The sequence below is a fragment of the Pseudomonas sp. NPDC087342 genome (assembly GCF_044744265.1).
GTDB classification, from domain to species: Bacteria; Pseudomonadota; Gammaproteobacteria; order Pseudomonadales; family Pseudomonadaceae; genus Aquipseudomonas; species Aquipseudomonas nunensis.
In genome coordinates, this window is sequence record NZ_JBIUXZ010000013.1 from 83,208 (window position 1) to 140,878 (window position 57,671).

The 57,671-nt window shown below is 60.3% G+C and carries 45 protein-coding genes and 2 pseudogenes (1 of these 47 only partly in view); 16 read left to right on the forward strand and 31 right to left on the reverse strand.

Features of this window, described 5'->3' with window-relative positions:
- The 3 genes and pseudogenes from gltB to hemE all read left to right on the forward strand — a co-directional run.
- A pseudogene (gene gltB, locus ACIOYV_RS22470) lies at positions 1-1,048 on the forward strand (glutamate synthase large subunit); the annotation flags it as partial.
- Between the two features lie 122 nt (positions 1,049-1,170).
- On the forward strand, positions 1,171-2,589 hold the full coding sequence (locus ACIOYV_RS22475; protein ID WP_401327120.1) for an FAD-dependent oxidoreductase: 1,419 nt from the start codon (positions 1,171-1,173) through the stop codon (positions 2,587-2,589).
- 227 nt (positions 2,590-2,816) lie between these two features.
- Positions 2,817-3,884 (forward strand): uroporphyrinogen decarboxylase, encoded by a 1,068-nt coding sequence (gene hemE / locus ACIOYV_RS22480; protein ID WP_163907881.1) that lies wholly within the window; start codon positions 2,817-2,819, stop codon positions 3,882-3,884.
- Positions 3,885-4,060: 176 nt separating this feature from the next.
- Here the strand turns inward: hemE and ACIOYV_RS22485 are convergent, their stop codons facing one another.
- Positions 4,061-5,335 (reverse strand): MFS transporter, encoded by a 1,275-nt coding sequence (locus tag ACIOYV_RS22485; protein ID WP_401327123.1) that lies wholly within the window; start codon positions 5,333-5,335, stop codon positions 4,061-4,063.
- 118 nt (positions 5,336-5,453) lie between these two features.
- Between ACIOYV_RS22485 and ACIOYV_RS22490 the strand changes: the two genes are divergently transcribed.
- Positions 5,454-6,356 (forward strand): LysR family transcriptional regulator, encoded by a 903-nt coding sequence (locus ACIOYV_RS22490; protein WP_163907885.1) that lies wholly within the window; start codon positions 5,454-5,456, stop codon positions 6,354-6,356.
- Between the two features lie 200 nt (positions 6,357-6,556).
- Here the strand turns inward: ACIOYV_RS22490 and ACIOYV_RS22495 are convergent, their stop codons facing one another.
- The 21 genes from ACIOYV_RS22495 to ACIOYV_RS22595 all read right to left on the reverse strand — a co-directional run bounded on the left by ACIOYV_RS22495 (position 6,557) and on the right by ACIOYV_RS22595 (position 25,429).
- The gene (locus tag ACIOYV_RS22495; protein ID WP_054053145.1) at positions 6,557-7,003 is read right to left on the reverse strand and encodes a hypothetical protein; all 447 of its coding nucleotides are present in this window, start codon (positions 7,001-7,003) and stop codon (positions 6,557-6,559) included.
- A 29-nt stretch (positions 7,004-7,032) separates the two neighbouring features.
- Positions 7,033-8,259: a beta-ketoacyl-ACP synthase gene (locus ACIOYV_RS22500; RefSeq protein ID WP_401327126.1), complete on the reverse strand. Its 1,227-nt coding sequence runs from the start codon at positions 8,257-8,259 to the stop codon at positions 7,033-7,035.
- Positions 8,259-8,987, reverse strand: a complete 729-nt coding sequence (gene fabG, locus ACIOYV_RS22505; RefSeq protein ID WP_054053149.1) for a 3-oxoacyl-ACP reductase FabG — start codon at positions 8,985-8,987, stop codon at positions 8,259-8,261. Before fabG ends, ACIOYV_RS22500 begins: the two co-directional genes overlap by 1 nt.
- Complete coding sequence (locus tag ACIOYV_RS22510) at positions 8,987-9,445, reverse strand: hotdog family protein (RefSeq protein WP_054053151.1); 459 nt, start codon at positions 9,443-9,445, stop codon at positions 8,987-8,989. The genes fabG and ACIOYV_RS22510 overlap by 1 nt, the downstream gene beginning before the upstream one ends.
- On the reverse strand, positions 9,442-10,638 hold the full coding sequence (locus tag ACIOYV_RS22515; RefSeq protein ID WP_401327129.1) for a beta-ketoacyl-[acyl-carrier-protein] synthase family protein: 1,197 nt from the start codon (positions 10,636-10,638) through the stop codon (positions 9,442-9,444). The genes ACIOYV_RS22510 and ACIOYV_RS22515 overlap by 4 nt, the downstream gene beginning before the upstream one ends.
- A complete protein-coding gene (locus ACIOYV_RS22520) occupies positions 10,635-11,240 on the reverse strand; it encodes a hypothetical protein (protein WP_401327132.1) in 606 nt (201 codons plus the stop codon). Before ACIOYV_RS22520 ends, ACIOYV_RS22515 begins: the two co-directional genes overlap by 4 nt.
- The gene (locus ACIOYV_RS22525) at positions 11,240-11,965 is read right to left on the reverse strand and encodes a class I SAM-dependent methyltransferase (protein ID WP_401327134.1); all 726 of its coding nucleotides are present in this window, start codon (positions 11,963-11,965) and stop codon (positions 11,240-11,242) included. The genes ACIOYV_RS22520 and ACIOYV_RS22525 overlap by 1 nt, the downstream gene beginning before the upstream one ends.
- A complete protein-coding gene (locus ACIOYV_RS22530) occupies positions 11,962-13,209 on the reverse strand; it encodes an NAD(P)/FAD-dependent oxidoreductase (RefSeq protein WP_401327137.1) in 1,248 nt (415 codons plus the stop codon). The genes ACIOYV_RS22525 and ACIOYV_RS22530 overlap by 4 nt, the downstream gene beginning before the upstream one ends.
- Entirely contained in the window at positions 13,196-14,356 is a 1,161-nt protein-coding gene (locus ACIOYV_RS22535) for a sodium:proton antiporter (protein ID WP_401327139.1), read from the reverse strand. The genes ACIOYV_RS22530 and ACIOYV_RS22535 overlap by 14 nt, the downstream gene beginning before the upstream one ends.
- The gene (locus ACIOYV_RS22540; RefSeq protein ID WP_401327142.1) at positions 14,353-16,695 is read right to left on the reverse strand and encodes an MMPL family transporter; all 2,343 of its coding nucleotides are present in this window, start codon (positions 16,693-16,695) and stop codon (positions 14,353-14,355) included. Before ACIOYV_RS22540 ends, ACIOYV_RS22535 begins: the two co-directional genes overlap by 4 nt.
- Positions 16,679-17,245, reverse strand: coding sequence for an outer membrane lipoprotein carrier protein LolA (locus tag ACIOYV_RS22545; RefSeq protein ID WP_054053162.1), 567 nt, complete (start codon positions 17,243-17,245; stop codon positions 16,679-16,681). The genes ACIOYV_RS22540 and ACIOYV_RS22545 overlap by 17 nt, the downstream gene beginning before the upstream one ends.
- Before the next feature lie 164 nt (positions 17,246-17,409).
- Positions 17,410-17,835, reverse strand: coding sequence for a thioesterase family protein (locus ACIOYV_RS22550; protein WP_054053165.1), 426 nt, complete (start codon positions 17,833-17,835; stop codon positions 17,410-17,412).
- Positions 17,828-19,372 carry a histidine ammonia-lyase gene (gene hutH / locus ACIOYV_RS22555; protein ID WP_054616448.1) on the reverse strand — a complete coding sequence of 515 codons (1,545 nt, stop codon included), beginning with the start codon at positions 19,370-19,372 and terminating at the stop codon, positions 17,828-17,830. The genes ACIOYV_RS22550 and hutH overlap by 8 nt, the downstream gene beginning before the upstream one ends.
- Entirely contained in the window at positions 19,353-20,300 is a 948-nt protein-coding gene (locus ACIOYV_RS22560; RefSeq protein ID WP_290025936.1) for a glycosyl transferase, read from the reverse strand. The genes hutH and ACIOYV_RS22560 overlap by 20 nt, the downstream gene beginning before the upstream one ends.
- A complete protein-coding gene (locus ACIOYV_RS22565) occupies positions 20,297-21,031 on the reverse strand; it encodes a glycosyltransferase family 2 protein (RefSeq protein ID WP_401327147.1) in 735 nt (244 codons plus the stop codon). Before ACIOYV_RS22565 ends, ACIOYV_RS22560 begins: the two co-directional genes overlap by 4 nt.
- A 164-nt stretch (positions 21,032-21,195) precedes the next feature.
- On the reverse strand, positions 21,196-22,875 hold the full coding sequence (locus tag ACIOYV_RS22570) for an AMP-binding protein (protein WP_401327150.1): 1,680 nt from the start codon (positions 22,873-22,875) through the stop codon (positions 21,196-21,198).
- Entirely contained in the window at positions 22,872-23,417 is a 546-nt protein-coding gene (locus ACIOYV_RS22575) for a hypothetical protein (protein WP_290025930.1), read from the reverse strand. The genes ACIOYV_RS22570 and ACIOYV_RS22575 overlap by 4 nt, the downstream gene beginning before the upstream one ends.
- The gene (locus tag ACIOYV_RS22580; RefSeq protein ID WP_007992314.1) at positions 23,414-23,668 is read right to left on the reverse strand and encodes an acyl carrier protein; all 255 of its coding nucleotides are present in this window, start codon (positions 23,666-23,668) and stop codon (positions 23,414-23,416) included. Before ACIOYV_RS22580 ends, ACIOYV_RS22575 begins: the two co-directional genes overlap by 4 nt.
- A gap of 9 nt (positions 23,669-23,677) precedes the next feature.
- A complete protein-coding gene (locus tag ACIOYV_RS22585) occupies positions 23,678-23,938 on the reverse strand; it encodes a phosphopantetheine-binding protein (protein ID WP_265042668.1) in 261 nt (86 codons plus the stop codon).
- Positions 23,919-24,728 carry a 1-acyl-sn-glycerol-3-phosphate acyltransferase gene (locus ACIOYV_RS22590; protein WP_163907907.1) on the reverse strand — a complete coding sequence of 270 codons (810 nt, stop codon included), beginning with the start codon at positions 24,726-24,728 and terminating at the stop codon, positions 23,919-23,921. Before ACIOYV_RS22590 ends, ACIOYV_RS22585 begins: the two co-directional genes overlap by 20 nt.
- Positions 24,704-25,429, reverse strand: coding sequence for a beta-ketoacyl synthase chain length factor (locus ACIOYV_RS22595; protein ID WP_401327200.1), 726 nt, complete (start codon positions 25,427-25,429; stop codon positions 24,704-24,706). The genes ACIOYV_RS22590 and ACIOYV_RS22595 overlap by 25 nt, the downstream gene beginning before the upstream one ends.
- A 357-nt stretch (positions 25,430-25,786) precedes the next feature.
- Between ACIOYV_RS22595 and ACIOYV_RS22600 the strand changes: the two genes are divergently transcribed.
- A complete protein-coding gene (locus ACIOYV_RS22600) occupies positions 25,787-26,557 on the forward strand; it encodes a ParA family protein (RefSeq protein WP_054053184.1) in 771 nt (256 codons plus the stop codon).
- A gap of 131 nt (positions 26,558-26,688) precedes the next feature.
- On the opposite strand, the gene trxC is transcribed toward ACIOYV_RS22600, so the two are convergent.
- Entirely contained in the window at positions 26,689-27,123 is a 435-nt protein-coding gene (gene trxC, locus ACIOYV_RS22605) for a thioredoxin TrxC (protein ID WP_054053186.1), read from the reverse strand.
- Positions 27,124-27,339: 216 nt separating this feature from the next.
- Here trxC and ACIOYV_RS22610 point away from each other — a divergent pair, with 216 nt between their 5' ends.
- On the forward strand, positions 27,340-27,576 hold the full coding sequence (locus ACIOYV_RS22610) for a hypothetical protein (RefSeq protein ID WP_401327155.1): 237 nt from the start codon (positions 27,340-27,342) through the stop codon (positions 27,574-27,576).
- Positions 27,577-27,578: 2 nt separating this feature from the next.
- On the opposite strand, the gene selO is transcribed toward ACIOYV_RS22610, so the two are convergent.
- From selO to ACIOYV_RS22635, 5 genes and pseudogenes are all read right to left on the reverse strand, one after another.
- Complete coding sequence (gene selO / locus ACIOYV_RS22615) at positions 27,579-29,042, reverse strand: protein adenylyltransferase SelO (RefSeq protein WP_401327157.1); 1,464 nt, start codon at positions 29,040-29,042, stop codon at positions 27,579-27,581.
- A gap of 48 nt (positions 29,043-29,090) precedes the next feature.
- Complete coding sequence (mscK, locus tag ACIOYV_RS22620) at positions 29,091-32,459, reverse strand: mechanosensitive channel MscK (protein WP_163907911.1); 3,369 nt, start codon at positions 32,457-32,459, stop codon at positions 29,091-29,093.
- 37 nt (positions 32,460-32,496) lie between these two features.
- Positions 32,497-34,239, reverse strand: coding sequence for a potassium/proton antiporter (locus tag ACIOYV_RS22625; RefSeq protein WP_054053202.1), 1,743 nt, complete (start codon positions 34,237-34,239; stop codon positions 32,497-32,499).
- 223 nt (positions 34,240-34,462) lie between these two features.
- On the reverse strand, positions 34,463-35,335 hold the full coding sequence (locus ACIOYV_RS22630; RefSeq protein WP_401327203.1) for a methyl-accepting chemotaxis protein: 873 nt from the start codon (positions 35,333-35,335) through the stop codon (positions 34,463-34,465).
- A pseudogene (locus ACIOYV_RS22635) lies at positions 35,318-36,088 on the reverse strand (MCP four helix bundle domain-containing protein); the annotation flags it as partial. The gene ACIOYV_RS22630 and the pseudogene ACIOYV_RS22635, both read right to left, overlap by 18 nt.
- Before the next feature lie 275 nt (positions 36,089-36,363).
- On the opposite strand from ACIOYV_RS22635, the gene ACIOYV_RS22640 reads away from it, so the two are divergent.
- From ACIOYV_RS22640 to ACIOYV_RS22650, 3 genes are all read left to right on the forward strand, one after another.
- Complete coding sequence (locus ACIOYV_RS22640) at positions 36,364-36,594, forward strand: hypothetical protein (protein WP_054053207.1); 231 nt, start codon at positions 36,364-36,366, stop codon at positions 36,592-36,594.
- Complete coding sequence (locus ACIOYV_RS22645; RefSeq protein ID WP_054053209.1) at positions 36,591-36,893, forward strand: cell division protein ZapA; 303 nt, start codon at positions 36,591-36,593, stop codon at positions 36,891-36,893. The genes ACIOYV_RS22640 and ACIOYV_RS22645 overlap by 4 nt, the downstream gene beginning before the upstream one ends.
- A 101-nt stretch (positions 36,894-36,994) precedes the next feature.
- Complete coding sequence (locus ACIOYV_RS22650; RefSeq protein WP_401327162.1) at positions 36,995-38,932, forward strand: methyl-accepting chemotaxis protein; 1,938 nt, start codon at positions 36,995-36,997, stop codon at positions 38,930-38,932.
- A gap of 133 nt (positions 38,933-39,065) precedes the next feature.
- On the opposite strand, the gene ACIOYV_RS22655 is transcribed toward ACIOYV_RS22650, so the two are convergent.
- Positions 39,066-40,868, reverse strand: coding sequence for an acyl-CoA dehydrogenase (locus ACIOYV_RS22655; protein ID WP_401327165.1), 1,803 nt, complete (start codon positions 40,866-40,868; stop codon positions 39,066-39,068).
- Between the two features lie 258 nt (positions 40,869-41,126).
- Entirely contained in the window at positions 41,127-45,080 is a 3,954-nt protein-coding gene (gene putA, locus ACIOYV_RS22660) for a trifunctional transcriptional regulator/proline dehydrogenase/L-glutamate gamma-semialdehyde dehydrogenase (RefSeq protein ID WP_401327168.1), read from the reverse strand.
- A gap of 464 nt (positions 45,081-45,544) precedes the next feature.
- Here putA and putP point away from each other — a divergent pair, with 464 nt between their 5' ends.
- The 7 genes from putP to ACIOYV_RS22695 all read left to right on the forward strand — a co-directional run bounded on the left by putP (position 45,545) and on the right by ACIOYV_RS22695 (position 57,185).
- Positions 45,545-47,029: a sodium/proline symporter PutP gene (gene putP, locus ACIOYV_RS22665; protein WP_163907921.1), complete on the forward strand. Its 1,485-nt coding sequence runs from the start codon at positions 45,545-45,547 to the stop codon at positions 47,027-47,029.
- A 358-nt stretch (positions 47,030-47,387) separates the two neighbouring features.
- Positions 47,388-49,406 (forward strand): type VI secretion system tip protein VgrG, encoded by a 2,019-nt coding sequence (locus ACIOYV_RS22670; protein ID WP_401327171.1) that lies wholly within the window; start codon positions 47,388-47,390, stop codon positions 49,404-49,406.
- Positions 49,396-50,133 carry a DUF4123 domain-containing protein gene (locus ACIOYV_RS22675; RefSeq protein WP_401327174.1) on the forward strand — a complete coding sequence of 246 codons (738 nt, stop codon included), beginning with the start codon at positions 49,396-49,398 and terminating at the stop codon, positions 50,131-50,133. Before ACIOYV_RS22670 ends, ACIOYV_RS22675 begins: the two co-directional genes overlap by 11 nt.
- On the forward strand, positions 50,133-54,884 hold the full coding sequence (locus ACIOYV_RS22680) for an RHS repeat-associated core domain-containing protein (protein WP_401327177.1): 4,752 nt from the start codon (positions 50,133-50,135) through the stop codon (positions 54,882-54,884). The genes ACIOYV_RS22675 and ACIOYV_RS22680 overlap by 1 nt, the downstream gene beginning before the upstream one ends.
- Before the next feature lie 8 nt (positions 54,885-54,892).
- A complete protein-coding gene (locus ACIOYV_RS22685; RefSeq protein ID WP_401327180.1) occupies positions 54,893-55,315 on the forward strand; it encodes a hypothetical protein in 423 nt (140 codons plus the stop codon).
- 359 nt (positions 55,316-55,674) lie between these two features.
- Positions 55,675-55,998 carry a hypothetical protein gene (locus ACIOYV_RS22690; RefSeq protein WP_054053232.1) on the forward strand — a complete coding sequence of 108 codons (324 nt, stop codon included), beginning with the start codon at positions 55,675-55,677 and terminating at the stop codon, positions 55,996-55,998.
- 347 nt (positions 55,999-56,345) lie between these two features.
- Positions 56,346-57,185, forward strand: a complete 840-nt coding sequence (locus tag ACIOYV_RS22695; protein ID WP_223450924.1) for a 23S rRNA (adenine(2030)-N(6))-methyltransferase RlmJ — start codon at positions 56,346-56,348, stop codon at positions 57,183-57,185.
- 121 nt (positions 57,186-57,306) lie between these two features.
- Here ACIOYV_RS22695 and msrA read toward each other — a convergent pair whose 3' ends face one another.
- A protein-coding gene (msrA, locus tag ACIOYV_RS22700) for a peptide-methionine (S)-S-oxide reductase MsrA (protein WP_054053236.1) crosses the window boundary here: on the reverse strand, positions 57,307-57,671 show its 3' portion. It continues 283 nt past the right edge of the window; only the last 365 of its 648 coding nucleotides appear in the window; its start codon lies beyond the right edge, outside the window; the stop codon is at positions 57,307-57,309.

Genomic DNA, 57,671 nt, shown 5'->3' on the forward strand with positions numbered 1-57,671 from the left:
CATGGTGGTGAATTTCTTCACCTACGTCGCCGAAGAAACCCGTGAGTGGCTGGCCAAACTGGGCGTGCGCTCCCTCGAAGAGCTGATCGGCCGTACCGATCTGCTGGAAATCCTCGAAGGCCAGACCGCCAAGCAGCAACACCTGGACCTGACCCCGTTGCTCGGCAGCGATCACATCCCGGCAGACAAGCCGCAATTCTGCCAGGTGGACCGCAACCCGCCGTTCGACAAAGGCCTGCTGGCCGAGAAAATGGTCGACCTGGCCACTTCTGCCATCAACGACAGGAGCGGGGCCGAGTTCGCCCTGGATATCTGCAACTGCGACCGTTCGATCGGTGCGCGGATCTCCGGTGAAATCGCCCGCAAGCACGGCAACCAAGGCATGGCGAACGCGCCGATCACCTTCCGCTTCAAAGGGACGGCTGGTCAGAGCTTCGGTGTGTGGAACGCCGGCGGCCTGAACATGTACCTGGAAGGCGACGCCAACGACTACGTCGGCAAAGGCATGACCGGCGGCAAACTGGTCATCGTGCCGCCGAAGGGCAGCGTCTACAAGACTCAGGACAGTGCCATTATCGGCAACACCTGCCTGTACGGCGCCACTGGCGGCAAGCTGTTCGCCGCTGGCACCGCGGGCGAGCGTTTCGCCGTGCGTAACTCCGGTGCTCACACCGTGGTGGAAGGCACCGGCGATCACTGCTGCGAGTACATGACCGGTGGTTTCGTCTGCGTATTGGGCAAGACCGGTTACAACTTCGGCTCAGGCATGACCGGCGGTTTCGCCTACGTGCTCGACCAGGACAACACCTTCGTTGACCGGGTCAACCACGAACTGGTGGAAATCCAGCGGATCAGCGGCGAAGCGATGGAAGCCTATCGCAGCCACCTGCAACGCGTGCTGGACGAATACGTCGCGGAAACCGACAGCGAATGGGGTCGTAACCTCGCTGAAAACCTCGACGACTATCTGCGCCGTTTCTGGTTGGTCAAGCCCAAGGCTGCCAACCTGAAATCGTTGCTTTCCAGCACCCGTGCCAATCCGCAATAAGGGCAGCTGCAAGCGGCAAGCTTCAAGCCGCCAGTTAACAGCAGTGCGCGATGTGCCTGCCACCGTGATTGTCTTGCAGCTTGAAGCTTGTAGCTTCGAGCTGCTGTTGAGAGGTTTTAACAATGGCTGAACGTCTGAATAACGACTTCCAGTTCATCGATGTCGGGCGCAAAGATCCGAAGAAGAAACTGTTGCGTCAACGCAAGAAAGAGTTCGTGGAAATCTACGAACCCTTCAAACCCCAGCATTCGGCCGATCAGGCCCACCGCTGCCTGGGTTGCGGTAACCCGTATTGCGAATGGAAGTGCCCGGTGCACAACTTCATTCCCAACTGGCTGAAACTGGTGGCCGAGGGCAACATCCTCCAGGCCGCCGAGCTGTCGCACCAGACCAACACCCTGCCGGAAGTGTGCGGCCGGGTGTGCCCGCTGTATGGTCTGTGCGTGGGGGCGTGCACCCTCAACGACGGCTTCGGCGCGGTGACCATCGGTTCGGTCGAGAAGTACATCACCGACACCGCATTCGCCATGGGCTGGCGCCCGGACATGTCCAAGGTCAAGCCGACCGGCAAACGTGTCGCGATCATCGGCGCAGGTCCGGCCGGTCTCGGCTGTGCCGACGTGCTGGTGCGTGGCGGCGTGACCCCGGTGGTGTTCGACAAGAACCCGGAAATCGGTGGCCTGCTGACCTTCGGCATCCCCGAGTTCAAGCTGGAAAAGACCGTGCTGAGCAATCGCCGCGAAGTCTTCACTGGCATGGGCATCGAGTTCCGCCTGAACACCGAAGTGGGCAAGGACGTGACCATCGAGCAACTGCTCGAAGAGTACGATGCCGTGTTCATGGGCATGGGCACCTACACCTACATGAAGGGCGGCTTTGCCGGTGAGGATCTGCCGGGCGTGCACGACGCGCTCGACTTCCTGATCGCCAACGTCAACCGCAACCTGGGCTTTGAAAAGTCGCCGGAAGATTTCGTCGACATGAAAGGCAAAAAAGTTGTGGTACTCGGCGGCGGCGACACGGCGATGGACTGCAACCGCACGTCGATCCGCCAGGGCGCCAAGTCGGTGACCTGTGCGTATCGTCGCGACGAAGCGAACATGCCGGGCTCGCGCAAAGAGGTGAAGAACGCCAAGGAAGAAGGCGTGAAATTCCTCTACAACCGCCAGCCGATCGCCATCGTCGGTGAAGACCGCGTCGAAGGCGTGAAAGTGGTCGAGACCCGTCTCGGCGAACCGGACGCCCGTGGCCGTCGCAGCCCCGAGCCGATCCCGGGCTCCGAAGAGATCATCCCGGCTGACGCGGTGGTCATCGCGTTCGGTTTCCGTCCAAGCCCGGCCTCGTGGTTCGAACAGTTCGAGATCCAGACCGACAGCCAGGGCCGCGTCGTGGCCCCGGAACAAGGCAAATACAAGCACCAGACCAGCAACCCGAAAATCTTCGCCGGTGGCGACATGGTTCGCGGTTCTGACCTGGTGGTGACAGCGATCTTCGAAGGGCGTAATGCCGCTGAAGGGATCCTGGATTACCTGGGCGTGTAAATTTGCTGGATCGGCGTCGCTCCATTCGCGGGCAAGCCTCGCTCCTACAGGGATCGCGTAAACCCTGTAGGAGCGAGGCTTGCCCGCGAAGAGGCCCGTCGTATCAACGCAAATCCAGCCGATGAACCCCGCGACAAATTGACCCGATAGACAAAAGGTGCGGCGCTTGCCGTGCCTTTTGCGTCGCGCTCTGAGAAAATGCCCGCACTTTTTTTCCGGATGCCGACATGACTGCCCTGAAGAACGACCGTTTCCTTCGCGCCCTGCTCAAGCAACCTGTAGACGTCACGCCGGTATGGATGATGCGTCAGGCCGGTCGCTACCTGCCTGAATACCGCGCCAGCCGTGCCAAGGCCGGTGACTTCATGAGCCTGTGCATGAACCCGGAGTTCGCTTGCGAAGTCACGATGCAACCGCTCGACCGCTATCCGCAACTGGACGCGGCGATCCTCTTCTCCGACATCCTGACCATTCCGGACGCCATGGGCCAAGGCCTGTACTTCGAAACCGGTGAAGGTCCGCGCTTCAAGAAAGTCGTCAGCACCCTGGCCGACATCGAAGCCCTGCCGATTCCTGATCCGCACAAAGACCTCGGCTACGTGATGGACGCGGTCAGCACCATCCGCCGCGAACTGAACGGCCGCGTGCCGCTGATCGGCTTCTCCGGCAGCCCATGGACCCTGGCCACCTACATGGTCGAAGGCGGCTCGTCGAAAGACTTCCGCAAGACCAAGGCCATGCTCTACGACAACCCGCAAGCCATGCACCTGCTGCTCGACAAGCTCGCGCAGTCGGTCACCAGCTACCTCAACGGCCAGATCATGGCCGGCGCCCAAGCGGTGCAGATCTTCGACACCTGGGGCGGCAACCTCTCGGCGGCGGCGTACCAGGAATTCTCCCTGGCCTACATGCGCAAAATCGTCAGCGGCCTGATCCGCGAACACGAAGGCCGCAAGGTCCCGGTCATCCTGTTCACCAAGAACGGCGGACTGTGGCTGGAAAGCATTGCCGATGCTGGCGCTGATGCGTTGGGCCTGGACTGGACCTGCGACATCGGCAACGCCCGTGATCGCGTCGGCAATAAAGTCGCCCTGCAAGGCAACATGGACCCGACGGTGCTCTACGCCAAGCCAGAAGCCATCCGCACCGAAGTCGGCCGCATCCTCGCCAGCTACGGCAAGGGCAGCGGCCACGTCTTCAACCTCGGCCATGGCATCACCCCGGAAGTTGATCCGGAGCATGCAGGCGCGTTCCTGCGCGCAGTGCATGAATTGTCGGCGCAGTATCACGAGTGATCGCCGCCCAATAAAAAACGCCCGGCTTATGCCGGGCGTTTTTGTTTGAGATACCAGACCGTACGCGGTCAATGTGGGAGCGAGCCTGCTCGCGAAAGCGATGGATCAGTCGACATCATTGTTGAATGTTCAACCGCTTTCGCGAGCAGGCTCGCTCCCACAGGGGGGGATTTGGATCAGGCCTTTACACCGCCCAACGGTGGCAGCTTCGCCAATTTCAACGCCACCAACAGCGCAATCACCAACAACCCACCAATAAACAACCCAATCCCGTTCCATCCACCGATGTGCCAGAACACCCCGCCCGCCGTCCCGGCAATGCTCGACCCGGCGTAATAGCTGAACAGGTACAACGATGAAGCCTGCCCCTTGGCCTTGATCGCCCGGCGCCCGATCCAGCTACTAGCCACCGAATGCGCACCAAAGAAGCCAAACGTGAAGATCAACATGCCGATGATCACCAACGACAGCGGCGTGAACATGGTCAGCGCCAAGCCCGCGAGCATCAGCACAATCGTCGCCCACAGCACTTTGCGTCGGCCCAGTTTGTCCGCCAGCGAACCGATCTTCGCCGAGCTATAGATCCCCGACAGGTAAACAACAGAGAGCAACCCGACAAACGCCTGGTCCATGTTGTAAGGCGCTGCCAGCAGGCGATAGCCGATGTAGTTGAACAGCGTGACGAACGCGCCCATCAGCACAAAAGCTTCAAGAAACAGCAGCGGCAGACCAGCGTCGCGAAAGTGCATGGTGAAGCCGTCGAGCAGGCTGCGCGGGTGCATCGAGCGAGCGCGGAAGTTGCGCGATTCCGGGAGGATTTTCCAGAACACCGTCGCCGCTATCAGCGCCAGGCCACCGATCACCAGCATCGCCGTGTGCCAACTGACGAAGTCGATCAGTACGCCCGTGATCAAGCGCCCGCTCATGCCGCCAATTGCGTTGCCGCCGATGTACAAACCCATGGCCAAACCGATGTGCTGCGGATGAATCTCTTCGCTCAGGTAAGTCATGGCTACCGCCGCCAGGCCGCTCAACGACAACCCGATCAACGCACGCATGATCAACACGCCTTCCCAACTCGGCATCATCGCGCTCGCCATGGTGCACAAGGCAGCGGCGAACAACGCGGTCACCATCACCGGTTTGCGCCCGACCCGGTCAGAAATCGGCCCGGTGATCAGCAGGCCAATGGCGAGCATGCCAGTGGCCACCGACAGAATCAGGCTGCTCTGCGCCGCGTTGATCGAATATTCGTGCGACAGCAGCGGCATCATCGGCTGCACGCAATACAGCAGGGCGAACGTCGCGAAGCCGCCGGAGAACAGCGCCAGCACCGTGCGCATGAACATCGGCGTGCCTTTTTCGATGTAAATCTCGTTCAGCTCGGCGACGACATCGTCCAGCACAGTAGGCGGAACTTCATGGGCGAGTGGGGCGACAGCAGTTTTCACTTCGGACCTCGGAGGGCGCAGCCGGTCAGGCAATGAAAAAAGCATATAGCTGCCTAACGATTCAATCCAATATATTATTCGACCTGTTTAAGAGCTTTTACGACCTAATGGAGTTTTCATGGAATTGCGCCACCTGCGCTACTTCATCGCCGTCGCCGAAGAACTGCACTTCGGCCGCGCCGCTCAAGTGCTGGGCATTTCCCAGCCGCCGCTGAGCCAGCAGATTCAGGCACTGGAAGCGGAAGTCGGCGCACGGTTATTCGAGCGTACCAATCGTCGGGTCGAGCTCAGTGAGGCCGGTCGGTTGTTTCTGGAAGAGGCGCGGCTGGTGCTGGCGCAAGTCGACAAAGCGGCGGACGTTGCCCGTCGAGCGCAGCTTGGGGAGTTGGGTGAACTGAAGATCGGCTTCACCTCATCGGCACCGTTCAACTCGACCATTCCCCAAGCGATTTTCTCTTTTCGCCAACGCTTCCCCGCAGTGCATCTGAATTTGCGCGAAATGAGCAGCACCCAAGTGGCCGACGCATTAGTGGATGAGTCGATCGAAGTCGGAATTATGCGACCACTCGGCTTGCCGGATTCCCTCAGCGTGGTGGAATTGATGCGCGAGCCGCTAGTGGCCGTGCTCAGTTCCAAGCATCCACTGGTCAACGGCAGCGAAGAAGGCCTGTTCCTGTCAGCCCTGGCCCTCGAACCTTTCGTCTTTTTCCCACGCAGTTATGGCAGTGGTCTGTACGCCCAGTTGCTGAGCCTGGCGCGGGATGCCGGTTTCAGCCCGCACTTCGCCCAAGAGGCGGGCGAGGCGATGACCATCATCGGATTGGTGGCGGCGGGGTTGGGGGTGTCGGTGCTGCCGGCGTCGTATCAGCGGATGAGGATTGATGGCGTGGTCTATCGACCGCTGCTTGATCCGGAAGCGGTATCAGCAGTGTGGCTGGTACAGCGCAAGGACCAGAAATCGCCGATGGCGAAGGCGTTTGTGGAGTTGTTGACGAGGAAGGTTGAACCGTTAAAAGCGTGACGGTCGTTTTCGTGGATTTCAGTTTGCAAAAAAGGGCGCCTTGAAAGGCACCCTTTGTCATTGTGGCGAGGGAGCGTGCTCCCGCTTGAGTGCGTAGCGCTCACAAAATCTTCAGTGAATGTCGGAGTTTGGGGCCGCTGCGCAGTTCAGCGCGAGCAAGCTCGCTCGCCACAGGATTGCCTCAATGGGCAGCAAGCTCCTTACTGAACCTTCACCAAATCCCCTTTCAACGCAACACCGGCCATGATCGCCCCAGCGTGGCACTCATAGTTCTTGGCGTCTTTACGCTCATTGCTCTTATAGAAACTCACAATGTTGGTCACCGCATTGGCCCCGGCGCTTTTGGCGGCCTGGAACAAGCTGATGATTGCCGATTGCGCGACCCATTCGCAGGCGACTGCGTCGGTTTTGTTGAAGGCGTTGGTTTTTTTGTTGGTCACGGAACCGGCGGTGAGGACGGTGACGTTGCCGGCCGGGTTGTTGCCGGCCAGGTAGAACTTGACGCTGCCGTCGATTTTGCCGGTGCGGGTGGCTTCGGCGACGGCTTTGTCGAAGGGCAGGTACACCGGGGTGTCGCGGGCCTGGCTGACGGCGGGGATGGCGCAGATCAGCAGGGTGGCGGCGGCAGCGAGTTTCTTGAAGTGCATGGAGGTCTCCTTGACCCAGATTAATTCGGTTACGACCAGCGGCGGAAGATCAGCGAGGTGTTGACGCCGCCGAAGGCAAAGTTGTTGTTCATCACGTATTGGTTGCTCATCTGCCGGAATTCGCCGCGCAGGTAGTCGAGCTTGCCGCAGTGCGGGTCGATCTCGTCGAGGTTGAACGTGTGGGCGTACAGGTCACGGTTCATCATTTCGATGCTGAACCAGGACTCCAGCGCACCGCAGGCCCCGAGGGTGTGGCCGAGGAAGCTTTTCTGCGAGCTGATCGGCATGTGCTCGCCGAACAGCGCACTGGTCGCCAGTGTTTCGGCAATGTCGCCCTGTTCGGTCGCGGTGCCGTGGCCGTTCACATAGCCGATGTCCGACGGCTGCAAACCGGCGTCTTCCAGCGCCAGTTCCATCGCTCGGCGCATGGTTGCCTGTTCCGGGCGGGTGGTGTGTTGGCCGTCGGCGTTGCTGCCGAAGCCGACGAGTTCGGCGTGGATGTGCGCGCCACGGGCCAGGGCGTGTTCGAGTTCTTCGAGCACCAGCATGCCGCCGCCTTCGCCGATCACCAGGCCGTCGCGGTCCTTGTCATACGGGCGTGGGCTGGTTTGCGGGGCGTCGTTTTTCAGGCTGGTGGCGTAGAGCGCGTCGAAGACCATGGCTTCGGTCGGGCACAGTTCTTCGGCGCCGCCGGCGAGCATCAGCGGCAGACGGCCGAACTTGATCGACTCGTAGGCGTAGCCGATGCCCTGGCTGCCGCTGGTGCAGGCGCTGGACGTCGGGATCAACCGGCCGGTGAGGCCGAAGAAGATGCTGATATTCGCCGCCGTGGTGTGCGGCATCATCCGCACGTAGGAGTTGGCGTTCAGGCCTTCCGCCACCGAGTTGAGCAGCATGTTGCCGAAGGCTTTGATCTCGTCGGTGCTGCCGGTGGACGAACCGCAAGCGACGCCCATGCGTCCGTCCTTGATCGATTCATCACCCAACAGCCCGGCGTCGGCCAGCGCTTGCTCAGCCGCACCGACAGCGAGGCGCGAGACGCGGCCCATGCTGCGCAGTTGCTTGCGGGTCCAGTGGCTCGGGACTTTGAAGTCATCGATCGGCCCGGCCAGACGTGTGTTGAGTTCAGTGAACCGATCCCACTCGTCCATGCGGCGAATGCCGCTGCGGTTGGCCGCGAAGTTGGCGGCGATGGTGGCCCAGTCGCTGCCCAGTGAGGTGATGCCGGCCATGCCGGTGACGACGACGCGCTTCATCAGCACAGGCCTCCATTGACGGCCAGAACCTGCCGGGTGATGTACGAGGCTTCCGCCGACATCAGGAAATTCACGGCGCCGGCCACCTCTTCAGGGGTGCCCATGCGTTGTGCGGGGATCATTTTCATCAGTTCTTCCACCGGCACGTTTTCGTCGAGCATGGCAGTGTCGATCAGGCCGGGTGCGACACAGTTGACGGTAATCTTGCGCTTGCCCAGTTCGATCGCCAACGCCTTCGCCGCGCCGATCAACCCGGCTTTGGAAGCGCTGTAGTTGACCTGCCCACGATTGCCGATCAACCCGGACACCGAGGTGATGCACACAATCCGCCCGGCGGCGCGACGACGAATCATCGGCATCATCACCGGGTGCAGTACGTTGTAGAAACCGTCGAGGTTGGTGCGCATCACCACATCCCAATCATCCTCGCTCAGCGCCGGAAAAGCACCGTCGCGGGTCAGCCCGGCGTTGAGCACCACGCCGTAATAGGCGCCGTGGGTTTCGACGTCGGCTTCGAGAATGGCTTTGCAACTGGCGCGGTCGGACACGTCGAATTGCAGGACTCGGGCATTACGGCCCAAGGCTTCGACTTCGGTTTTAACCGCTTCAGCCTCGGCCAGACCGCTGCGGCAATGCAGCACGATGTCGTGCCCGGCCTGGGCCAGGCGCAACGCGATGGCGCGGCCGATACCACGGCTGGAACCGGTGACCAGTACGGATTCAGTCATCACTCGACTCCTTGGATTTCTTGAAGATATTGCGCGGCCTGGGGCGGACGGTACACGTTCAGGCGCGCGGTGGCGTGGATGCCGGGCGCATTGATGTGGCATTCGAACACGCCCATGCCGCTGTCGTCTTCCAGGGAGCGCAGCCCATGGATGGTCAGCTCGGTGCCGGCGGGGAAGTGTTCGACGTTGCATTCGAATTTACGGGTGCCGAGCAGGAAACCCAGCTCCACCGCATCGCCCCGGGCGCGGGCATGACAACCGGCGTAGGCGGCGACGCTTTGCGCCATCAACTCGATGCCGACCCAGGCCGGCAGGCTGCCATCGGGCCGATTGAACAGGCCACCGGGCTTGACGGTGAGGCGGGTGTGAATCTGCTCGTCATCGAACGACAGGATCTGCTCGATGAGGATCATGTCGCCAGCGTGAGGCAGCAGTTCGGCGAGCGGCCAGTCAATCATGGGGCGTCTCCGATAATCAGGCTGACGTTATTGCCACCGAAGGCAAACGAATTGCTCATCAGGTAGCGGGGTGCAATGGACGCCAGGCGATGGGCCGGGGTCACCCAATTCAGTGGCGGCAGATCGGGGTCGGGCTGGCCGTCCCAGACATGGGGCGGCAGGGCATGTTCGGGATTGTCCGCGCTCAGGCTCAGCCAGCAGAACGCCGCTTCCAGGGCACCGGCGGCGCCGAGGGTGTGGCCGGTCATCGGTTTGGTCGACGAGCAGGGCACGCCGTCCGGGAACAGCGCCGAGACCGCCAGGCTTTCCATGGCGTCGTTGTGTTGGGTGGCGGTGCCGTGCAGGTTCAGGTAGCCGATTTGCGACGGTTGCAGATGGGCGCGGCTCAAGGCTTTATGCATCGCTTGCTGAGCGCCACGGCCGGTCGGTTCCGGCGCGGAAATGTGGTGCGCGTCGGAACTGGCGCCGCTGCCGAGCAGGGCAATCGATTGGCCGTCGCTGGCACTTTTGCTCATCAAAAACAGCACCGCCGCTTCGCCGATATTGATGCCGTTTCGGTTGGCCGAGAACGGATTACAGCGCTGCTCGGACACCGCTTCCAGGGCCGAGAAACCGTTGAGGGTCAGCTTGCACAAACTGTCGACCCCGCCGCACAACACCGCGTCGCACATCCCCAGGTCGAGCAAGCGCTGGGCGCTCATCAAGGCCCGGGCGCTGGAGGTGCAGGCCGTGGAAATCACATAGGCCGGGCCGCTCAATTGCAGCCAGTCGGCGAGGAAATTCGCCGGGGCACCGAGTTCCTGTTGCTGATAGTCGTAGTCGTCGGGAAATTCATGTTCACGGACGTAATGGGCCAGCCCGCGACTGGCTTCGTCGATGCCCGAAGTGCTGGTGCCGAGCACGACGCCGACGCGACCTGGGCCGTAGGTCTGGATCGCGCGATCGATGTCCGGGCGAATTTGCAGCGCTGCTTCCAGCAACAGTTGATTGTTGCGGCTGCGTTGCTCGGTCATCTCCGGCGGAATCGGCGCCAGCTCTCCGCGCACGGCGGCCACCGGCAGCGAACGTTCCAGCACCCAACCCGCCTCGCTGCGCATGCCGGAGCAATCGCCGGCAAACAGGTTGCGGGCGACTTCCCGTTTGTCGCGACCCAGGGCGCAGATCAGCCCCAAGGCGTTCAAATAGGCGGTCATGGCGTGTCTCCGCTCAGCGGCGTGACTTGGTATTTCGGACCTTTGGGCAGGTTCAATTCAAAGCTCAGTGGTCGTGAATAACGGACGTCCCAATGCTCTGGCAAGGAGCGTTGCCCGCCATGCTGCCACGCGGCGGGGTAGTTGCTTTGCAACTCGCCTTCGGGCGTCAGGGCAAACAACAGCGCGGCGAACAACTCGCGAGCCTCGGGGTTCGGCGGCAGCAGACCATCGGCCTGCCAGTCACCACCGACCAGCTTCTGCCGGGCCTGGGGAATGCCGAGCAAATCCATCATCGACCAACGCAGCGCGGGGCCTTCTTGCTGGATTACCAACACCCAATCCTGGCGATCGTCAGCCATCAGGCGTTGGATGTGCAATTGCAGCGGCAATGCCAGTGTGGGGTTGTGCTCAGGCAACGGCGCGCGGCTGGCGCAAGCGCTCAACAGCAAAGCACAAGCGACCAACAAAAATCGCCGCACCACCATTCCCCCTGTGGGAGCGAGCCTGCTCGCGAATTCTGCGGTACATCCAGAAATTTGGTGAACTGACCCACCGCTTTCGCGAGCAGGCTCGCTCCCACAGTGGTGAGTGAAAGTAGACATCAAACAGCACCTTCAAGCGGCTTGCGCGCTACCACATTGACCAGCGTCTCTTCCCGCTGACCAAAGGGCTTGGCCTTACGCAAACCAAAGCGTTCAAGCAGACCGAAATCCGTGGCGCGGCTCCACCACAAGTACGGGTAAGACACGTTCTGCGGGCCGAACTCGAAACCCTGCTGGCGAATCATTTCCAGATACCCGGCAGCGCTCTTTTGAACATGCATCGGATGCCGAAACAACCAGCGAATCACCCACGTATCAATGTAAGCCTCGGTGGACTCGGCGAACAGCAGGTAGCCGCCGGGCTTGAGCACACGGTAGAACTCGGCGAGGGCCTGATCCTGCTCCACCAGATGATGGAACGTCTGGTGACAGAACAGCAGATCAACACTGGCATCAGGCACGTTGAGCGTCGCGCAATCACTGCCGATCAACTCAACCGTCATGCCCTGACGCGCCGCTTCTTCAGCGCTGAGGTTCAAGCTGTGCGGATCCGCATCGACCCCGATCAAACGCTGGGGCGCAAACGCCTGGCGCAGATACTGGAACGACTTGCCCTGGCCGCAACCGGCATCCAGCAGCACCGGATTGCTCGGCAGCGACTCACTGAACAAACCACGCAGATCATTGATCGCGACCCGCAACACATGGTGCTGCCAGGTGTGGCTGCGCAGGAACCAGAAACCGAATCGGGTTTCTTCGACGTAGTTGTCGCTCAAGTAACTCATGTGGCATCCCTTGCGCAAAATTCCGAAATCACCTTCAACCGGCGCTTGGCTTCGCTGACAAACGGGTTGCGTTCGTCCCAAGCGTAACCGGCGAGGATCGAGGCGATCATGCGGCGGATTTCCGGCGAGCTGCCCTTATGGAAAATCACGTCCTGGAAGGTCCCGGTGTACCAACCTTCGACGTAGCAACGGAACGTATCGACGCCGCGCTTGAGCGGGTCGGCGAACTCGGTTTGCCAGTCGACGCTTTCACCCTGCAATTGGCGGTGCAGTACGCCGGCGGCCATGCTCGCCGAACGCATCGCGATGGTCACGCCGGAGGAGAACACCGGGTCGAGGAATTCCGCCGCGTTGCCCAACAGCGCAAAGCCTGGGCCATGCAACGTTTTGACGTTGGCCGAGTAGCCGCCGATGGTGCGCGCCGGGGTGTCCCATACGGCGTTGTTCAGCACACCGGCGAGGCTTGGGGTTTCGGCGATGAAACCGCGCAGGCACTGGTCCAGATCATCGGTGCGACCGGCGAAATGTTCAGCGGCAGCGACCACGCCCACCGAGCAACGGCCGTTGCTGAACGGGATGGTCCAGAACCAGATGTCGCGATGGACCGGGTGGGTGGTGACGAGGATCTTGGTGCGGTCGAAAGTCGGGTTGTCGATGTGGTCTTCGACGTGGGTGAACACCGCTTGGCGCACCGGGAAATTCGACGGTGCTTCCAGGTCGAGCAAGCGCGGCAGCACGCGGCCATAGCCGCTGGCGTCGAGCACGAAATCCGCTTCGACGCGGTACTCGCTACCGTCCTCGCGCAACACGTTCAGCTGCGGTTTCGCCAGGCTGAAGTCGGCGCTGACGATGGCTTCGCCATAGCGCAATTCCACGCCTTGCAACGCCGCCTGATCGGCCAGCAGTTTGTCGAAATCGGCGCGCTGCACCTGGAACGTCGTCGGCTTGCCGTTGCTGAAGGTGTCGCCGAAATCGAAGGCCGTGTATTCATCGCCCCAGGCGAACGCGGCACCGGTTTTCACCTGGAACCCGGCGGCGTTCACAGCGTCGAGCATGCCGGCCTCTTCGACGAAATCCAGGCAATGGGACAACAGGCTTTCGCCGATGGAGAACCGTGGGAAGTGCTGGCGCTCGATCACCAATACATCGTGACCCTTGCGCTTGAGCAGTGCGGCGGCGATAGCGCCCGAAGGACCGGCACCGATGATGACGACCTGACGATGTTCCATTTCAACGGTTGGCACGGGGGCTCCTTGCCGGGGCGGCGATATTCAGCGGGATTCGGTGCATGCCGGCGAGTGCCGGCAGCAGTGTGGCGATCAGACCCATCAGCATCAAGGCGAAGTACAGCGGCGGGCTGATGAGTTGTTGTTGCAGCAGCAGGTTGAGAAAGACGATCTCGCTCAACCCGCGAATATTCAGTAAAACGCTTTCGCGCCAGCGGCTGGCGCCGTCAGACGAGACACCGGCCCAACCCAAGCCCAGCCAGTTGCCCAGCAGTTTGCTGAGGATCGGGAACAGCAGCAGCGCCGCCAGTTGCAACCAGCCGAGGCTGGCCATCGCGCTGTGCACATTGATCTGCACGATGCCGAACGTGAGGATCAGCGGGATCGCAATCCAGGTCTGCAAGCGATGCATCCAGATCGCCGGCAACGGCAATACCAACGGGATTTTCAGCGCGGCCATGCACAGCAGATATCCGATGCCGAAAATCAGTGCATTAAGTTTGAAGTGCTCGGCCACCACCAGCAGCGCGAAGAAACCGCCGCTGTACAACAACTGCTGGCGCAGACCGAGCAACCGCAACAGCACCGGCAAACAGGCGCCGGCCAGTGGTAGCAACAGGCTACCCAGGTGCAGGCTGCCCTGGGCAACGCCGAACAGCGTCCAGCACGTAAGGTCGATCAGGATTGCGGTTTGCACCAGGCGCCGGGTGGCGTCGGGCGGATAGTTGATGTGCCGCAGGTACAGGTACAACACCGGAATCGCGGTGATGGCGAACACCAGACCGACCGCCAATGAACTGAGCCACGATTGCGGCGGCAGTATCCAGACCGCCGTCGCCAAGCCGCAAGCGAACGGCAGACAGAAACTCGGCAGGGCGATTTTCAGGCTCTGCCGATCCAGTTGCAGGTCGATCACGTCGCTGAGGATGTGCCCCAGCAGCAAGGCGAAACTCAGGCTGTAGAGGTTTTTCAGCCATACCGGCGAGATGAGATCCGCGCCGCTGAGTTGCCAGCCCGGTTCGATCCAGAAGAACATCAGCAGTGGCAACCCGAAGGTCGCCAACAGCAATTGGCTGACAATCGGGATCAAGCCGAAATGCCGGCCGACGCGAGTCGCGACGGCGAACATGCCCAGGGCCATCGCCCAGAACAGCACGATCATCATGCCGTCTGCTCCACGGCCGGAGCGGCGTGGACATGACGTCCGGCCCACGGCGCCAAGATGAAGCTGAACGCCAGACCCAGGCTCACCGACAAACCGAAGTTGCTCACCGCTGGTGTGCTGGAGACCGCCAGCAAACCGAACGACAGCCAAGTGGTCAGCGCCGCCAGCAACGTGCCCAGCAGGCTCACAGCGGCACCGCCGACCTGTTCGCGCATGAGGATCGCGTAATCGACGCTGATGGCCGTCACCAGCAACAGGCCGAACAGGCTGAACAGCGTCAGCGGCTGGCCGAGCCAACCGAGGCACGCCAGGCTGCACAGCGCCGCGAGCAGAGGCAGCGCGACGATCCGCAGCGCGCCGCCGAGGCCGAACGGCAGAATCAGCACCAGTACGATCAGTACGCAGGAGGCGAGTTTCAGCTCAGCGGCGCTGATCTGGGTCTGGGCGAAGACATTGTTCAGTTCGCCGAGGCGATCCACCAGTTCAACGCCCGGCAAGTCCAGGGCCTGGACCCGCAGCAGCGACGGGTTGTTCAAGCCTTGCAGGCTGACCATGGCTGCCACGCCGCCGTCATCGGTCGGGCCCAGCCACAGGGTGCGATAAGGTTCGGCCAATGGCCCGACCAGCGCGGCGTCGATGTCTTCGACAGGCAGCGCCTGCAACTTGGTCAGCTCGGCTTGAAGCGCTTCAACCGGTACGCCGACGTCGAGCAATGGCTGCCAGAACTGCGGCAGTTTGTTCAACGCCTCGCGCACTTGCTGCTGTTCGCTCGGCTGGCTGACCAGTTGGTTGAGGGACAAGAAGCCCTGGAGTTTGTCGAGGTTAACCAGTTGCTCCAGGCGATCATTCAGCGCGCCCTGGCGCTCCAGCAATTCCTGCTGATTGGCGGCCCGGATCAGGAAAAACTGGCTGGTGGGCTGGAAGCCGGTGATGCGCGCGATGGCCTGAGCTTCGTCGGTCAGATGTTGTGGCATGCCGACCCATTGGCGAATGTCATTCTTGGTGCTGAGCTGCAACAGACCACCGACACAGAAGGCAATCAACAGCGCCAGCAACACCGGTGTGCGGACATGCTTGAGCAGCGTTTCACGCAGGTTCACCAGACACTCGGCGACTCGCAGCGGCCATTGCGCCGGGCGCAGGTCCGCACCCTTGAGCAACGCCGGCAACAGGCACACCGCCGACAGATAAGCACCCAGCAACCCGGCGGCCGAGAACACGGCGATTTGCGTCAGCGCCGGGAACGGTGTCCAAGCCAGGGCGAGGTAGCCGATGCAACTGGTGATCAGGCTCAGTGTCAGCCCCGGCAGCGTCAGGCGCAGGGCTGGCCAACTGTTCCAGGGTTTCAGGCTCCAGCTCTTGGACAGGTAATGCAGCGGGTAATCCACGGCGACGCCGATCAGGCTGGAGCCGAGCACCAAGGTCATCACATGCATATGGCCGAACAGCGCCACGCACGCCACCATGCCGAACAACATCCCCACCAGCACCGGGACGAACGCGAGCAACACGCGCAAACGCCGGAACGCCAGCAACAGCAACAACAGGATGCCGAGTGTGGCGCCGCCACCGACCCAAGTCATTTCCCGGGTCGCTTGTTGCTGACCGTTGGCCGCGTAAAGCAAGCCGCTGGCGGCGAGCAATTGCACCTCGCCTTGGGCCGCTTCTTCGCGACTGTGTTTGAGCAAATCGGCCACTTGCAGTGGCAGGTTCATGTCGAAGGCGTTGCCGGTGGTGCGCGCGCGCAGCAGCACCCAACTCTTGCCGTCGGCATCGGCAATCAAAGCGCCGCTGCCGATGTCCAGTTGCACCGTGCCGTGTTGCGGCTGGCTGTTCTGGATGCGCCCGGTCAGGCCCAGCCAGTCGTCCTGGCTTGGCACCAGGCTGAAGCCGGTGAAGGGGTCGAACAGCGCTTGTACACGCTGTTGAATGAACGCGTCGGGATGCTCGATCAGATGTTGCCGATCCACGTCCGAGAGCATCGCCAACCGGCCTTGCAGCAACTGCGTGCGCAACGCTGGCAGGTCGGCTTGCAAGGTCCATTGGACTTTTTCGAACAGACCGCTGGCCTGCCACTGCTCGCCGAGTTTCTGCGCCATGGCCACGGCTTGCTGGCGATCGGTGTGGCCGACCAGCACCAGCATTTCGCGGTTCAGCGGTTCTTGCATGCGTTGTTCGGCGCGCAGTTCCAGCGCGTCCGGCGCCGTGCCCGGCACCAGTTCCATCAGGTTGGCCGACAGCGGTGCGCCGTCACGCCATTGCCAACCGGCGAGCGCGAGCACCGCCAGCAGCAGGATCATGAATAGCCGTGGGAGACTCCGTTCACTCGGCAAAGTCATGTTGCTCCGCGTCGCTCAACGGTTGGGCGCTGGTGCTGTCCTGCATGCGCAACAGGGTGCTGTCGCCTTGGGTTTCCAGTAGCTCGATGGTGTTCACCAACTCGCCACCATCGATGTTGATCTGGTTGAACACTTGCTTGAGCAGCATCGAGCGCGGGGTCAGGGTCAGCTTCCATTTCTGTGCATCGCCACTCAGAGCCAGCTCGAAATCCCGTTGCAACCCGCTGCTGTCACCTTGCAGCACGGCAAGGAACAAACGGTTCTGTTCGGCACCGGCACTCTTGCCCGGCAGCAATTGCCAGCCGTTGGCATCACGCCGGGCAATGCCCTTGGCGTTGATCCGGTAATCCTGTTGCAGCGGAGTTTTCAGCAGCCACAGCAAGCCGTGGTTTTTAGCGAGGACGAAGGTGCCCTTGCTGACCAGCGGCTGGGGCAGGGCACGCAGGTGTTTTTCCTGGATGAAGTGGCCGTGGATCACATCCGGTTTGGCCAGTTGATCGCTCAACTGTTGCAAATCAAACGCCTGCGCCTGCGAAGCGAAACCCACCATCAACAGCACCGCAATCGCGTAGCAGCTGCCGAGCCTGCGAGGCTGCGTCCGGCGGCGAAGCCGTCGTAAAACCTGTGTGTGCGGTGTATCAGGTAAAACGCGAGGCGACTGCTTCGCAGCCGAACGCAGGCTTCGCCAGCTGCTACAGGCGAATATCCGGAAAATCATGGCAGCATCCTTTCAACAGCATCGGTGAACACTTTCGGCGAGGCCAATTGCATCTCGCGGCTGCTCATATCGACCGCAACCTGCACCGAGCTGGCGCGGGTCAGGCGCTCACCGGTGTGCAGGTCGCTGATCAGGTAGTTGATCTTCAACCGGTTCTCCCACTCCACCAGGCTCGCGCGCACGTTGAGCTTCTGGCCGAACACCGCACCGCGCACGTAGCGCAGTTGCAGGTCGATCACCGGCCAGGCAAAACCCGACTCGACCATGGCCGTGTAGTTGTGGCCGAGCTTGTCGAGCAGCGCACAGCGGGCGACTTCCAGGTATTTGACGTAATGGCCGTGCCACACCACGTTCATGGTGTCGACGTCAAAGAACGGCACGAGGATTTCCGTATCGGCGTGAAGCACTCCCTTGCTACGCATGCAGCCTCCAGTGTTGCTCGGCGATCCGTTTCAGGCACAGGCGCAATTCGCCTTCCAGGGCGCGGTCTTCGATGACCGGCGGGAAGTCCTTGGCCAGTTCTTCGTGCATGGCAGCGAGTGATGGCGGCAACGGGCGTGCGTCTTCGGCCTGGCTGCGCAGCCAGACGCCTTGATTGGCGGCCAGCAGCGTGGCAGCGGCGACTTGTTCGGTCAGCTCCAGTACACGCACAGCGTCGCGGGCGGCAATGGTGCCCATGCTGACTTTGTCCTGGTTATGGCACTCGGTGGAGCGCGAGAACACGCTGGCCGGCATGGTGTTTTTCAACGCTTCTGCGGTCCAGGCGCTGGTGCCGATCTGCACGGCTTTGAAGCCATGATTGAGCATCGCCCGGTCAGCGCTGGCGCCGGACAGGTTGCTCGGCAAACCGTGGTTGTAACGCTCGTCGACCAGCAGCGCGAGTTGCCGATCCAACAAGTCAGCCACGTTGGCCACGAGGGTTTTCAGGCTGTCCATGGCGAACGCGATGTGGCCACCGTAGAAGTGTCCACCATGCAGCACGCGTTCGGCTTCGGCGTCGATGATCGGGTTGTCGTTGGCGCTGTTGAGCTCGATCTCGATGAAAGAGCGCAGCCAGTTCAGGCTATCGGCCAACACGCCGAGCACATGCGGCGCACAACGCAGGGAATAACGATCTTGCAGGCGATGCAGCGGCGCGGTGGGCGCGTCGATTGCCAGATCCTTGCGCAACCACGCGGCGACTTGCATCTGCCCCGGGTGCGGTTTGGTGGCGAACAGGCGCTCGTCGAAATGCTCCGGATTGCCTTGCAGCGCGACCACGTTCAACGCAGTGATGCGCGTGGCCAGTTGCAGCAGGTAATCGGCGCGGGCGAAGGCCAGGCAGGCGATGCCGGTCATCACAGCGGTGCCGTTCATCAACGCCAAGGCTTCTTTCGGGCGCAGCACCAGTGGCGTCCAGCCGAGTTCGCGATGCACATCGGCGGCCTCGCGGCGTTCGCCACGGAACATCACTTCGCGCTCGCCGGACAAGGTCGCGGCGACATAAGACAGCGGCGTCAAATCACCACTGGCGCCGACCGAACCTTCTTCCGGGATCAGCGGCAGGATGTCGTGTTCAAGGAACGCTTGCAGGCGTTCCAGCAGTTCCACGCGCACCCCGGACACGCCGTGGCACAGCGACTGCAAACGAGCCGCAAGTACGGCGCGAGTCGCTTGGGCGTCGAGCAGTTTGCCCAGGCCACAGCCGTGGAATGTGTACAGATGACGCGGCAGCGCTTCGACGTGATGCAGCGGCACCGCGACCACGCAGGAATCGCCGTAACCGGTGGTCACGCCGTAGATCACGCCTTCCTTGTCCAGCAGGGAATCGAGGAAGCGCGCACCCTTGGCGATGCGCTCGCGGTATTCAGGGTCAGCCTGCAACCGGGTCGGCGCCTGACGGTTGGCCAGGGCCAGCACGTCTTCGATGCGCAAAGGGAGTTCGCCGAAGGTTACCGGCTCAAGCGTTGGCGTCGTCATCGGTCTTCCAGAAAGGGTAAAAGTTGAACCATTGTTGAGGCGCTTCAAGGCAATAGTGACCCAAGCGTTCGGCGTAGCGGGAGGCCCACTGATGAATGACCTGTTCGCGGTCGCTGCGCTTCCACACCACCGCTTCGGTGAACGGTTCGAGGGTCAGTCGATAATCGCCGGTAGGTTTCTTCAGGCACAGCAGCAGATTGATCTTGCACTTGAGCAACCCGGCCAGCAGCCACGGGCCTTGGGGGAATGCCGCTGGGTGGCCGAGGAAATCCACGGTCACGCTGCGCCCGCCATGCAAGGGCACGCGATCGCCGGCAATCGCCAGCCACTCGCCGCGCTCCAGGCGTTCGTGCAGTTGCAGCATGATCACCGGGTCCAGTTCGCTGACCTGAATCAGCCGCAAATTGGTCGCCCCGGCTTCACCGAGCAAACGGTTGAACTGCTCGGCGTGCTTGGTGTGCACCAGCACGTTCATGGTGACCTTTTCGCCGATCTCCGCGAGGGCGCGGCAGACTTCGAGATTGCCCAGGTGCGCGCCCACCAGCATCTGCCCACGAGCGCCGCGCAGCTGGGTGCGCAACAGCGCCGGGTCGATGATTTCGATCTGTTCTAGGCGCAGCTTGCCGTTCCATACATCAAGCTTGTCGAGCATCGAGTCGGCGAAGGACATGAACTGGCCGAACACGCGCCAATGGGTCGGACGCAATTCGCTGTTGCCACTCCAGTCGGCGAGGCGTTGCTGGTATTGCCAGGCACTTTTGCGTGCGCTGCGGCCGAACAGGAAAAAGTACAAAACGATGCCGTACAGCAACGGGCTCAACAGCCGCCGACCCAGCACTTTGGCGCAGAAAGCGGTGAATTTCATCAGCCAGAAACTGCCGCGTTCTTCGCGGTCGGCCCAGTGTTTTTTGTCTGTCTCAGTGCTCATGTTCGCCACCGCCGCCAGAGGATCACCGGAGCGCGCAGCAACATGCCGAAGAACAGCCGGGTGTGCATGCTCGAAATCAGCACGTTGTCGCGGAACAGTCGAAAATGCGAGACGCCGTCCAGCGGGTAATGAACCTTGGTTTGCAGCCACTGCATCGGCAGATTGCGCCAAGCCAGCCGCACCAGAATGTCCGAGTCGAAGTCCATGCGTTTGCCGATCTTCGCCGAACTGATCAACGCCAGGGTCGGTGGCAATGGATAGACGCGGAAGCCGCACATCGAATCGCGGATCTGCAACGACAGGGTGTTGATCCACACCATCACATGGGTCAGGTAGCGCGCATACAAACGGCCCTTGGGCACGCTGGCGTCGTAGAGCGGATAACCGCAAATGATCGCTTCGGGATGGGCGCGGGACTGTTCGAGGAAGGTCACGACGTCGGTGAGGTCATGCTGGCCGTCGGCGTCCACCTGTAAGGCGTGGCTGAAACCCAAACGCGCGGCTTCGCGAAAACCGGTCATCACCGCGCCGCCCTTGCCTTGATTGACGGTGAGGCGGATCAGGTGGGTGTTGTCGCGCAGCGCCAGTTGATCGAGGACTTTTGCGCAGGCCTGGGTGCTGGCGTCGTCTACCAGAATGCACGGCAAACCTTGGGCGAGGAGGGCCTCGACCACGGTGGTGATGGCGGTTTCGTGGTTGTAGACCGGGATGACGGCGCAGGGGTTATGCATTTTGATACCCACCGCGCCCTTGTAGCAGCTGGCGAAGCCTGCGTTCGGCCGCGAAGCGGTCGCAAACCAGATCAACGAGGTTCTTCAGAATCACCATGGCGGCCTGATTGCGAGCGCTTCGCACTCGGACGCAGCCTGCGGCAGCTGCTACACGGGAATTCAACTTACCCACAGGTCGCCTCCAGCACGATCCGCCCGCTGGAGCAGGTGGCGGTGTCGTTGCGGTAGGCGAAATACAACTTGCTGCGCACCGGGTCGAAGCGCAAGTGCAACTGGATTTCATCGCCAGGACGCACCAGTTGCTGGAATTTCAGCACTTCCATGCCGGCGAAGTTGGTCGGCAAATCCATCAACTGCTGACCGAGGTTCAGCGCCCAATCCACTTGCACCACGCCGGGCAAAACCGGTGTTTGTGGGAAGTGCCCGCTAAAGTAGGCCAGGTCCGGCGGCACTGCCAGTTGCAGGCTCCACTCGCCATCGGTTTCGACCTGTTGCAGCACGTCCGGCGCCTTGGGGCGCGGGGCCAGCAGCAGGGCTTCGACGTCGGCTTGGGGCAGTTTGCCCTGGGCGTTCAGCGGCAGTTGTCGCAGCAAGCGCCAGCGCCGAGGCAAGGCGAGGGCTTCGCAATGCTGGCTCAGGTGCTGACGCAATTCTTGAGTGAGGGTGCGTCGCCCCTGATTGCGCAAGGCATGCAGCCCTTGTTGGCTGAGCACCAGCAGCGCGCCCAGTGAGGCGCGGTTTTCCTGAACCACGCCGAGGCGCGCTTCGGCGACCCAGTCGTGGGCCATCAGTGCCTGTTCCAGCATCGGTAGCGAGATACGTTTTTCTTCCAGTTTGACGATGCGGTCCAGCCGTCCCAGCAGTTCGAAACGGCCGTCAGCGGCAATCCGTGCGGCGTCGGCGGTGTGTTCGATGTGGTCGGCGGGCAAGTACGGCGAGGCGATGAGCAGGGCGCCGTCACTGTCCTGGCTCAGCATGACGTCGGCGAACGGCTGCCACAGGTCTTGCCCCTGACGCCAGGCGATGCCGCCGGTTTCCGAGCTGCCGAGGATTTCCGTCGGCCATTGCTCCAGGCGTTCGAACAGGCTTTGCGCGGCCTCCGCGGGCAGGGCACCACCGGAGGAAAACACCCGGCGCACCACGCTCAAGGCCGGCCAGTCGAGGTTGTCGCCCATGCGCTTGAGCAGCGCCGGACTGGCAACCCAGGCAAACGCCGGATGTTCGCGGCTGGCACGCTGCAAGTCTTCTGGGAACGCCAGTTGCTTGCGCACGAATGGGCGCCCGGCGCACAACGGCCAAAGTACGCGGAACAGCAAACCGTAAATGTGTTGGGTGCCGACGCTGCCGATGATGCAAGCCTGGCCCAGGTCCGCGCCCCACAGCTGTTCCAGCGCTTCGACTTCATTGGCCAGTTGCCGCAGGGTTTTGTCGATGCGCTTGGGTTCGCCGCTGGAGCCGGAGGTGCACAGGCTCAACTGACAGCGATCCAGATCCAGCGTAGCGGCGGGCATCGGCGAATGCTGATAATCGGCCAGATGCGCATCGTCGGCCTGATCGGTCAGCCACAGATCGACTTCCGTCGACCAGCGCTGGCGCGTTTGCGGCTGCAAATCGGCGGGCAGCAACACGCTGACCCCGGCTCGCCAGGCGCCCAGCAGCGCGATCGCCAGGTCGGCGGCATCTTCCAGGTGCACGGCAATGCGCCGCACGCCTTGGGCTTGCAGGCCGGCGGCGAGGCTCAGGGCCTGTTCGCAGAGTTGCGCGTGATTCAACGCCGGCTCGGCCGTCAGGGCACGTTCCGGCTGAGCCTTGAGCAGCAATTGCTCAAGTGTTATCCAAGTCATGGGTGGCCTCGTACCCGTTGTCGTATTAGCCATTCAATGGCAAACATCAGGCCGATCAACCCGTAGGAGATCAGGCCGGTGTACAACATCCACCAACTCAGCGGCGCCCAAAGGGTCAGCGCGGCGGCGCACAAACCGTTGCAGAAAAAAAACACACTCCAGGCCACCGTGACCTGGCGCGTATAAACAATTGCCTTGGCCGGCAACTGAGGTTCACGCAGACGGGCCAGGCGTTCGGCCATCGGCGGGCCGTATTTCAGGCTCAGCCCGAACAGCACCAGCATGAAGCCGCTAATCAGCACCGGGTACCAACGCAGCAGCGCCGGGCTATCGAACACCGCCAGCAACAGGCAAAACACGATGGCCACGATGGCCATCCACAGGCTGCCTGGTCGGCGTACGCCGGTCAGTGCGCGCGCCAGCCACAGGCTGCCGAGCAACAGACCGAACTGCCACGGCGCGAAATGCTCCATGCCGAAATACACCGCAAAGGGGTACAGCAGGCCCGCCAGCAGCAGGCCGAGGCCGATCACTCGGCTCATGCGGCCGGTTGAACCAGACGGTAGACCGCCTCGACCACGTCGCTGACGGTACGCACCGATTTGAATTCTTCGGCGGCGATTTTCTTGCCGGTCTGGCGCTTGATGTGATCGATCAGGTCGACGGCGTCGATGCTGTCGATTTCCAGATCCTGATACAGGTTGGATTCCAGGCTCACGCGCTCAGGGTCCAGCTCGAAGAGTTCGACCAGGGCATCGCGCAGGGTGTTGAAGATATCGTCACGAGTTTGCATGGTCCGGTCTCAAGCTGCCTGTTTTGCAGTGACGAATGCCGCAAGGCTCGTCACGTTGCTGAAGTGGTTACGGGTGTCCTTGGCGTCGGCATCGATCTTGATGCCGTACTTTTTCTGGATCGCCAGGCCGAGTTCCAGAGCGTCTACCGAGTCCAGACCCAGGCCTTCGCCGAACAGGGTCTGGTCGTCGCCGATGTCATCGGCGCTGATGTCTTCGAGGCCCAGGGCTTCGATGATCAGGTTTTTTATCTCACGGTGCAGATCGCTCATCTTCGGCGAGCTCCTTAATAAAGTAGTGATGCAGGTAATCGTTGAGCTTGCGCGAAGCCTGAGGCGCAGGGCCTTGTGCGGCAAAGGCCTGTGGGTCTATATCGGCCCCGACACGGAAACTGAAGTGCACGCGGCGTTTTGGGATCCGATACCAGGGCTCGGCCTTGGTCAATGTGGTCGGGCTGACCTTGATAATCACCGGGGTGAGGATTTTCGCACCCCGCAAGGCAATGGCCGCGCCACCCCGATGAAAGGCCGGTGGCTGGCCGGGTTGGGTGCGCGTGCCTTCTGGAAAAATGATCAGGGACTGGCCGCTTTTCAGCGCGTCGGCAGCGGCGTCGAGCATGTCCATGCTGCCGTCGTTGCTGATGTATTCGGTACGGCGCAACGGACCACGGGTAAACGGATTCTCCCACAGGCTCTTTTTGACGACGCAGTTGGTGTGCGGCATCAGACCGATCAAAAACACGACGTCGATCAGCGACGGGTGATTGGCGATGATCATCTGCCCCGGTCGCCCGAGTTTTTCCGCACCCTGAATGTCGTAGGTCAGCACGCCGGTGCGGGCCATGAAACGGACAAAAAACCAGAAACAGCGACTGACGATTTTCCGCGCGCGCAGCCGATGGGCCTGGGCATCGCCGGGCAGGCAGCCGAGCAGTGGGAAAACCAGCAGACGCAGGCACAGCCCGCCCAACCCGAACAGGGTGAAGCTCGCGGCGGTGGCCAGCAGGCGCCAGTAGTAGGCGTCGCGGTTTTTATCGATTACGGGTTGCGTTGCCAGGTCCATACACGATTTTTCCAGGCATGTTGGCAGGTTGACTGCTGGCCGAGCAGGGTACGCAATAGATTCAAGGCATGGGGCCAGTGAGCGTTGGACAGCTCACCCGGGTTGCTGTTCATGGACAACTGCCAGTCGGTGCCGGGGGTGAGCAACAAACCGACCGCGTAAGGAAACGGCACATCGTCGATCCAGGCCGAATAGGCTTCTGGCGGTTGTTCTTCAGTGACCACCAGCAGCACGGCGGGCGCGCCTTCCGAAAGCAGTGCCGCAGCCTCAAGCATGCCGTGTTCAAGCCCGTCACCAGCGGCGGCGAGGGCGGTCATTTCGCTGGTTTCGCCGCGCATGATCGACCACAGGCCAATGATCGCGTTGTGCACTGACAAGCTGAACTGGGTCGGCGACAATGGCTGATCGGCCGCCAGGTCGCTGAGAATATCGAAGGTGCGCGGGGTCTCGCCGTGACGAGAAATAAAGACCAACGGTAGGTCCTGCCGACCATCGGCCAACGGCCAGCCAACACTGAAGGCCATCCGCGCCAGGCGGCTGAGTCGCCGGCGCTGCATGGCCGGCAGAAACGATACGTCGGGGGCGGCATCGCTGCACGGGAGCACGACCGGTTGTCGGCTCCAGGCCTGCCAATCGTCCACGCTTTCGAGCCCAGGGGCCCATGCGCGCCATTGGGCGATGTTGAAGTTGATCACAAAGATTCATCCCGCCCCTGCGGGCTTTCCTTGACGCGGTGAGTCGCAAAATCTGCGGCCGACCTGACGTGGCGCTTAACGCCGAGTGGCGCGCATTATCCCGGTGCGACGGGCGTGTAGCAAATGCTGGTTACATTTTGCGCAATCAAATGTACCGTTTGGTTCGTGAAAAAGCTGTCGTATGGCCATTATCCACATCGGCGCGGGCCAGTCTGTCGGTTCTGTCTGCGATCAATGCGTGAGTTCGCCGCTTTTTTCATCAGGAGAATGCACCTGACTGTGTAGTCCCCATGCCTGCGAGGTAGCTAAGCGACGCCGTGGACTACTACACTCGGTCATTCTTTGATACACGGAGGTTTTGACATGCGGCGCGTGGTGTTCAATCAGAAAGGTGGGGTGGGTAAGTCGAGCATTGCCTGCAATCTGGCTGCGGTCAGTGCCAGCGAGGGTTATCGCACCCTGTTGGTGGATCTCGATGCCCAGGCCAACTCCACTCAGTACCTCACCGGCCTGACCGGCAATGACATCCCCATGGGGATCGCCGATTTCTTCAAGCAGACCCTTTCGTCCGGGCCGTTCTCGAAGAAAAACCAGGTCGATATCTACGAAACTCCGTTCGACAACCTCCACGTCATCACCGCCACCGCCGAGCTGGCCGACTTGCAGCCCAAGCTTGAGGCCAAACACAAGATCAACAAGCTGCGCAAATTGCTCGACGAGTTGAGCGAAGACTACGACCGGATCTACCTCGATACCCCGCCAGCGCTGAACTTCTATGCGGTATCGGCGCTGATTGCCGCTGATCGAGTGCTCATTCCTTTCGACTGCGACAGTTTCTCGCGTCAGGCGCTGTATGGCCTGCTGGCGGAAATCGAAGAGTTGAAGGAAGACCACAACGAAGGGCTGGAGGTCGAAGGCATCGTGGTCAACCAGTTCCAGGCCCGCGCGAGTTTGCCGCAGCAAATCCTCGACGAGCTGATTGCCGAAGGCTTGCCGGTGTTGCCGGTGTACCTGGGCAGCTCGGTGCGCATGCGCGAATCCCACCAGGCCAACACACCGCTGATCCACCTTGATCCGCGACACAAACTGACTCAGCAGTTTGTCGAGCTGCACAACCTGCTGGAAAACGCCTGATTCTGGAGCCAGTGCATAACCACTGTGGGAGCGAGCCTGCTCGCGAATGCGGTGTGTCAGTCGACATCAACATTGACTGACACTCCCTCTTCGCGAGCAGGCTCGCTCCCACATTTAGTGTTGCGGTGGCTTTAGATTCCCTGGCTACGCAACCAACTCATCAACTGCGGCAGCGGAAACGCCCCGCTCTGGCGCGCCACTTCCCGGCCGTTCTTGAACAGAATCAAACTCGGAATCGAGCGAATCCCCAATTGCGCCGACAACTGCTGGTTCGCCTCGCTATCGAGCTTGGCCAACCGACACTTGCCCGCCAACTGCCCCGCCGCCTGCTCGAACACCGGCGCAAACGACTTGCACGGCCCACACCACTCCGCCCACACGTCCACCAGCAGGGGCAAATCACCCTTGATCTGGCTGGCGTAATCGCCTTGCTTCAATTCGAAGGGTTTGCTCAGCAGCACCTCGGCCTTGCAGCGCCCGCATTTCGGATGGTCGCTGAGGCGCTCGGCGGGAATGCGGTTGAGGCCGTTGCAGTGGGGGCAGGGGATCAATAATGAGTCGGACATGGCGGGCTCTGGATGAATGGGCAATCGATGGAACTGATCTGGAGTCGGAAATGATGTTTATCAAGTAAGAGGTTTTGAGTGAAATTTCTCTCATCATCCAAAGAAAGCCCCTACGAGGTCTGATGCTCCTGACTGATTTGCTCCGGGCAAGGCTACTATTAATCTTGACCGTACTTTCCCGTATCAATGCCACGACGCCAGTAGGGTTGAACAATAATGAGCGACATCGTCAAGCAAGCCGCCGAATATTGGCCTTATATAGCGTGGTTGTTAAAACGGCCTGAATCAGAAGCCGAATGCGAACTTCTGGTGCAGTCGCGCGAGGAACTGGTAGCCATGATCGGCACTGAAAAGCGCCATTCGTTGGCAAGCCTTGTGGCGATCATGGACGATCACATCGAAGCCTATAACGGCGAACGTTGGTCAATGAAATCTGAGTTCTCTGTTGTTTAGCCTCACGACGAACAACTGATCTCCAGATGCTTGCCCCACTCCGGCGGCCGCTCGGCGTAGCTCTCCATTCCCGGCTGCTCTTCGAATGGATTACTCAAGACTGCATGCAAACGGCGAACCTCCGCATAGTCGCCACTCTCTGCTGCATCGATAGCCTTCTGCGCCAGATAGTTACGCAGGATGTACAGCGGATTAACCGCGTGCATCCGACCCCGGCGCTGTTCCTGATCGACCACGCCTTCACGGGCCACCCGGGCGATATACAGTTCGCCCCAGGCATCGAAGCCCTTGATGTCGACAAAATCATCGCGCAGCCGCGCGACGGCCAGTTCCGGTGAGTCATCCCCGAGGCGGCGGAAGAACAACGTGTAATCAACGCCGCTGTTCTGCATCAGTTGCAGCAAGCGCTCCAGCAGTTTCTGGTCGTCGTCTTCGGCGGTGGTCAGCCCGAGGCGGCGGCGCATGAGGTCGAGGTAATGCGCCTGGTACAGCGGCAGGTACAGGCCAAGGGTTTCGCGCAGGGCTTCGACGCTGATGAACGGCGTCAGGGCCTGGGCCAGGGCGCTGAGGTTCCATTGGCCGATCGGCACTTGATTGCTGAAGGAATAGCGGCCCTGATCATCGGAGTGGTTGCAGATGAAGTTGGCGTCGAAGTCATCGAGGAAGGCGAACGGGCCGAAGTCGAAGGTGATGCCCAGAATCGACATGTTGTCGGTGTTCATCACCCCGTGACAGAAACCATAGGCCTGCCATTTGGCGATCAGTTCGGCGTTGCGCTCGACGATCTCGCGGAACATCGCGAGATACGGTTCCGGCTGTTCCAGGCATTCGGGAAAGTGCATGGCCAACACGTGCTCGCCGAGTGCTTTTTGCTGCTCGGGGCGCTTGGTGTAGTAGAAATATTCGAAATGCCCGAAACGCACATGGCTCGGCGACAGGCGCAGGACCATGGCCGCGCGCTCCTGTTTCTCACGCCAGACCGGCGTGTCGGAGCCGATCACGCACAGGGCGCGAGTGGTCGGGATGTTCAGCGCATTCAGTGCTTCGGAGGCGAGAAATTCGCGGATCGAGGAGCGCAGTACCGCGCGGCCATCGCCCATGCGTGAGTAGGGCGTCTGGCCGGCGCCCTTGAGGTGCAAGTCCCAGTGCTCGCCAGCCTCGTTGTAGACCTCGCCCAGCAACAAGCCGCGACCATCGCCCAGCTGCGGGTTGTAGGAACCGAATTGATGCCCGGAATAGACCATCGCCCGTGGTTCGGCTTCGGCCCAGAGCTTGTGGCCGCCGAACAGTTCGGCGAACACCGGCGTTTCGGCCACGGCCGGGTCCAGGTCCAGCAGCGCCATGGCGGCGGGGCTGGCGACCACCAGTCGCGGATTCGCAATAGGCTCCGGCAGCACATGGGTTGAAAACGCGTCGCCCAGGCGGGCGAAGCGATTATCGAAGGTCAGTTCGTCGAGGGGTTTCAACGGCCATCTCCAGCAGAATGTCCGAGCATTCTGCTAGGGATAAGGCGGTTAGTCGAGTTTGGTCTCGGGCGGCTCTTGCATCGGGTCGTCGCGCAGGGCTTCGTGGGGCGCTTCGCGGGAGATGATGGTTTTTTTCTCTTCCTCGACCGGCACCAACTTGTATTCCTGGCCGTGCAGGTTCTTCAGGTAAACCTCCATCTGCCGGAACGAGATGTTGATGTGCTGCTTCTTGAACTCGTGGTTGATGAAGCGGTTGACCTCATCGAGCACCGGGTTGCGGTCGCCGAGATCGCGCACGTGCATGCGCAACTCGTGGTCGAGGGTGCTTTCGCCGAAGTTCAGGAAGTACACGTGAGGCTCGGGTTCCTTGAGCACTCGCGGGTTATCCCGTGCGGCTTGCAGCAACAGGGATTTGACCAGGTCCAGGTCCGAACCGTAGTCGACGCCGAGCTTGAGGGTCACCCGGGTGATCGTGTCGGTCAGGGACCAGTTGATCAATTGCCCGGTGATGAACGTCTTGTTCGGGACGATGATGTCCTTGCGGTCGAAGTCGGTAATGGTCGTGGCGCGGATGCGGATCTTGCTGACCGTACCCGACAGGTTGCCGATGGTGATGGTGTCGCCGATCCGCACCGGACGTTCGAACAGGATCATGATGCCGGAGATGAAGTTGGCGAAGATCTCCTGCATCCCGAAGCCCAACCCCACCGAGAGCGCCGCCACCAGCCATTGCAACTTGTCCCAGCTCACGCCGAGGGTGGACAGGGTCGAGACGAAACCGATCCCGGCGATCACGTAGGACAGCAGCGTGGTTGTCGCGTAGGCGCTGCCTTGGGCCAGATTCAGCTTGGACAGCACCAATACTTCCAACAGACCCGGCAAGTTGCGTGCGAGGGCGAAGGTGATACCGATGATGATCAGCGCACCGAGCATGTCGCCGATGCTGATCGGCACCATGCTCATGTTGGCGCCAGTGCCGCTGGTGTATTCGTAGAGGGTGACGTTGTCGAGGTACGAGAACACCGAAATCAGGTCCGACCAGACCCAGTACAGCGCCGCGATGAAACCGCCGAGCAGTGCCAGACGGATCAGGCGCAACGACTGTTCGTTGACCTTCTCGATGTCCAGGGTCGGTTCTTCGATCACCGCTTCCCCATCGCCGGCCTCTTTGGCCGCCTGGCGTTTGGCCAGGGCGCGCTGATAGGCCAGGCGCCGGGCCGCGACGCTGAGACCACGGACGAACGTGGCTTCGATCACCAGCCAGAACATCAGCAGGTACAAGGTGTTGATCAACCGGTCGCTGAGTTTCAGCGCGGTGTAGTAGTAGCCGAAGCACACCGCCACGAACAACGCGACGGGCAGGACCGTGAACATGACCCCCACGGCCTTGCGGAACAGCGAAGCGCTTTTGTGAGTCGGGCTGCTGATCAGCAGGCGACTGAGCAACCAGGCCATCAAGGCATAACAGGTCAGCACCACCGGCATGCCGAGCACGTCATCGGCCAGTGCCGCCGGTTGCAGTTCAGCGACCGCCACCACGGCAACCAGCGCCATGACCACCAATCCGAGACGTCGAACCCAACCTTGCAGGAACTCGACCTGAGGTTTTTCCCAACGGAAATGCAGTTCGGCCACGCCACCCGGCGCGAGGATTCGGTAGGCGGTGTAGAACACCAGCCAGGCCTGGCCCATTTGTATCAGGGCCGCGCCCATGTTGGCGTTCTGCCCGCGTGCATCGATCTGCAAGGCCAGGCCACACAAGGCCAGACCCAGAGAGACCGGCATCGCCAGCAGAATATTGATCAGAATCGCCTGGGGCGTGTGCCACTGGCTGTCACGCTTGAAGTGGCCGATGTCCTGGTGAACCTTGTTCAGGCGGGCGTACAGACTCTTGCGCCGCCACAGCAGGGCACCGATCAACAACACCAGGGGCAGGAACAGCAGCGGACGCTGGACCAGGCCGTCGCTCAACTCGCTCAGGCTCGAAGTCCAGGGCAGCGTGGTGACCTGACGTTGAAGGCGTTCCGGCACGCCGCGCATCCACTCCGGGTCCAGCGGCTTGTTGCTCGGAATCCAGAACATCTGCTCGTCGAGGGTCGCCCGCAGGCTTTGCGCGGTGCTGAGCAATTGCTTCTGGTTGAGTTGCAGCGTGATGGATTCGTTGAGCACCGCGCTCAATTCGCGGTTCAGTCGCTCCAGCAGGTCGGCGCGGGTGTTGGCCAGTTCCAGCAGGTTTTTGCGCAACTGCGGGGTGACTTGCTCTGGCGGTTGGGTCGCCAGCAGGTTATCGACGTAAGTGGCCGGGTTGCTGAGCAGTTCCCGCTGCTGGCTGACTTCAAACTGATACAGGCGAATGTCGGCAATCTGGTCCGCCAGGTCGCGGTCGAGCTTGAGGCGCGGCAGGGCCTGTTTCTGTTTATAGAGAATCTTGGACAGCAGCAGGCTGCCCTTGAGCACGTTGATTTGCTCGTCCAGGGCTGAATCGCTCTGGGTCACGCTGTCCAGTTGCTGCTTGGTTTGCAGGTTCTGCTGGGTGACTTCGTTGAGGCGGTCGGTGCTTTTGAGCAGGTAGTCGGAGAGTTTCAGGTTCATCGCGCTTTCAGTGGCCAGCAAGCTGCTGCTGCCGGACTTCTGCGCTTCGATGGACTGTTGGGTCACGGTTTCTTGGGACTGGGCCAGGCGCTTCTGGTTGATCAGGGTTTGCAGTTCCTGGATTTCCTGATCCTGGCGCGCGACTTTTTCCGATAGCAAGTCGTGCTGGCTGTTGCCCAGGTCTTGCAACTGGCTGTTACCGGCCAGTTCCTGGCGGCGCAGCGGAATCAGGGCATTCAGTGCCGCGAGTTCGGCGTTGAGCTGGTCACGCTGCTCGATGCTCAAGGTCTTGCCGTTGTCTTTGCCGGCCTTGAGGATGTTGTTGATCTGCTGGATGCGCGTCTGGCTGGTGGCGATCTCGGCCTGAGCGCGCTCCGGGCGGGTCTGGGCGGTGATGATCAGGCTGTTGGCCTCGGCCAGGGCTTTTTGCAGTTCGCCTTGCTGGGTGGAGCGCTCGGTCAGCATCTGCTCGAGTTGCTGGATCGACGAGTTAGCGTAGCGCTGCTCGATCGGCGCAACCTTGGTGGCCTTGAGCCGGGCCAGCTCACGCTGATTCTCGATGTTCTGCTTGGGCGCGGTGGCCAGTTGCTGCTTCAGATCGATCAGTTTCTGATCGTAATCGCTTTTGCTGGTGAGCTGAGTCAGCGTGTTCTGCAGAATCGATTGCAGGGCTTTCTGGTCGGCTTCCGGCAGTTTGCGGTCGGCGATCCTGTCCAGGCTTCCCTGCACAGCTTCGCTGGACGGCGGTTCGCCGGCTTGCAACGTACCAATGGAGAGACTCAGGCCCAACAGGGCAATGGTGAACAAAGAGCGCAGGGTTGGCATAGATACCGGTCTGGAACTAGGTGAAAAGAATGGCAGTTTAGAGGAACAAGCCGGGACCCGGGCGACTTCCTTCGGGGAATCTGACGCCGACTTTGCCGATCTTGTTCCCGTCCATGACCGCAACCGTCCAAATGGTGTTGTTCCACTCCACCTGGTCGCCCACGACTGGCGCACCGCCCACTTTCTGGGCAATGAAGCGGGCCAGGGACATGTCCGGATCGATGCCTTCGACTTTCAACCCGTACAGCGCCGCAACCGCGGCCAGCTGGGCGTCTCCTTCGAGTACGAAGTCGCCGAAGAAACGCAGATCGAGACCCCGTTGCGGCGCTTGGCTGAAGAGTTTTCCGAGGGCCGTCAGGTTGTGTTCATGGCCGATCACGCAGAGCAAATCGTCGACTTCAAGCACCGTACTACCCGACGGATGGAGCAGTTGCTGGCCACGAAACAGGGCCGCGATCCGGGTGCCTTCGGGCATTTTCAGCTCGCGAAGCGGGGAGCCGATGCACCATTTCTCGGCACCGAGGCGATAAACGAACAGTTCCCACTCGCTGGTGACGTGGACCTCCAGGGCCGAACGGGAGATCGGCGCGGGCTCCGGCGGAACGGTGACTTTCAACAGCTTGGCGACCCACGGCAAGCTTGTGCCCTGCACCAGCAGCGACACCAGCACGATAAAGAACGCGAGGTTGAAATAGAGCTGGGCGTGCGGCAGGCCGGCCATCAGCGGGAACACCGCCAGAATGATCGGTACCGCGCCGCGCAGGCCGACCCAGGCAATAAAGGCTTTCTCGCGACCGTGGAACGCTTTGAACGGCAACAGGCCGACCATCACCGACAGTGGCCGGGCAAACAGAATCATCCACAGCGCCAAACCCAGGGCGGGCAGGGCGATGGGCAGCAAGTCATGCGGCGTGACCAGCAAGCCCAGCACGAGGAACATGCCGATCTGCGCCAGCCAGGCCATGCCGTCGAGCATGTGCAGAATGCCGTGACGGCTGCGCACCGGGCGGTTGCCGATCACCAGACCACACAGGTAAACGGCGAGGAAACCGCTGCCGTGCAAGGCGTTGGTCAGGGCGAAGATCAGCAGGCCGCCGGCAATCACCAGGATCGGATAGAGGCCGTTGGCCAGGTTAATGCGGTTGACCAGTTGCAACATGACCCAGCCGCCGCCGAGGCCGACGACGCCACCGATACCGAATTCACGCACCAAATGCCCGAGCAGGCTCCAGTGCAGACCGGTCTGGCCGCTGGCGAGCATGTCGATCAGGGTCACGGTGAGGAACACCGCCATCGGGTCGTTGCTGCCGGATTCGATTTCGAGGCTGGCGGTCACCCGCTCGTTCAGGCCTTTGCCGCCCAACAGCGAGAACACTGCCGCGGCATCGGTGGAGCCGACGATGGCGCCGATCAGCAAGCCCTGAATGATGTTCAGGTTGAACAGCCACGCTGCCGCCATACCGGTCAGCCCGGTGGTAATCAGCACCCCGACCGTGGCCAGCGACAAGGCGGGCCATAACGCCACGCGGAAACTTGCGACTCGCGTGCGCAGACCGCCGTCGAGCAGGATCACCGCCAACGCGAGGTTGCCCACCAGATAGGCCGTTGGGTAGTTATCGAAAATAATGCCGCCGCCGTCAACGCCAGCCGCCATGCCCACGGCCAGGATAATCACCAGAATCGGGATGCCGAGGCGGGACGAAAGGGAACTCACCAGAATGCTCGCACCCACCAGCAACGCGCCGATCAAGAACAGGCTGTTGATGGTCGTCGCATTCAAAGGCAATACTCCAGAAAGCTGAAAGGCGGGCACAAACTGACCATGCAGTCTGCGTGCCAGCGATTCTAACCTGTTGAAATGTGATGCTGTCAAAAAGCTTTTGCAGATCAAAAGATCGCAGCCTCGTTTCACTCGACAGCTCCTACAAAGGATCTGCGTAAACCTGTAGGAGCTGTCGAGTGAAACGAGGCTGCGATCTTTTCGGCAGTGATGCGATCTTCGGTTACAGGCTAAACCGCCCAACCATATTGTTCAGGTCCAGCGCCAGGCGCGACAGTTCGCTGCTGGCCGCGCTGGTCTGGTTGGCGCCAGTCGCCGATTGCACCGACAGATCGCGGATGTTCACCAGGTTGCGGTCCACTTCGCGAGCCACTTGCGCCTGCTCTTCCGCCGCGCTGGCGATGACCAGGTTGCGTTCGTTGATTTCGACAATCGCACTGTTGATCGTGTCCAGCGACATCCCCGCGCCACGGGCGATGTTCAGCGTCGATTCCGCGCGTTCGGTGCTGTTGCGCATCGAATCCACGGCGTGCTCGGTGCCGCTCTGGATGCTGCCGATCATGCGTTCGATTTCGCTGGTCGATTGCTGGGTACGGTGCGCCAGGGCACGAACCTCATCCGCCACCACCGCAAAACCACGCCCGGCTTCACCAGCACGGGCTGCTTCAATCGCTGCGTTCAGGGCCAGCAAGTTGGTTTGATCCGCCAAACCACGAATCACGTCCAGCACCTTGCCGATGTCGCGGGATTCGTTGGCCAGGTCGCCGATCAGCGTCGCGGTGCTCTGCACGTCGGCGCTCATGCGTTCGATGGCGCTGACGGTTTCCTGCACCAGGTCACGGCCGTCACCGGCGGAGGTGGTGGCGTTTTTCGAGGCTTCGGAGGTGCTCACCGCGTTGCGCGCGACTTCTTCCACGGCGCTGGTCATTTCGTTGACCGCAGTGGCGGCTTGTTCGATTTCGTTGTTCTGCTGGGTCAGGCCCCGGGCGCTTTCGTCGGTGACGCTGTTCAACTCTTCAGCGGCGGACGCCAATTGTGTAGCCGAGCCGGAAATCCGTTGCAGGGTGTCGCGCAGCTTTTCCTGCATCTTCGACATGGCCAGCAGCAAACGGCCTGCTTCATCTTCGCCATCGACGGTGATCGGGCGGGTCAGGTTGCCCTCGGCGATTTCTTCGGCAGCGCTCAAGGCGTTGGCGATCGGCTTGGTGATGCTGTTAGTCAGCAGCCAGGCGAACAGCAGGGTCAGGCCGGTGGCGATGACCAACAGGGTGATGACCAGGTTAAAGGACGCCGAATACTGATCGCTCGCCCCTTTATCGGTCTCGGCAATCTGCTGGGTATTGATCTCCAGCAATTTCGCGAGGGCCTTGTTGACCGCTTCAGAGTTGGTCAGCAGTTCGGTGTTGAGCATTTTGCTCAGCTCATCCACCTGATTGTTGCGCGAGAGGCTCTTCATCCGGTCTTCGAGTTGACGGTACTGCGCCAGCAACTGCACGTACTGGTCATACGCCGCGCGTTCCTGCGGGCCGTCGATCAACGGTTCATAGACCCGTTGAGCATCACGGATTTGCTGGTTGCGCTGGTCGAACAGCTCCATGGTTTTTTGCTGCACGTCCGGTTCGCGGTTGATCAGCAAACGGTAGGACAGCACGCGCAGACGCAGGGTCAGCTGAGTAAATTCGTCGAGGCTCTTGATGCTCGGCACGCTGGCGTTGGCGATGTCTTCACCGGCTGCGCGAATCTTGCTCATCTGGTTCAGGGAAAATACCCCCAGGATCAGCATCAGAGCGCCAATCAGGGCAAACCCGAGGAACGCCCGCGGGGCGATATTCATATTACGGAGGGACATGGTGTTTACCGGGAAAAGCGCATCCGTGCGGGGCTGAGACTGCTGTATGCATGGCTTATCGGTTCTACGACTAAAGTCTTGAGCCCCTGCGCGTATTTGTCGCAGGCGTTTTCCGGCGACGAAGTGCAGGAACCAGATCTGCCAATCACAGTCTTTAAAACTCGCGAGGAAGGTCGCCCGTCAGGAAAATCAAGGCTTTGCGCCCCAATAACCCTGGCATCCGTGGTGACTTTTCTTTATCGTACGCGCCCTTTGAAAAAGCCTGGAAAATCAAAATGTTGGAAGCATCCCTGAGTCAATTGGAACAACTGGTCAGCGACCTGGTGCAACAGAACCAGAGCCTGCTCGGCACCAACCAGACCCTGAGCGCCGAACTGGCCCAGGCCAAGGATGAAAACGAAAGCCTGCAACTGAGCCTGATGGAACAGGAAGAGAAACAAGGCGCCACCGCCGCACGTATCCAGGCCTTGGTTGAGCGCGTCAGCGCCGGCCCTGTCAGCGCATGAATCAGGGCGCCGCAGGGGTAAAAGTCGTCTCGATCCTGGGGGAGGACTATTCGATCAAGGCGCCGGCCGGGGAAGAGCAGACCCTGCTGGACGCCGCCATGATGTTGAAGGCGGCCCTGGCCGACACCAAAAAGAAATACCCGACACTGATCGGTGACCGCTTGTTGGTACTGGCAGCGATGAATCTGTGCTCCCAGCAGATCGAAATGAAAAAGCAGCACCAGCAGGAACTCGACCGTTACCAAGAGCAAGTCAGCGCCACGGTTGAAGTGATCGCCAAGACGATCAATCAGGCCTGATCGGCTTTGAGCACAACCAAAGAATAAATTTGTCGACTGCGTTGTATACAATCGGCACGGCTGTTGCAGTGTTTCAGCCACTTATTCTTTGGGGGTGTTCCATGCAGTTCTGGCGACGCAGTATTCAATGGCAGTTGATCCTGAGTATGGGCACCGCCCTGCTGATCAGTATTCTGATCGTGGTTGGCGTTTATACCCTGGTGGTCAACCGCCTTGCCCAGAGTTATCTGGTCGAACAGGCGCTGCCGTCGAGCATCGAAGCGATGCGCAACGACATCGAGCGCATCCTCGTCCAGCCCCTCACTGCCGCCAAGGACATCGCCAGCAACAGCATGGTGCGCGACTGGTTGGCCGGGGGTGAAAACAGTGCCCAGACCGACACGTTCGTGAAGTATCTGGAAGGCATCCGCGCCGAGCACAAAGCCTTTACCGCGCTGATCGTCGGCACCGCTTCCAACCACTACCTCACCGAAAAAGGCCTGGACCGGACCCTCAGCCGCTCCAACCCCAAGGACGCCTGGTTCTATTCCTTTCTCGACAGCAACCAGCCGCGCACCCTCAATATCGACAATGACACCGCGACCGGAGAATTGGCGCTGTTCATCGACCTCAAGGTCGAGCAGGCCGGCAAAGTCGTGGGCGTTGCCGGGCTTGGGCTGAGCATGAAAGAGCTGTCGGAGCTGATCCACAACTTCAACTTCGGTGAGCGCGGCAAGGTCTACCTCGTGCGTTCCGACGGTTTGATCCAGGTTCACCCCGAGGCGCAATTCAGCGGTAAACGCACCCTGGCCGAGCAGATCGGTGCTCCGGCGGCGCAAGCGGTCATGGGTCAAAAAGCTGCCACCAACAGCAGCTTTGTTCGCGAGGGCGAAGATTATCTGGCGCTAAGCCTGCCACTGCGCGATCTCGGTTGGACCCTGGTGGCCGAAGTGCCACAGTCGCAGATCTACGCCGAGGCGCGTCGCGCCATGTGGATGAGCAGCGCGATCGGCCTCGCGGTGGCACTGGTGTGCCTGATGCTGGTGGTGTTGCTGGCTCGTGGGATGGTTCGACCGATCCGTCAGGTAACAGCGGCGCTGGTAGCTATCGGTAGCGGTGGTGGAGATTTGACCCACCGGTTAGATTCCAGCCGCGCCGATGAGTTGGGCGACCTGGCGCGGGGCTTCAATCGATTCCTCGAAAGTCAGCGCGACATGATCGGCGAAGTGCTGACCACCAGCGAGCGTCTGCGCACTGCGGTCGGCCAGGTGGCGAAGGTGGTCGATAACACCGCCGAGCGTTCCGGGCGTCAGCAGGAAATGACCGACATGGTCGCCACCGCCGTTCACGAGATGGGCCTGACCGTACAGGAAATCGCCCAGAACGCTGGCAACGCAGCGGTCGCTTCGCAAACCGCTCGCGATGAAGCGCTACAGGCCCGGGAAGTGGTCGGTGGTTCGATCCGCCATATAGAAAGCATGTCCGACGAAATCGGCGTCGCCGCCACGGCGGTGGGGGAGTTGGCGCATCAAGTGGCGTCGATCGACCAGGTGCTGGCAGTGATTCGCGGGATTTCCGAGCAGACCAACCTGTTGGCGCTGAACGCCGCGATTGAAGCGGCGCGCGCCGGTGACATGGGGCGCGGGTTTGCGGTGGTTGCGGATGAAGTGCGGACGCTGGCGCGACGGACCCAGTCTTCTACCGACGAGATTCAGCAAATGATCGGCAGCCTCAAGCAAGGCGCGGAAAATGCCGTGTCGTCGATGCATTCGGGGCAGGCGGCGACGGGTACTGGGGTTGAGTCGAGCCAGCGCACCGGGACGTCGTTGACCGCGATTACCGGACAGATCGAGCGCATCAGTGACATGAACCATCAAGTGGCGACCGCGACGGAAGAGCAGTCGGCGGTGACTGAAGAGATCAACCGCAACGTGCAGGGGATTTCCGATTTGGCGCGGGCGACGGCGGGGGAAGTCAGGGCTTGTCGTGAGGATTGCCAGACGTTGCAGCGATTGGCGGATGATTTGGCGCGGCAGATGGGTGGGTTCAAGTTGAGTTAAAAGATCAAGATCAAAAGATCGCAGCCTCGTTTCACTCGACAGCTCCTACAGGTTTACGCGGATCCCTTGTAGGAGCTGTCGAGTGAAACGAGGCTGCGATCTTTTTGTGGCCGTTACGTCAATCTACGATCGATCAAAACCACTCATCTTGCATGGTCAGGCACACATCATCCCGCGCCTCCAGAATCGCCAGCTCATGGTGGCAACCCGGCACCTCCCACGTCAGGAAATACCGCGCGGCCTGTAGCTTGCCTTTATAGAAGCTCACATCCGCCGCATTCCCTTTCGCCAACCCTTCTTCAGCGCGAATCGCCTGTTCCAGCCAGCGCCAGCCAATCACCGTGTGCCCGAACACTTTCAGGTACAGCGCCGAGTTCGCGAGGCTGCTGTTGACCTTGCCCTGGCCCAGATCGGTCAGCAGGCCGATGGTGACGGTTTGCAGACGCGCCACCAGTTTTTCCAACGGCTCACGCAGTGCAGTCAGTGAATCGTAGGCCTGGGCGCGTTCGGCGGTGTTGGCGATCAGCCGAATCAATTGCTTGAGCCCGGCGCCGCCGTTCTGCGCCAATTTACGCCCGAGCAAGTCCAGCGACTGAATGCCGTGGGTGCCTTCATGGATCGGGTTCAAACGGTTGTCGCGGTAATACTGCTCCACCGGATACTCGCGGGTGTAACCGTGGCCGCCGAGAATCTGAATCGCCAGTTCGTTGGCCTTCAGGCAGAACTCCGATGGCCAGGATTTGACGATTGGCGTGAGCAAATCCAGCAACTCATGGGCCTGCTTGCGCGCCTCTTCTGTTTCCAGAGTCGTGGTGTCATCGAACAGCCGCGCCGCGTAGAGCCCCAGATCGAACGAACCTTCGACGTAGGCTTTTTGCGTCAGCAGCATGCGCTTGACGTCGGCGTGTTGAATGATCGCCACCGGAGCGGTGTTCGGATCCTTGCTGTCCGGCACGCGGCCTTGTGGACGTTCGCGGGCATATTCCAGCGAGTACAGATACCCGGCGTAGCCAAGCATCACCGCGCCCATGCCGACGCCGATCCGCGCCTCGTTCATCATCTGGAACATGTAGCTCAAGCCGTAGTGCGGCTTGCCCACCAGATAGCCGACACATTCGCCGTTATCGCCGAAGTTCAACGCGGTGGAGGTGGTGCCGCGCCAGCCCATCTTGTGGAACAAACCGGCCAGCAACACGTCGTTGCGCTGGCCGAGGTTGCCGTCATCGTTGACCAGAAACTTGGGCACGATAAACAGCGAAATGCCCTTCACGCCGGCCGGTGCGTCCGGCAACTTGGCCAGCACCATGTGCACGATGTTTTCCGACAGTGGGTGATCGCCACCGGAGATGAAGATCTTGTTGCCCTTGAGTCGATAGGTGCCGTCAGACGCCGGCTCGGCGCGTGTACGAATATCCGACAGCGACGACCCGGCGTGAGGCTCGGTCAGCGCCATGGTGCCGAAGAAACGCCCGTCGATCATCGGTTGCAGGAAGCGTTGTTTTTGCTCTTCGGTGCCGAAGCTCTCGATCAGGTTCGCCGCGCCCATGGTCAGGAACGGATACGAGGTCGACGCCGCGTTGGCTGACTGGAAATGCGCAAAACAGGCCTGGGACAACAATGTAGGAAGTTGCATGCCGCCGGCGTCGAAACTGCGCGCGGCGTTGAGGAAACCGGCTTCGAGGAACGCATCCACCGCCGGTTTCACTTCAGGAATCAGAATCGCCTGACCGTTCTCATAGCGCGGCTCGTTCTCGTCGTTCTTGCGGTTGTGCGGCGCGAAGAACTTCTCGGCGATGCTGCGGGCGGTGCCGATGGCGGCGTCGAACGTCTCGCGATTGTGCTCGGCGAACCGCTCACGCTGGGTCAGGCCCTCGGCATCGAGGACTTCGTACAGCTCGAAAGCCAGATTGCGGGAACTGAGCAACGTCTCGGACATGTCGGCCTACCTTTTTTTGGAATGGACCGAGTCTAGGCGTGGGAATAAAAGCTGAACAGGATGATTGATGAGCGTGATGGTGGAGCAGCGCAACGACTTAGCAGGCGCCACAAAACAAATGTGGGAGCGAGCTTGCTCGCGATCGCGGCGTGTCATCCGACAAATGTATTGGATGACACACCGCGATCGCGAGCAAGCTCGCTCCCACAGGGATTATTGCTAAGCCAGACACCATTGCAGGTGCCCGGTTGATCGGTTTTAACCGATAGTCATCAAGCTCGCATTACCACCCGCCGCAGCCGTGTTAACACTCAACGCCCGCTCAATCACCAGACGCTCCAGCGCAATGTTGGTCTCGCCCTGGGACAAGCCGTGAACCCCGACAATCGCCCCGGCACGCTTGGCCACTTGCTGGCACACCGCGCGCAGCTGATCGGAATGGCCATGATGCAGAACCGCATCAAACACCACTTCGTCCTTGTTCCAGTCGGAAACCAGCTTGATCTTCGCCTGAATCTCCTTCGGCAGACGTGCGAACAATGCCTTGGTCACGTCAGCTTCCGGCCACACCGCCGAACCACCGACGGCCAACACCGCCGCCAGTTGCGTCAGCAGGTCGCCTTCGACTTCTGCCAGGCACAACACGTGTTCACGCGGCAGGATCGCGTAGCTGTTGCGCTCGCCGGTCGGGCCGGCCAGTACGCGGGTGATCCCGCTTTGCGATTGCGCGGCGAACTGCACGCACAGGGTGCTCAGGTCGGCGAACTGGTTGCTGTCGGCCCAGGTTTTCAGGGCAGTCAGCGACTTGCTCATGGCATCGCGCAAACGCACGTCCGGCGCAGCGATGGCATCACCGCGAGCGAAGGATTGTTCGATCGCATCCGTAGGACGTGTCGACAGCAGACGGTACAAGTACAGCGGACCACCGGCTTTCGGACCGGTGCCCGACAGACCTTCGCCACCAAACGGCTGCACGCCAACCACGGCGCCAACGATGTTGCGGTTCACGTAGACGTTACCGGCATTGACGTTGTCGATCACCTTGGCGATGGTCTCGTCGATGCGGGTGTGCACGCCCAGGGTCAGGCCGTAGCCGGAAGCGTTGATCTGGCCGATCAGTTGATCGATGTCTTTGCGTTTGTAGCGAACCACGTGCAGCACCGGGCCGAAGATTTCCCGTTGCAGTTCGTCGAAGCTTTCCAGTTCGATCAGGGTTGGCATCACGAAGGTGCCGCGTTTGACTTCTTCGCCGTCGGCGATGGCCACTTGGTACACGTTGCGACCTTTGTCGCGCATGGCCTGGATGTGTTTCTCGATGCCAGCCTTGGCTTCGGCGTCGATCACCGGGCCGATGTCCACGGACAGGCGCTCAGGGTTGCCGAGACGGCATTCAGCCATGGCGCCCTTGAGCATTTCGATGACACGGTCGGCGGAATCTTCCTGCAAGCACAGCACGCGCAGTGCCGAGCAACGCTGACCAGCGCTGTCGAACGCGGATGAAACCACGTCGATCACAACCTGTTCGGTCAGTGCCGAAGAATCGACGATCATCGCGTTCTGGCCGCCGGTTTCAGCGATCAGCGGAATCGGACGACCTTGTGCATCAAGACGACCCGCGACGTTACGTTGCAGCAAGCGAGCGACTTCAGTCGAACCGGTGAACATCACGCCTTTAACCCGATCGTCACCGACCAGGCGAGCGCCAACGGTTTCGCCACGGCCCGGCAGCAGTTGCAGCACGCCTTCCGGGATCCCGGCTTCGAGCAGCAAACGCACGGCTTGAGCCGCCACCAGCGGGGTTTGTTCCGCAGGTTTGGCCAGTACCGGGTTACCGGCAGCCAGTGCAGCGGCGACTTGACCACTGAAGATTGCCAGCGGGAAGTTCCATGGGCTGATGCAAACTACCGGGCCCAATGGGCGGTGGGCGTCGTTGGTGAAATCGTTGCGTGCCTGCACCGCGTAATAACGCAGGAAATCCACGGCTTCACGGACTTCGGCGATGGCGTTGGCGAAGGTCTTGCCGGCTTCGCGAGCCAAAAGGCCCATCAGTGGCTGGATCTCGCCTTCCATCAAATCGGCGGCACGTTCCAGGATCGCGGCGCGTTCGGCGGGCGGGGTGGCCTGCCAGATCGGCCCGGCATTCAGGGCGCACTGGATGGCGTTGTCGACGTCTTCGACGGTTGCTTCCTGTACATGACCGACTACGTCACGCAGATCCGACGGGTTCAGCACCGGCGCAGGAGTTTCAGTGCTGGAGGCGCAACCGAGCATCGGCGCGGCTTTCCAGTTGTTGTGTGCGGTGGCCAACAATGCGCAGGACAGCGACGCCAGACGATGTTCGTTGGCCATGTCGATGCCGCTGGAGTTGGCGCGCTCGGCACCATAAAGGTCACGCGGCAGCGGGATACGCGGGTGCGGCAGGCCGAAACCACCTTCCGTCGTCGCCATGCGCTCAATGCTGGCCACTGGATCGGCGACCAACGCCTGGATCGAGATGGACTGATCGGCGATCTGGTTGACGAACGAAGTGTTCGCCCCGTTTTCCAGCAGACGACGCACCAGGTACGCCAACAGTGTTTCGTGCGTCCCGACCGGTGCGTACACACGGCACGGACGGTTCAACTTGCCATCGGAAACTTTGCCTACAACCTGTTCGTACAGCGGTTCACCCATGCCGTGCAGGCACTGGAACTCGTACTGGCCGGGGTAATAGTTCTGACCGGCGATGTGGTAAATGGCCGACAGGGTGTGGGCGTTGTGCGTTGCGAATTGCGGGTAGATGACTTCCGGCACCGACAGCAATTTGCGTGCGCAAGCGATGTAGGAAACGTCGGTGTACACCTTGCGGGTGTAGACCGGATAGCCTTCCAGGCCTTCGACCTGGGCGCGCTTGATTTCGCTGTCCCAGTACGCGCCTTTCACCAGGCGGATCATCAGGCGATGACGGCTGCGACGAGCCAGGTCGATCACGTAGTCGATCACATACGGGCAACGCTTTTGATAGGCCTGGATCACGAAACCGATGCCGTTCCAGCCAGTCAGCTGCGGCTCGAAGCACAGGCGCTCGAGCAGATCCAGCGACAGCTCAAGGCGGTCGGCTTCTTCGGCGTCGATGTTCAGGCCGATGTCGTATTGCTTGGCCAGCAAAGTCAGCGACAACAGGCGCGGGTACAACTCGTCCATCACACGCTCGTACTGCGCGCGGCTGTATCGCGGGTGCAGTGCCGACAATTTGATGGAAATGCCCGGGCCTTCATAAATCCCACGACCGTGGGAGGCTTTGCCGATCGAATGAATGGCTTGTTCGTACGAGGCCAGGTACTTCTGGGCGTCGTGCTCGGTGAGTGCGGCTTCACCCAGCATGTCGTAGGAATAGCGGAAGCCCTTGGATTCGAACTTGCTCGCGTTGGCCAGGGCTTCAGCGATGGTTTCGCCGGTGACGAACTGCTCGCCCATCAGGCGCATGGCCATGTCGACGCCCTTGCGGATCATCGGCTCGCCGCTCTTGCCGATGATGCGGCTCAAGGACGACGTCAGGCCGGCTTCATTATGGGTAGCGACCAGTTTGCCGGTCAGCAACAAGCCCCAAGTGGCGGCGTTGACGAACAGCGACGGACTGTTGCCCAAGTGCGGATGCCAGTTGCCGGTGCTGATTTTGTCGCGGATCAGGGCGTCACGGGTGCCTTTGTCCGGGATGCGCAACAGCGCTTCGGCGAGGCACATCAGTGCTACGCCTTCCTGGGACGACAGGGAAAATTCCTGCAACAGGCCCTGAACAATCCCGGCACGGCCACCGGCGCTTTTCTGATTGCGCAATTTGTCGGCGATCGAGGAAGCGAGCTTGTTGGTGGCTTCGGCCATCGCCGCAGGCAGGCGTGCCTGTTCCATCAGCATCGGCACCACTTCCGGTTCCGGGCGACGGTATGCAGAGGTGATCGAAGCGCGCAGGACCGATTGCGGCAGGATGCTTTCGGCGAATTCGAGGAAGCACTGGTGGGCGTGATCGGCATGCACTTCGCCAGCGTCATCGGCGTCTTTGCCGGTCAAGCCACTCAGCTCGGTCAGGGTTGCACCACCCTCGAGTTTTTCCAGGTAATTGAAAATTGCCTGCTTGATCAGCCAGTGCGGCGTGCGATCAATCGAGGTCGCGGCGGCCTTGAGGCGCTCGCGGGTTGGGTCATCAAGTTTGACCCCAAGGGTGGTGGTAGCCATATTTTTATCCTCATGTTTGCCACGACCGCGTGGCATCAGCTGGCGGCAAGATTAGCTGTGCGCTGGTCGAGGTGCAACCGGGTGCAACCCTTTTTTTGTCGGAATAATAAGCGGCTCGTCAGGAATTAAATTCCGGTACGAACGTACCGCTCCTGCTTGGTGCTTTTACTTCTAGCAAACGAGCCTGACTGCCCTAAAAGGGAGCAAAAACAGGGCTTTTTCATGAAAATCGGACTAGGTGCAACTAATTCTCAAGAAACAGGTTGCACCTCATTTGCGTTGTTGAATAGGATTCGCGCCCAAGGTGCAACCGGTCAAAAAAGACAGGTGCACCGGCTGATGGCTTTCCTGGGGAAACATCAGTCATAAATGCGCGGGGCTGGAAATCGTTTCAACAAACGTTGTCGTTTGTCGGCGTTTCACACTTCGCCGCTACATAAAAACAAAGCCAGGGCACCACTCGAATGAGCGTAAGTAATCCAACACTGATCACGTTCGTGATCTACATCGCAGCAATGGTGCTGATCGGCTTCATGGCCTATCGCTCCACCAACAACCTTTCTGACTACATTCTGGGCGGTCGCAGCCTCGGCAGCGTGGTGACGGCATTGTCCGCCGGCGCCTCCGACATGAGCGGCTGGTTGTTGATGGGCCTGCCGGGCGCCATCTACATGTCCGGTTTGTCTGAAAGCTGGATCGCCATCGGCCTGATCGTCGGTGCTTATCTGAACTGGCTGTTCGTCGCCGGCCGTCTGCGCGTGCAGACCGAGCACAACGGCGATGCGTTGACCCTGCCGGATTACTTCTCCAGCCGTTTCGAAGACAAAAGCGGTCTGCTGCGGATCATCTCTGCCATCGTGATCCTGGTGTTCTTCACTATTTACTGTGCCTCCGGCATCGTGGCCGGCGCTCGTCTGTTCGAAAGCACCTTCGGCATGTCCTACGAGACTGCGCTGTGGGCCGGTGCTGCGGCGACGATTGCCTACACCTTCGTTGGCGGTTTCCTGGCAGTGAGCTGGACCGATACCGTACAAGCCACCCTGATGATCTTCGCCCTGCTGCTGACGCCGATCATCGTGTTGCTGGCCACCGGCGGCGTCGACACCACGTTCCTGGCCATCGAAGCGCAAGACCCAAGCAACTTCGACATGCTGAAAAACACCACTTTCATCGGCATCATCTCGCTGATGGGCTGGGGCCTGGGTTACTTCGGCCAACCGCACATCCTGGCGCGTTTCATGGCGGCGGATTCGGTCAAGTCGATCGCTAACGCTCGCCGCATCTCCATGACCTGGATGATCCTGTGCCTGGGCGGCACCGTCGCTGTTGGTTTCTTCGGTATCGCTTACTTCTCGGCGCACCCTGAAGTGGCCGGTCCTGTGACCGAAAACCATGAGCGCGTGTTTATCGAACTGGCGAAAATCCTCTTCAACCCGTGGATTGCCGGTGTGTTGCTGTCGGCCATTCTGGCGGCGGTGATGAGCACCCTGAGCTGCCAGTTGCTGGTGTGCTCCAGCGCCCTGACCGAAGACTTCTACAAAACCTTCCTGCGCAAATCCGCTTCTCAGGTTGAACTGGTCTGGGTCGGCCGCGCCATGGTGTTGCTGGTGGCCCTGATCGCGATCGCATTGGCCGCTAACCCGAACAACCGCGTGTTGGGTCTGGTCAGCTACGCCTGGGCCGGTTTCGGTGCCGCGTTCGGTCCGGTTGTGCTGATCTCGGTAATCTGGAAAGACATGACCCGCAACGGCGCATTGGCCGGCATCCTGGTCGGTGCAATCACTGTGATCGTCTGGAAACATTTCGAACTGCTGGGTCTGTACGAAATTATCCCGGGCTTCATCTTTGCCAGCCTGGCGATCTACATCGTCAGCAAGCTGGGCGCGCCGACCAAAGGCATGCTGATGCGCTTTGCTGCAGCCGAAGCGGATTTCCGCTTGAATAAGTGATGGGGAGGGGCTGAGGCTCTGATCTTTCGCTGACATAAAAACGGCCCGTCTCCTGTTGGAGGCGGGCCGTTTTTTTGCTTGCGGGAAAGAAATGGGTGTTATCGGAGCCGCCTTCGCGGGCAAGCCTCGCTCCTACAGGGTTCAGTTCGCGCAAACCTGTAGGAGCGAGGCTTGCCCGCGAAGGCGTCTTCAGCTGCAACACACTTCTTCCAAAGGGAAATGTCTGTAGCCAAATGCACTGATTCTTGAAGGAAAAATCCCTAAAAAAGTAGGGTAAATCTGATTTTCCTGACCTCCACTCAACCCTCCGTATTGCTCATGCAGAATCGCCCGCCTTCATTCTGCAGAGACACATCGGATGTTCGCGCCAGCCAATCAACCGCGTTTCACGTTGACCCTCGACGGTGTCCAGAATGAGCTCAAGGTGCTTGAGTTCACGGGCAAGGAAGCCATCAGCCAACCCTTTCGTTTCGACCTGGAACTGGTCAGCGAACAGCCGGACCTCGACCTTGAGAGCCTCCTGCATAGTCAGGCATTTCTGAGTTTTGACGGGGAGGGTTCCGGCATTCACGGTCAGATTTTTCGTGTCGGCCAAGGAGATTCCGGTAAACGTCTGACACGCTATCAAGTCAGCCTTGTCCCGCGTCTGACCTACCTCGGCCAGCGCATCAATCAAAGAATCTTCCAGCACCAGAGCGTGCCGGCGATCATTGCGCAAGTCCTCAAGGATCACGGGATCCAGCGCGATGCCTTTGAATTTCAACTCGGCAGCGACTACCCCGAACGTGAGTACTGCGTGCAATACGCGGAAAGCGATCTGGCGTTTATCCAGCGCCTGTGCGCCGAGATCGGCATTCACTTCCATTTCCAGCACAGCCCCGACGGCCATCTACTGGTGTTCGGCGACGATCAGACGGTTTTCCCGCGTCTGCCCGAGCCCACGCTGTATCTGCCTGGCAGCGGCATGGCCGCCACCGCCCCGGCGATCAAGCGTTTCAACGTGCGTCTGGAGACCCGGACGACAGCCGTGGCTCGCCGGGACTACGACTTCCGCAAACCTCGCCTGCCACTCGAAAGCCGCGTCGATAGCGAACAGCGCCCGGTGCTGGAGGACTACCACTTTCCCGGTCAATTCAGCGACCGTGAGTCCGGCAAGCAACTGACCCAGCGAGCCTTGGAACGTCATGGCGCGGATTACCGCCAGGCTGAAGGTCGCAGCGATCAATCGACACTGGCCAGCGGACATTTCCTGCAACTGGCCGAGCATCCGCGCCACGTCTGGAATGACCTGTGGCTGATCACTGAAATCGAACACCATGGTCGTCAGCCGCAAGTGCTGGAAGAGTCCGCCACCGACGACGGTGAATTCCAGGGTTATCGAAATACCTTTCTCGCAACGCCGTGGGACGTTTCGTTCCGACCACCACTGGGACCTGACAAGCCGCGCATGCTCGGCTACCAAGCCGCCGTGGTCACCGGGCCGAGCGACAGCGAAATCCACTGCGATGAATTTGGCCGGGTCAAAGTCCAGCTCGCCTGGGACCGTGACGGCCAACTTAACGAGCACTCCAGTTGCTGGTTGCGAGTCGCCACCGGTTGGGCACACGACCGTTACGGCAGCGTATTGATTCCGCGAGTCGGCATGGAAGTGCTGGTGGGTTTCATCGATGCCGATGCTGACAAACCGCTGGTGATGGGCTGCCTGCCGAACGCCGCGACGCCCGTTCCGCTGGACCTGCCCGCCGACAAGACCCGCAGCATTTTCCGCAGCCAGAGCAGTCCCGGCGGCGGTGGCTACAACGAATTGCGCATCGAGGATCGCAAAGGCGCCGAGGAAATTTACCTGCGCGCCCAGCGAAACTGGACCCAGCACGTGCTGAATGATCAACAGGTTCAGGTCGATAACGCCCGCAGCATCGTAGTCTCCGGCATCGCCCGGCACGAGATGAAGGCAGACGAACAACGCATCACCCATGGCCAGCGCCAGCGCCAGACCGAAATCAGGCAAGACGATCACCTGCTGGTGACCGGCGACCGGCACATCCGCGTGACCAATCAGGCGCTCAACGCCAGTCAGCAATTCCATGTCAGCGCCGGCCAGCAAGTAGTGATCGACGGCGGTGCCAGCGCAACCATTCAGGCGGGCGGGCAGTGGATCAATATCGGGCCGGCCGGGATTTTCAGTAGCGTGCCGATTATGGTCGGTGGCGCGCCAATGGCGGCCATGTCAGCCGTGGCGATTTCGGCGGATGTGCCTTTGAAGCTTGCCGCAGCCCCGGCGGCGTTGCTCAGTGCGGCGCAGATTCTGAGCCTGAAAGGTGATGCGCCGTTCTGTGAAGAGTGTGAGCGTTGCAAGGATGGTGTCTGTGCAGCCTGATCACTTTTCCCCTCGCGCCTGGTTGGAACAGCAGCCGCTGCAACCCTCGGAACGACTGTTCGCAATCTTCAGCAATGCCAGCGCGGCGGAGCCGTTCAAAGCTTGGCAGCGCTCGCTCACCGCTCAAGTACCGAACCCGATTTGGGCCGACACCGCCTACGCCGAGTGGGAAGCGGTGATGCCTTTTGTGGGAATCGTCGCCGTTGACGGTGGGTTTCTGGAATGGGTCGCCGCCACTGAATCTTGTGACTGGGGATGGTTGGCTATTTCGTCGGCCAGCCTGGACGCCGTGGTCGATCACTTGCGAAGCCTCACACAAGCCCTGCTGCCCAATAACGACAAGGTGTTTTTCCGTTTCTGGGACGGGCGCTATCTGCTTCCAATGTTGCAATCCACCGCTGTCGATACCGCGAAGCTGCTGCCGGTCATCGGGCGTTGCCTGATCAATGGCCGAGCGCTGGAAATCGGCGGTCGTGCGCTGAAAAGCTCCCAGGTTTTTCCGTGGTGGAACGTCCCCGAGGCATTGCTCGAAGAGCTCGCCGCGCAGTCTTCCATTACCCGAATCAACAACCTGTTGAAGTGGCTGAGCGAAGACCTTCCGGACCTGTTCGAGGCTTTTTCCGACAGCGTATTGCGACGCAAGGTCGCGAGTTTTCTTGAAGCGCAGAACCTGCCCCAAGCATCGAAACAGGCCTTGGTGGATTACCTGATGGCGGAGCTGAACTGATGGACCAGATTGTGCGCATCGAGCAGGAGCTCGACAGTTTCCCGAACACCCTTTCCCTCTACCGTGAACAGCTGAAGCACTGGTTGAGCCGGGCGGCGGACAAGGGAAGTCATGCCGCTGATTTGCCTTCGTTGATGGGGATGGAACGGATCGTTCGGTTCGGTCATTCCAGCACCATTGTGAGCAGTGGCGATGACGATTTTTCTTCTACTGTCGTGCAGTGTCCGAAGGGTGGGGCGCTGGAGATCGAGAGCAAAATTGAATCGGTTTATGACATCCCCGTGGGGAATATTCAGGTCGATGTGATTGCGTCTGAGAGCGGGGAGGTGACGCCGATCACGCTTGATGAACATGGCAAAGGGACGTTCAGAGGAGTCGAGGGCAAGTTTTACCGCATTCATGTTCACAGTGAGGTCACGCCGCAGCAAGTCGATGATCTTTTCTCTTCCTATGACGGTTTGACGACGCAGCTTGAAGGCTGGCTGCGTGATGAGTGGAAGACGTTTAAACCAAAGTGGTCGGAATCGTCTTCGGCTGCTGTAGGCAATGGATTGCTCGCGGGAAGTTGGGCCGCGATCGAGGGCGTGTGGGACGGCATCAGCCTGCTTTCGGACATTCTCAAGGACCCGGCCAAGTTCACAACGCAGTTGGGTGAGAGTGCCGCGGAGCTGGAGAAGCTTGCGAAAACTGCACCGGACGTCATGGAAAAAGCCCAGTTGTTGGCAAGTGACGAAGCGGCGCTATGCCTGCTGGTGCGCTCCGCCAGTCTCTGGCTGGACATGCTGCCACCGGGCGAAATCGCCGGCAAAACCGCCGAAGCCGTCTCGATGGTCGTGGTGCAGCTGTTGATCGACATCCTGATCGGCATCGTTCTTACGTTCGCCGGGGCGGGCGCCGGTATTGCTTATCTGACGATGCGTCTGGCGGACCGGGCCGCGCAGCTACTCAGTGCGGTTCTGCGTCTGGTGAAGGCGATCTTTTCGATCATCGACACCTTCATCAGCTACGTCGATCGCTACAAAAAAGTCGCCGTCCGAGGTATCGCCGCCGGCATGAAAAAAGGCCGGATGCAGTTGAACTGGGGCGCACGTCGCAACACTTCGTTGAAGAAAGACGAACACCACGACGACGCCCCCGACCAGGCGAAAAACCCCAACGGTGAAGCTGCCACTTGCGCGCCGTCGACTTGCAAGAATGGCTGCCCGGTGTCGATGGTTACCGGCGAAGAACTGTTGACGCTCACCGACGGCACGCTCGACGGAATTCTGCCGTTCAACTTCACCCGTCTCTACCGCACCAGCGCCGCCGAAATCGACAGCGGTCTTGGTTTCGGCTGGAGTCACACCCTCGCGCATCGCCTGGAAATCGACGGCGAAAACGTCGTCTGGATCGACCACGAAAACCGCCGCACCACGTTCCCGCTACCGAACACCGAACGCCCGGCGATTCATAACAGCCTGTCGCGTGCGGCGATTTACCTCGGCGAAGAACCTGACGAACTGATCCTCGCCCAGGGCGGCGAAGAAACCCGTTTCTACCACTTTCATAACGGTTTTCTGACAGCGATCAGCGACGGATACGACAACCGTCTACGCATTACCCGCGACCGCCAGGACCGGATCAAACGCCTCGACAACAGCGCCGGTCGCGCCCTGCTGTTGCGCTATGCCCGCAGCCATTTGATTGCTGTCGATTACCAGGTTTTTCGCCCCGCCCAGACCCTTGATGACGCCTGGCACACCGAACAAACGCTGGTCAGTTACGACTACGACGAGCGTGATCAACTGATTGCCGCCATCAACGCTGCCGGCGAAAGCGAGCGTTACGACTACGACGATCAACACGTGATCCTCCAGCGGCAATTGACCGGTGGGGCGAGTTTCTTTTGGGAGTGGGAAAGGTCCGGCAAGGCTGCGCGATGCGTCCGACATTGGGCGTCGTTTTCGCAGATGGACACGCGTTACGTCTGGGATGACGAAGGCAGCGTCACCGTTAAAAACATCGACGGCAGCGAAGAGGTTTACGTCCACGACGACCGGGCGCGATTGGTGCGCAAGGTTGAACTGGACGGCGGTGAACATCTCAAGTCCTACGACGACAGCGGCCGCCTGATTGCCGAGCAGGATCCGCTTGGGGCGGTCACGGAATATCGTTACGACGAAGTCGGACGCCTCGTGGCGCTGATTCCGCCGGAAGACGAGCCAACGGCCTACGAGTATCGCAACGGTTTCCTGCATGCGCGGTATCGCGGCGAAGCGGTGTGGACCTATCGGCGTAATGCCCAGGGCGACGTCACCGAGGCTGTCGACCCGGATGGACAAGTCACCCACTACTACTACGGCGCTCAAGGGCAGTTACTGACCATCCGCTACCCGGACACCAGTCGGCACATGTTCGTCTGGAACGGCTTGGGGCAACTGGTCGGAGAGACCTTGCCGGACGGCGGCCAACGGCAGTTCTCCTACGACGTGTTGGGGCGGCGGATTACCAGTCAGGACGAACATGGCGCTGTTACGCGGTATCAATGGGATGACATTGGCCGACTGATTCAGACGACTTTACCTACAGGCGCCACCCGCGTTTTTAGCTACAACGCCTACAGCCAGATCACCGCCGAGCAGGACGAAGTCGGTCGCGTCACTCGCTACGAATATGCCGACGACCTGCATCTGGTCAGCCGCCGCATCAACCCCGACGGCACTCAACTGAAGTATCGCTACGACAATGCGCAGCTGCTTCTGACCGAGATCGAAAACGAATCCGGCGAAAAATATCAGCTGGACTACACGCCCAATGGATTGATCCGACAGGAAACCGGATTCGACGGGCAACGCACGGCGTACGCCTACGACCTCAATGGGCAACTGCTGGAGAAAACCGAGTTCGGCGATGACGGTTCGACACTCATCACCGGTTACCAGCGGGACTCGGCCGGGCGCTTGCTGGTCAAGACGCTGCCCGACGGCATCAAGGTTGAATACCGCTATGACAGCCTCGGGCGCCTGGTCAGCGTTGATGATGGTCACGACCATCCACTGGAATTTTCCTACGACAAGCAAGACCGCCTCATCACCGAACACCAAGGCTGGGGCACCTTGCACTACAGCTACGACGCCTGCGGCCAACTCAAACGCCTGCGCCTGCCGGACAACAGCAAACTCGATTACCACCATGCCAAGGGCGGCGCACTGACGGCCATCGACCTCAATGGCGCGCAACTCACCACCCATCAGTTCCGATTCGGCCGTGAGCAACAGCGCCAACAAGGCCTGCTGCTTAGCGAATATGCCTACGACGATCAAGGACGCCTGAAGGCTCACGCCGTCAGTCAACAACGCCAACCGCTGTATCGCCGCGATTATGCCTACAGCGCCAACGGCAATCTCGACAGCATCGCGGACACCCGACATGGCCAGCGCAGCTATGTTTACGACGCACTGAACCGCCTGACCCGCGTTCGTCACACCCGCGACAACCCACCGGAAAGCTTCGCCCACGACCCGGCGGGCAACCTGCTGATGCAAGACCGTCCCGGTCTGGCCCGCGTAAAAGGCAATCGTCTGCTGATGCAGGGCGACCGCCACTACGACTACGACGCCTTCGGCAACCTCATCCGCGAACGGCGTGGCACGGCGCAAAAACTCGTCACCGAATATCGCTACGACTGCCAGCACCGGTTGATTACCGTCACTTTGCCGAATGGAAGTTGTGCGAATTATCGCTACGACGCCTTCGGCCGCCGCATCGCCAAAACCGTCGATGGAAAGACCACCGAATTCTTCTGGCAAGGCGATCAAGTTGTTGCCGAAAGCAGCCGCGAACATTACCGCAGCTATGTTTATGAACCTGGCACCTTCCGTCCGCTGGCCATGCTCGACGGCAAAGGCCCGCGCCAGGCCTGTCCCTTCTACTACCAACTTGATCATCTCGGCACACCGCAGGAACTGACGGATTTTGGTGGCGAGATTGTCTGGGCGGCGAAGTACAACGCTTACGGAAAGGTCACCGGCCTGACCCATGGCGCGGGTGAACAACTTGAACAGCCGTTGCGGTTTCAGGGGCAATACTTCGACGCCGAGAGCGGCCTGCACTACAACCGGCATCGGTACTATGATCCGGAGATTGGCCGGTACCTGACGCCTGATCCGATCAAGTTGGCGGGTGGGCTGAACCAGTACCAGTACACGCCGAATCCGACGGGGTGGGTTGATCCGTTAGGGCTGAGCTGCCCGCCACCGGATAAGTCGGATTGTAAGGTACCGGGGGATACGACTGGCGCTAGGGTTGATGAGGGTGAGCCTGAGTTACCGAAGCCTAAGTTAAGTGCAGCGGAGCTTGCCGAGAATGAAATTAGACGGTTGGATAAAAGCCAGGGTATGCATATGGTGGGGAAACATAGTCCAGCGGTACCAGATGCCAAATGGAAGCAGCGAGCTATTGATGGTACGGATCCGATAACAGGTAGAAGACCTTGGCACCAACGTGGTAATCCAAGCTCCAGATTTAGCAGTTGGGAATTAATGCTCGAGGCTTACACTCTTGCAACAACGAGGACAAAACAGGGCCTGCCTCAATTTACTGGGATAGACCGTGAGGGCAACGACATTGTCAGAATGGAGCTGCCGGGTGCCGGAGAAGGGTACGTACCAAATGCTAATTCAAAAGAAAATCCGAGGCTTATTAGTTTGAACGGCTTCGAGATGAAGTTTGATGATAAAGGCATACCGTTTACGTTGTATCCGATTAAATGAGGCGAGTTATGTTTATTGATCTTGGTACTGGGCAGCCATATATTCCTACACCTTCATATTTTTTGGGGTGTTTCGATATTTATGATCGTGAAGAAACACTTGGAGAGGAGCTGGAGAAGTTTGATCCGAACGATCCTGCGGACAGAGAAGAATTAATAATAAAATATTGTCTGGTTAGAAATCGTACCTATCGACATCGTTTTTTGCTTTATAAATGCCTGGAGAAGGCGCTTCAGGATAAAAGCTATGATTTTCAGTCGCTTTTTAAATATGACCCAGAGGCGTATTCCTCATTTCCATGTGGATGGGATGAAATGGAAAATACCAAAGTTTTTTTTGAAGATATTTATCGATTGGCAACTGTCGAGTGGAGAGAAGACCTTCAAAAGGCAAGTCTTGAGGATCAATCCACTTGGGTAACGCTCGGTTAACCGCCGGTCTAGCGTGCAGCGAAATTTCCGGACAAGCCCATCGGAAGTTTCCTTCAAGCTGTGGCGGCTTCCATGAACTGGTGCGCAGTGAGATCGATGGATAGTCTTTGGCTGTCGCTGCGAAAGCAGTGGCAGGGCGTAGGAACCCTTGGATATTCACCGCGCATCTGCGCTGTCGTCTGATTGCGGCACTTAATTCGTGTCCGTAAGATTGTTCGCGGCGGTTGTGTGCGGGACACGCTTCGGTGTGGCTGAGTTTGGTGGATTTCCTCAGTTTCCTACTCCCGTGCACGGCTGCCACCCAAGCCCGTAGGAAAGGCCGTTGGTAGCTTAAATTTATCCACCAAGGTCTATAAACAATGAAAACTCTTCACCCCGATCCACCCTACGAAAAACCAGTCCCCCATCCCGATAATCGCTACATGGCACTCACCAGCAATTGCAGTGAAATGCCCACCTTGTTCGTCGACACCCACGCCCCGCTCGATGTTTTGTGTGACGCTGCCGGCTATCGAATCCGTGCCGTTACCCAGGTGCTTGAGAACCTGTCCATGCGCGGCTCGATTGAGTGTGATTCGATGATTCTCAGTGACTTTGCGTTGCTTTGCGCCATTCCGTTGCGGGATGGGTGTGATGTGCTGGATGTGCTTGGGAAGCGGTTGCGGGCTCGGTCGCCGGAGTAGCGGCGAAGGGCTTTTGTGGCGAGGGAGCTTGCTCCCGTTGGGCTGCGTAGCGGCCCCAAAGACTGCGACTCGGTTTTGTCAGGTATACCGCGGGGCTTGGTTTGGCGACTGCTTTGCAGTCGAACGGGGGCGAGCCCCCTCGCCACAGGGGGTTGTGGTGGTCTCTGATTTTTTGGGGCCGCTTCGCAGCCCAGCGGGAGCAAGCTCCCTCGCCACGAGGGCAAGATCAAAAAGATCGCAGCCTTCGGCAGCTCCGGGGGAATTACCGCGTGAACTGCCGCTCAGCCACCAACCCCTGACGTTAGGCTCGGTACAAGGTAAACTTCCCGGCCTTCGCAGGAGCAATCATGAATTATCGTCACGCCTTCCATGCCGGCAATCACGCCGATGTGTTCAAACACCTGACTTTGACCCGCCTCATCGCCTTGATGTCGCGCAAGGAGCAGCCGTTTGCCTATCTCGACACTCACGCCGGTATTGGTCTGTATGACCTGCAGGGTGATCAGGCGAGCCGTACCGGTGAGTATCTGGAAGGGATCGCGCGGTTGTGGGATCAGCCGGATCTGCCGGAATTGACCGCCGATTACATGAAGGTGTTGCACGACATGAACCCGGATGGCCAGTTGCGCTATTACCCGGGGTCGCCGGAACTGGCGCGGCGCCTGACGCGGCCGCAGGATCGGGTGATGCTCAACGAGAAGCACCCTGAAGACGGCGTGCTACTCAAGGACAACATGGCCGGTGATCGTCGGGTGAAGGTTCACCTGGGCGAAGGCTGGCATGTGCCTCGGGCGATGTTGCCGGTGCAGGAGAAGCGCGCTGTGATGTTGATTGATCCGCCGTTCGAGCAGCTCGATGAGATGCAGCGTTGCGCGGCGTCGCTGAAAGAGGCGATTGGGCGGATGCGCCAGACGGTGGCGGCGATCTGGTACCCGGTGAAGGACCAGCGCATGTTGCGTCGTTTCTATCAGGACCTGGCCGGCACGGGCGCGCCGAAGTTGTTGCGCGTGGAGTTGTTGGTGCATCCGCTGGATACGCCGAACAGCCTGAATGGCTCGGGGTTGGCGATTGCGAATCCGCCGTGGGGCCTGGAAGAAGAATTGCGTGAGCTGCTGCCGTGGTTGTCCAAGAAGCTTGGGCAGACTCAGGGTGGGTGGCAGATGGATTGGTTGATTGCCGAAAGTTGATTGTTGATCAAATGCATCTATGGCGTCTGACCTGACGCCTTCGCGGGCAAGCCTCGCTCCTACGGATCACACCGATTTGTAGGAGCGAGGCTTGCCCGCGAAGCTTTTCAGCGTCCGAAAATCAGATCGGGCAAGTCACGCCTGTACCGCCGATCCCGCAATACCCTTCAGGGTTTTTCGCCAGGTATTGCTGGTGATAGGCCTCGGCGAAGTAGACCGTCGGGGCTTCTTCGATTTCGGTGGTGATGGTGCCTTTGCCAGCCTTGGTCAACTCGGCCTGGAACACTTGCTCGCTGTGTTTGGCGGCGGCCAGTTGAGTCGGGTTGGTGGCGTAGATCACCGAGCGGTACTGGGTGCCGATGTCATTGCCCTGACGCATGCCTTGGGTCGGGTTGTGCAATTCCCAGAACATCTTCAGCAGCTCTTCGTAGCTGACTTTTGCTGGTTCGTAGACCACCAAGACCACTTCGCTGTGACCAGTCAGGC

What these genes read in the sequence shown, in the direction of transcription:
- ACIOYV_RS22475 (WP_401327120.1), top strand. Translation starts at nt 1,171, where the DNA reads ATGGCTGAACGTCTGAATAACGACTTCCAGTTCATCGATGTCGGGCGC.
- hemE (WP_163907881.1), top strand. Translation starts at nt 2,817, where the DNA reads ATGACTGCCCTGAAGAACGACCGTTTCCTTCGCGCCCTGCTCAAGCAA.
- ACIOYV_RS22490 (WP_163907885.1), top strand. Translation starts at nt 5,454, where the DNA reads ATGGAATTGCGCCACCTGCGCTACTTCATCGCCGTCGCCGAAGAACTG.
- ACIOYV_RS22495 (WP_054053145.1), bottom strand. Translation starts at nt 7,003, where the DNA reads ATGCACTTCAAGAAACTCGCTGCCGCCGCCACCCTGCTGATCTGCGCC.
- ACIOYV_RS22500 (WP_401327126.1), bottom strand. Translation starts at nt 8,259, where the DNA reads ATGAAGCGCGTCGTCGTCACCGGCATGGCCGGCATCACCTCACTGGGC.
- fabG (WP_054053149.1), bottom strand. Translation starts at nt 8,987, where the DNA reads ATGACTGAATCCGTACTGGTCACCGGTTCCAGCCGTGGTATCGGCCGC.
- ACIOYV_RS22510 (WP_054053151.1), bottom strand. Translation starts at nt 9,445, where the DNA reads ATGATTGACTGGCCGCTCGCCGAACTGCTGCCTCACGCTGGCGACATG.
- ACIOYV_RS22515 (WP_401327129.1), bottom strand. Translation starts at nt 10,638, where the DNA reads ATGACCGCCTATTTGAACGCCTTGGGGCTGATCTGCGCCCTGGGTCGC.
- ACIOYV_RS22520 (WP_401327132.1), bottom strand. Translation starts at nt 11,240, where the DNA reads ATGTCTACTTTCACTCACCACTGTGGGAGCGAGCCTGCTCGCGAAAGC.
- ACIOYV_RS22525 (WP_401327134.1), bottom strand. Translation starts at nt 11,965, where the DNA reads ATGAGTTACTTGAGCGACAACTACGTCGAAGAAACCCGATTCGGTTTC.
- ACIOYV_RS22535 (WP_401327139.1), bottom strand. Translation starts at nt 14,356, where the DNA reads ATGATGATCGTGCTGTTCTGGGCGATGGCCCTGGGCATGTTCGCCGTC.
- ACIOYV_RS22540 (WP_401327142.1), bottom strand. Translation starts at nt 16,695, where the DNA reads ATGACTTTGCCGAGTGAACGGAGTCTCCCACGGCTATTCATGATCCTG.
- ACIOYV_RS22545 (WP_054053162.1), bottom strand. Translation starts at nt 17,245, where the DNA reads ATGGTGGGTTTCGCTTCGCAGGCGCAGGCGTTTGATTTGCAACAGTTG.
- ACIOYV_RS22550 (WP_054053165.1), bottom strand. Translation starts at nt 17,835, where the DNA reads ATGCGTAGCAAGGGAGTGCTTCACGCCGATACGGAAATCCTCGTGCCG.
- hutH (WP_054616448.1), bottom strand. Translation starts at nt 19,372, where the DNA reads ATGACGACGCCAACGCTTGAGCCGGTAACCTTCGGCGAACTCCCTTTG.
- ACIOYV_RS22560 (WP_290025936.1), bottom strand. Translation starts at nt 20,300, where the DNA reads ATGAGCACTGAGACAGACAAAAAACACTGGGCCGACCGCGAAGAACGC.
- ACIOYV_RS22565 (WP_401327147.1), bottom strand. Translation starts at nt 21,031, where the DNA reads ATGCATAACCCCTGCGCCGTCATCCCGGTCTACAACCACGAAACCGCC.
- ACIOYV_RS22570 (WP_401327150.1), bottom strand. Translation starts at nt 22,875, where the DNA reads ATGACTTGGATAACACTTGAGCAATTGCTGCTCAAGGCTCAGCCGGAA.
- ACIOYV_RS22575 (WP_290025930.1), bottom strand. Translation starts at nt 23,417, where the DNA reads ATGAGCCGAGTGATCGGCCTCGGCCTGCTGCTGGCGGGCCTGCTGTAC.
- ACIOYV_RS22580 (WP_007992314.1), bottom strand. Translation starts at nt 23,668, where the DNA reads ATGCAAACTCGTGACGATATCTTCAACACCCTGCGCGATGCCCTGGTC.
- ACIOYV_RS22585 (WP_265042668.1), bottom strand. Translation starts at nt 23,938, where the DNA reads ATGAGCGATCTGCACCGTGAGATAAAAAACCTGATCATCGAAGCCCTG.
- ACIOYV_RS22590 (WP_163907907.1), bottom strand. Translation starts at nt 24,728, where the DNA reads ATGGACCTGGCAACGCAACCCGTAATCGATAAAAACCGCGACGCCTAC.
- ACIOYV_RS22600 (WP_054053184.1), top strand. Translation starts at nt 25,787, where the DNA reads ATGCGGCGCGTGGTGTTCAATCAGAAAGGTGGGGTGGGTAAGTCGAGC.
- trxC (WP_054053186.1), bottom strand. Translation starts at nt 27,123, where the DNA reads ATGTCCGACTCATTATTGATCCCCTGCCCCCACTGCAACGGCCTCAAC.
- ACIOYV_RS22610 (WP_401327155.1), top strand. Translation starts at nt 27,340, where the DNA reads ATGAGCGACATCGTCAAGCAAGCCGCCGAATATTGGCCTTATATAGCG.
- mscK (WP_163907911.1), bottom strand. Translation starts at nt 32,459, where the DNA reads ATGCCAACCCTGCGCTCTTTGTTCACCATTGCCCTGTTGGGCCTGAGT.
- ACIOYV_RS22630 (WP_401327203.1), bottom strand. Translation starts at nt 35,335, where the DNA reads ATGTCGAAGATGCAGGAAAAGCTGCGCGACACCCTGCAACGGATTTCC.
- ACIOYV_RS22640 (WP_054053207.1), top strand. Translation starts at nt 36,364, where the DNA reads ATGTTGGAAGCATCCCTGAGTCAATTGGAACAACTGGTCAGCGACCTG.
- ACIOYV_RS22645 (WP_054053209.1), top strand. Translation starts at nt 36,591, where the DNA reads ATGAATCAGGGCGCCGCAGGGGTAAAAGTCGTCTCGATCCTGGGGGAG.
- ACIOYV_RS22650 (WP_401327162.1), top strand. Translation starts at nt 36,995, where the DNA reads ATGCAGTTCTGGCGACGCAGTATTCAATGGCAGTTGATCCTGAGTATG.
- ACIOYV_RS22655 (WP_401327165.1), bottom strand. Translation starts at nt 40,868, where the DNA reads ATGTCCGAGACGTTGCTCAGTTCCCGCAATCTGGCTTTCGAGCTGTAC.
- putA (WP_401327168.1), bottom strand. Translation starts at nt 45,080, where the DNA reads ATGGCTACCACCACCCTTGGGGTCAAACTTGATGACCCAACCCGCGAG.
- putP (WP_163907921.1), top strand. Translation starts at nt 45,545, where the DNA reads ATGAGCGTAAGTAATCCAACACTGATCACGTTCGTGATCTACATCGCA.
- ACIOYV_RS22670 (WP_401327171.1), top strand. Translation starts at nt 47,388, where the DNA reads ATGTTCGCGCCAGCCAATCAACCGCGTTTCACGTTGACCCTCGACGGT.
- ACIOYV_RS22680 (WP_401327177.1), top strand. Translation starts at nt 50,133, where the DNA reads ATGGACCAGATTGTGCGCATCGAGCAGGAGCTCGACAGTTTCCCGAAC.
- ACIOYV_RS22685 (WP_401327180.1), top strand. Translation starts at nt 54,893, where the DNA reads ATGTTTATTGATCTTGGTACTGGGCAGCCATATATTCCTACACCTTCA.
- ACIOYV_RS22690 (WP_054053232.1), top strand. Translation starts at nt 55,675, where the DNA reads ATGAAAACTCTTCACCCCGATCCACCCTACGAAAAACCAGTCCCCCAT.
- ACIOYV_RS22695 (WP_223450924.1), top strand. Translation starts at nt 56,346, where the DNA reads ATGAATTATCGTCACGCCTTCCATGCCGGCAATCACGCCGATGTGTTC.